At 27.6% G+C, this 57,671-nt stretch carries 64 protein-coding genes, 2 tRNA genes and 1 rRNA gene (2 of these 67 running past the window's edge); 43 read left to right on the plus strand and 24 right to left on the minus strand.

The features are described 5' to 3' along the window. On the minus strand, positions 1-378 hold the beginning of the coding sequence (locus AMN81_RS04485; protein ID WP_072090892.1) for a formyltransferase family protein. 480 nt of this gene lie to the left of the window's left edge; 378 of the gene's 858 nt are visible here — the first part of the coding sequence; its start codon is at positions 376-378; its stop codon lies off the left edge, out of view. A 74-nt stretch (positions 379-452) separates the two neighbouring features. Between AMN81_RS04485 and AMN81_RS04490 the strand changes: the two genes are divergently transcribed. From AMN81_RS04490 to AMN81_RS04530, 9 genes are all read left to right on the plus strand, one after another. Further along, on the plus strand, positions 453-1,115 hold the full coding sequence (locus AMN81_RS04490) for a cytidylyltransferase domain-containing protein (RefSeq protein ID WP_179850567.1): 663 nt from the start codon (positions 453-455) through the stop codon (positions 1,113-1,115). Continuing rightward, positions 1,096-2,091: a Gfo/Idh/MocA family protein gene (locus tag AMN81_RS04495; RefSeq protein WP_072090894.1), complete on the plus strand. Its 996-nt coding sequence runs from the start codon at positions 1,096-1,098 to the stop codon at positions 2,089-2,091. Before AMN81_RS04490 ends, AMN81_RS04495 begins: the two co-directional genes overlap by 20 nt. After that, the gene (locus tag AMN81_RS04500) at positions 2,081-3,172 is read left to right on the plus strand and encodes a DegT/DnrJ/EryC1/StrS family aminotransferase (RefSeq protein ID WP_072090895.1); all 1,092 of its coding nucleotides are present in this window, start codon (positions 2,081-2,083) and stop codon (positions 3,170-3,172) included. Before AMN81_RS04495 ends, AMN81_RS04500 begins: the two co-directional genes overlap by 11 nt. A gap of 126 nt (positions 3,173-3,298) precedes the next feature. After that, the gene (locus tag AMN81_RS04505) at positions 3,299-4,303 is read left to right on the plus strand and encodes an N-acetylneuraminate synthase family protein (protein WP_072090896.1); all 1,005 of its coding nucleotides are present in this window, start codon (positions 3,299-3,301) and stop codon (positions 4,301-4,303) included. Positions 4,304-4,309: 6 nt separating this feature from the next. Then, the gene (gene asnB / locus AMN81_RS04510) at positions 4,310-6,124 is read left to right on the plus strand and encodes an asparagine synthase (glutamine-hydrolyzing) (protein ID WP_072090897.1); all 1,815 of its coding nucleotides are present in this window, start codon (positions 4,310-4,312) and stop codon (positions 6,122-6,124) included. A gap of 109 nt (positions 6,125-6,233) precedes the next feature. Continuing rightward, positions 6,234-7,274 (plus strand): NAD-dependent epimerase/dehydratase family protein, encoded by a 1,041-nt coding sequence (locus AMN81_RS04515; protein WP_072090898.1) that lies wholly within the window; start codon positions 6,234-6,236, stop codon positions 7,272-7,274. After that, positions 7,271-8,659 carry a surface carbohydrate biosynthesis protein gene (locus AMN81_RS04520; protein WP_072090899.1) on the plus strand — a complete coding sequence of 463 codons (1,389 nt, stop codon included), beginning with the start codon at positions 7,271-7,273 and terminating at the stop codon, positions 8,657-8,659. The genes AMN81_RS04515 and AMN81_RS04520 overlap by 4 nt, the downstream gene beginning before the upstream one ends. Then, entirely contained in the window at positions 8,643-10,433 is a 1,791-nt protein-coding gene (locus tag AMN81_RS04525) for an ABC transporter ATP-binding protein (RefSeq protein WP_256998229.1), read from the plus strand. The genes AMN81_RS04520 and AMN81_RS04525 overlap by 17 nt, the downstream gene beginning before the upstream one ends. Before the next feature lie 159 nt (positions 10,434-10,592). Then, on the plus strand, positions 10,593-11,372 hold the full coding sequence (locus tag AMN81_RS04530; RefSeq protein ID WP_072090900.1) for a glycosyltransferase family A protein: 780 nt from the start codon (positions 10,593-10,595) through the stop codon (positions 11,370-11,372). Positions 11,373-11,380: 8 nt separating this feature from the next. Here AMN81_RS04530 and AMN81_RS04535 read toward each other — a convergent pair whose 3' ends face one another. Then, on the minus strand, positions 11,381-12,376 hold the full coding sequence (locus AMN81_RS04535; protein WP_072090901.1) for a glycosyltransferase family 4 protein: 996 nt from the start codon (positions 12,374-12,376) through the stop codon (positions 11,381-11,383). A gap of 103 nt (positions 12,377-12,479) precedes the next feature. Between AMN81_RS04535 and gmd the strand changes: the two genes are divergently transcribed. After that, positions 12,480-13,523 carry a GDP-mannose 4,6-dehydratase gene (gene gmd / locus AMN81_RS04540; RefSeq protein WP_072090902.1) on the plus strand — a complete coding sequence of 348 codons (1,044 nt, stop codon included), beginning with the start codon at positions 12,480-12,482 and terminating at the stop codon, positions 13,521-13,523. 2 nt (positions 13,524-13,525) lie between these two features. Then, positions 13,526-14,470 carry an NAD-dependent epimerase/dehydratase family protein gene (locus tag AMN81_RS04545; protein ID WP_072090903.1) on the plus strand — a complete coding sequence of 315 codons (945 nt, stop codon included), beginning with the start codon at positions 13,526-13,528 and terminating at the stop codon, positions 14,468-14,470. Between the two features lie 8 nt (positions 14,471-14,478). Here the strand turns inward: AMN81_RS04545 and AMN81_RS04550 are convergent, their stop codons facing one another. After that, positions 14,479-15,159, minus strand: a complete 681-nt coding sequence (locus tag AMN81_RS04550; protein WP_072090904.1) for a glycosyltransferase — start codon at positions 15,157-15,159, stop codon at positions 14,479-14,481. A gap of 8 nt (positions 15,160-15,167) precedes the next feature. Continuing rightward, complete coding sequence (locus AMN81_RS04555; protein WP_072090905.1) at positions 15,168-16,421, minus strand: hypothetical protein; 1,254 nt, start codon at positions 16,419-16,421, stop codon at positions 15,168-15,170. 182 nt (positions 16,422-16,603) lie between these two features. Here AMN81_RS04555 and AMN81_RS04560 point away from each other — a divergent pair, with 182 nt between their 5' ends. The 9 genes from AMN81_RS04560 (at position 16,604) to AMN81_RS04600 (ending at position 22,253) form a co-directional block, all read left to right on the plus strand. Next, the gene (locus AMN81_RS04560) at positions 16,604-17,380 is read left to right on the plus strand and encodes a glycosyltransferase family 2 protein (protein ID WP_023854335.1); all 777 of its coding nucleotides are present in this window, start codon (positions 16,604-16,606) and stop codon (positions 17,378-17,380) included. Between the two features lie 35 nt (positions 17,381-17,415). Further along, positions 17,416-18,300, plus strand: a complete 885-nt coding sequence (locus tag AMN81_RS04565) for an NAD-dependent epimerase/dehydratase family protein (protein WP_072090906.1) — start codon at positions 17,416-17,418, stop codon at positions 18,298-18,300. A gap of 63 nt (positions 18,301-18,363) precedes the next feature. Beyond that, positions 18,364-18,478: ribosomal RNA gene (rrf, locus tag AMN81_RS04570) — 5S ribosomal RNA — on the plus strand. Between the two features lie 13 nt (positions 18,479-18,491). Then, entirely contained in the window at positions 18,492-18,617 is a 126-nt protein-coding gene (gene ykgO / locus AMN81_RS04575; RefSeq protein ID WP_008545413.1) for a type B 50S ribosomal protein L36, read from the plus strand. A gap of 5 nt (positions 18,618-18,622) precedes the next feature. Continuing rightward, entirely contained in the window at positions 18,623-18,733 is a 111-nt protein-coding gene (locus AMN81_RS04580) for an aa3-type cytochrome c oxidase subunit IV (protein WP_072090907.1), read from the plus strand. Positions 18,734-18,742: 9 nt separating this feature from the next. Next, a complete protein-coding gene (locus AMN81_RS04585; RefSeq protein WP_072090908.1) occupies positions 18,743-19,831 on the plus strand; it encodes a Re/Si-specific NAD(P)(+) transhydrogenase subunit alpha in 1,089 nt (362 codons plus the stop codon). 3 nt (positions 19,832-19,834) lie between these two features. Then, on the plus strand, positions 19,835-20,143 hold the full coding sequence (locus tag AMN81_RS04590; RefSeq protein WP_023854332.1) for a proton-translocating transhydrogenase family protein: 309 nt from the start codon (positions 19,835-19,837) through the stop codon (positions 20,141-20,143). Between the two features lie 2 nt (positions 20,144-20,145). Further along, positions 20,146-21,543, plus strand: a complete 1,398-nt coding sequence (locus AMN81_RS04595; protein WP_179850568.1) for an NAD(P)(+) transhydrogenase (Re/Si-specific) subunit beta — start codon at positions 20,146-20,148, stop codon at positions 21,541-21,543. Positions 21,544-21,551: 8 nt separating this feature from the next. Next, positions 21,552-22,253 (plus strand): transaldolase family protein, encoded by a 702-nt coding sequence (locus AMN81_RS04600; RefSeq protein ID WP_023854330.1) that lies wholly within the window; start codon positions 21,552-21,554, stop codon positions 22,251-22,253. Here AMN81_RS04600 and AMN81_RS04605 read toward each other — a convergent pair. From AMN81_RS04605 to tkt, 13 genes are all read right to left on the minus strand, one after another. After that, a complete protein-coding gene (locus tag AMN81_RS04605) occupies positions 22,240-23,364 on the minus strand; it encodes a glycosyltransferase (protein ID WP_023854329.1) in 1,125 nt (374 codons plus the stop codon). The genes AMN81_RS04600 and AMN81_RS04605 overlap by 14 nt on opposite strands. Further along, positions 23,361-24,164 (minus strand): FkbM family methyltransferase, encoded by an 804-nt coding sequence (locus AMN81_RS04610; RefSeq protein WP_072090909.1) that lies wholly within the window; start codon positions 24,162-24,164, stop codon positions 23,361-23,363. The genes AMN81_RS04605 and AMN81_RS04610 overlap by 4 nt, the downstream gene beginning before the upstream one ends. Before the next feature lie 5 nt (positions 24,165-24,169). After that, positions 24,170-24,246, minus strand: a tRNA-Met gene (locus tag AMN81_RS04615). A gap of 6 nt (positions 24,247-24,252) precedes the next feature. Next, positions 24,253-24,447, minus strand: a complete 195-nt coding sequence (rpsU, locus tag AMN81_RS04620; protein WP_008544401.1) for a 30S ribosomal protein S21 — start codon at positions 24,445-24,447, stop codon at positions 24,253-24,255. 68 nt (positions 24,448-24,515) lie between these two features. After that, a complete protein-coding gene (locus AMN81_RS04625; RefSeq protein ID WP_023854326.1) occupies positions 24,516-25,091 on the minus strand; it encodes a cell cycle transcriptional regulator TrcR in 576 nt (191 codons plus the stop codon). Continuing rightward, positions 25,092-25,322, minus strand: a complete 231-nt coding sequence (gene rpmE, locus AMN81_RS04630; protein WP_023854325.1) for a 50S ribosomal protein L31 — start codon at positions 25,320-25,322, stop codon at positions 25,092-25,094. Between the two features lie 35 nt (positions 25,323-25,357). Further along, entirely contained in the window at positions 25,358-26,098 is a 741-nt protein-coding gene (locus AMN81_RS04635; RefSeq protein WP_072090910.1) for an inositol monophosphatase family protein, read from the minus strand. Position 26,099: 1 nt separating this feature from the next. Further along, positions 26,100-26,660 (minus strand): elongation factor P, encoded by a 561-nt coding sequence (gene efp / locus AMN81_RS04640; protein ID WP_023854323.1) that lies wholly within the window; start codon positions 26,658-26,660, stop codon positions 26,100-26,102. Then, positions 26,657-27,271, minus strand: a complete 615-nt coding sequence (gene thiE / locus AMN81_RS04645; RefSeq protein WP_072090911.1) for a thiamine phosphate synthase — start codon at positions 27,269-27,271, stop codon at positions 26,657-26,659. The genes efp and thiE overlap by 4 nt, the downstream gene beginning before the upstream one ends. Then, a complete protein-coding gene (locus tag AMN81_RS04650) occupies positions 27,258-28,268 on the minus strand; it encodes a class I fructose-bisphosphate aldolase (protein WP_072090912.1) in 1,011 nt (336 codons plus the stop codon). Before AMN81_RS04650 ends, thiE begins: the two co-directional genes overlap by 14 nt. 1 nt (position 28,269) lies before the next feature. Beyond that, entirely contained in the window at positions 28,270-29,448 is a 1,179-nt protein-coding gene (locus AMN81_RS04655; RefSeq protein ID WP_072090913.1) for a phosphoglycerate kinase, read from the minus strand. Next, entirely contained in the window at positions 29,448-30,455 is a 1,008-nt protein-coding gene (gene gap / locus AMN81_RS04660; RefSeq protein WP_072090914.1) for a type I glyceraldehyde-3-phosphate dehydrogenase, read from the minus strand. Before gap ends, AMN81_RS04655 begins: the two co-directional genes overlap by 1 nt. 1 nt (position 30,456) lies before the next feature. Then, on the minus strand, positions 30,457-32,415 hold the full coding sequence (gene tkt / locus AMN81_RS04665; RefSeq protein ID WP_072090915.1) for a transketolase: 1,959 nt from the start codon (positions 32,413-32,415) through the stop codon (positions 30,457-30,459). Between the two features lie 53 nt (positions 32,416-32,468). Between tkt and AMN81_RS04670 the strand changes: the two genes are divergently transcribed. From AMN81_RS04670 to AMN81_RS04755, 18 genes are all read left to right on the plus strand, one after another. After that, positions 32,469-32,792 carry a 5-formyltetrahydrofolate cyclo-ligase gene (locus AMN81_RS04670; protein ID WP_072090916.1) on the plus strand — a complete coding sequence of 108 codons (324 nt, stop codon included), beginning with the start codon at positions 32,469-32,471 and terminating at the stop codon, positions 32,790-32,792. After that, positions 32,780-33,226 (plus strand): cell division protein ZapA, encoded by a 447-nt coding sequence (gene zapA, locus AMN81_RS04675; RefSeq protein WP_023854316.1) that lies wholly within the window; start codon positions 32,780-32,782, stop codon positions 33,224-33,226. The genes AMN81_RS04670 and zapA overlap by 13 nt, the downstream gene beginning before the upstream one ends. A gap of 4 nt (positions 33,227-33,230) precedes the next feature. Beyond that, the gene (locus AMN81_RS04680) at positions 33,231-33,776 is read left to right on the plus strand and encodes a 5-formyltetrahydrofolate cyclo-ligase (RefSeq protein WP_072090917.1); all 546 of its coding nucleotides are present in this window, start codon (positions 33,231-33,233) and stop codon (positions 33,774-33,776) included. Continuing rightward, the gene (locus tag AMN81_RS04685) at positions 33,773-34,576 is read left to right on the plus strand and encodes a TIGR00282 family metallophosphoesterase (protein WP_072090918.1); all 804 of its coding nucleotides are present in this window, start codon (positions 33,773-33,775) and stop codon (positions 34,574-34,576) included. Before AMN81_RS04680 ends, AMN81_RS04685 begins: the two co-directional genes overlap by 4 nt. A 5-nt stretch (positions 34,577-34,581) precedes the next feature. After that, positions 34,582-35,307 (plus strand): YebC/PmpR family DNA-binding transcriptional regulator, encoded by a 726-nt coding sequence (locus AMN81_RS04690; RefSeq protein ID WP_072090919.1) that lies wholly within the window; start codon positions 34,582-34,584, stop codon positions 35,305-35,307. Then, the gene (locus AMN81_RS04695; protein WP_072090920.1) at positions 35,307-35,801 is read left to right on the plus strand and encodes a RuvC family protein; all 495 of its coding nucleotides are present in this window, start codon (positions 35,307-35,309) and stop codon (positions 35,799-35,801) included. Before AMN81_RS04690 ends, AMN81_RS04695 begins: the two co-directional genes overlap by 1 nt. A 53-nt stretch (positions 35,802-35,854) precedes the next feature. After that, positions 35,855-36,529, plus strand: coding sequence for a protein TolQ (gene tolQ, locus AMN81_RS04700; RefSeq protein ID WP_072090921.1), 675 nt, complete (start codon positions 35,855-35,857; stop codon positions 36,527-36,529). Between the two features lie 3 nt (positions 36,530-36,532). Beyond that, positions 36,533-36,949, plus strand: coding sequence for a protein TolR (gene tolR, locus AMN81_RS04705; RefSeq protein WP_023854310.1), 417 nt, complete (start codon positions 36,533-36,535; stop codon positions 36,947-36,949). 5 nt (positions 36,950-36,954) lie between these two features. Continuing rightward, the gene (locus tag AMN81_RS04710; RefSeq protein ID WP_072090922.1) at positions 36,955-37,818 is read left to right on the plus strand and encodes a cell envelope biogenesis protein TolA; all 864 of its coding nucleotides are present in this window, start codon (positions 36,955-36,957) and stop codon (positions 37,816-37,818) included. A gap of 9 nt (positions 37,819-37,827) precedes the next feature. After that, a complete protein-coding gene (tolB, locus tag AMN81_RS04715) occupies positions 37,828-39,168 on the plus strand; it encodes a Tol-Pal system beta propeller repeat protein TolB (RefSeq protein ID WP_072090923.1) in 1,341 nt (446 codons plus the stop codon). Positions 39,169-39,266: 98 nt separating this feature from the next. Continuing rightward, positions 39,267-39,755 (plus strand): peptidoglycan-associated lipoprotein Pal, encoded by a 489-nt coding sequence (gene pal / locus AMN81_RS04720; RefSeq protein ID WP_102133214.1) that lies wholly within the window; start codon positions 39,267-39,269, stop codon positions 39,753-39,755. Between the two features lie 83 nt (positions 39,756-39,838). Further along, a complete protein-coding gene (gene ybgF / locus AMN81_RS04725; RefSeq protein ID WP_072090925.1) occupies positions 39,839-40,846 on the plus strand; it encodes a tol-pal system protein YbgF in 1,008 nt (335 codons plus the stop codon). Further along, positions 40,806-41,834: a tRNA lysidine(34) synthetase TilS gene (tilS, locus tag AMN81_RS04730; RefSeq protein WP_072090926.1), complete on the plus strand. Its 1,029-nt coding sequence runs from the start codon at positions 40,806-40,808 to the stop codon at positions 41,832-41,834. The genes ybgF and tilS overlap by 41 nt, the downstream gene beginning before the upstream one ends. 63 nt (positions 41,835-41,897) lie before the next feature. Further along, entirely contained in the window at positions 41,898-43,808 is a 1,911-nt protein-coding gene (ftsH, locus tag AMN81_RS04735; protein ID WP_072090927.1) for an ATP-dependent zinc metalloprotease FtsH, read from the plus strand. A gap of 6 nt (positions 43,809-43,814) precedes the next feature. Beyond that, on the plus strand, positions 43,815-44,867 hold the full coding sequence (gene folP, locus AMN81_RS04740; protein WP_072090928.1) for a dihydropteroate synthase: 1,053 nt from the start codon (positions 43,815-43,817) through the stop codon (positions 44,865-44,867). Further along, a complete protein-coding gene (glmM, locus tag AMN81_RS04745; protein WP_072090929.1) occupies positions 44,867-46,198 on the plus strand; it encodes a phosphoglucosamine mutase in 1,332 nt (443 codons plus the stop codon). The genes folP and glmM overlap by 1 nt, the downstream gene beginning before the upstream one ends. 1 nt (position 46,199) lies before the next feature. Beyond that, the gene (thiD, locus tag AMN81_RS04750; RefSeq protein ID WP_072090930.1) at positions 46,200-47,012 is read left to right on the plus strand and encodes a bifunctional hydroxymethylpyrimidine kinase/phosphomethylpyrimidine kinase; all 813 of its coding nucleotides are present in this window, start codon (positions 46,200-46,202) and stop codon (positions 47,010-47,012) included. Further along, positions 47,012-48,304, plus strand: coding sequence for an adenylosuccinate synthase (locus AMN81_RS04755; RefSeq protein ID WP_072090931.1), 1,293 nt, complete (start codon positions 47,012-47,014; stop codon positions 48,302-48,304). The genes thiD and AMN81_RS04755 overlap by 1 nt, the downstream gene beginning before the upstream one ends. Here AMN81_RS04755 and rpoH read toward each other — a convergent pair. Both rpoH and AMN81_RS04765 read right to left on the minus strand, forming a co-directional pair. Continuing rightward, the gene (gene rpoH / locus AMN81_RS04760; protein ID WP_080675012.1) at positions 48,301-49,182 is read right to left on the minus strand and encodes an RNA polymerase sigma factor RpoH; all 882 of its coding nucleotides are present in this window, start codon (positions 49,180-49,182) and stop codon (positions 48,301-48,303) included. The genes AMN81_RS04755 and rpoH overlap by 4 nt on opposite strands. A gap of 53 nt (positions 49,183-49,235) precedes the next feature. Next, positions 49,236-50,216, minus strand: a complete 981-nt coding sequence (locus tag AMN81_RS04765; protein WP_072090932.1) for an RluA family pseudouridine synthase — start codon at positions 50,214-50,216, stop codon at positions 49,236-49,238. 23 nt (positions 50,217-50,239) lie between these two features. On the opposite strand from AMN81_RS04765, the gene AMN81_RS04770 reads away from it, so the two are divergent. Beyond that, positions 50,240-50,316: transfer RNA gene (locus AMN81_RS04770), tRNA-Arg, on the plus strand. A 2-nt stretch (positions 50,317-50,318) separates the two neighbouring features. On the opposite strand, the gene AMN81_RS04775 is transcribed toward AMN81_RS04770, so the two are convergent. Genes AMN81_RS04775 through AMN81_RS04785 form a run of 3 tightly spaced genes read right to left on the minus strand, consistent with a single transcriptional unit; the run spans position 50,319 to position 52,766 of the window. Beyond that, a complete protein-coding gene (locus tag AMN81_RS04775) occupies positions 50,319-51,110 on the minus strand; it encodes an ABC transporter permease (RefSeq protein WP_072090933.1) in 792 nt (263 codons plus the stop codon). A 1-nt stretch (position 51,111) separates the two neighbouring features. Next, positions 51,112-51,834 carry an ABC transporter ATP-binding protein gene (locus AMN81_RS04780; RefSeq protein WP_072090934.1) on the minus strand — a complete coding sequence of 241 codons (723 nt, stop codon included), beginning with the start codon at positions 51,832-51,834 and terminating at the stop codon, positions 51,112-51,114. Continuing rightward, positions 51,834-52,766: an L-threonylcarbamoyladenylate synthase gene (locus AMN81_RS04785; protein ID WP_072090935.1), complete on the minus strand. Its 933-nt coding sequence runs from the start codon at positions 52,764-52,766 to the stop codon at positions 51,834-51,836. The genes AMN81_RS04780 and AMN81_RS04785 overlap by 1 nt, the downstream gene beginning before the upstream one ends. A gap of 20 nt (positions 52,767-52,786) precedes the next feature. Between AMN81_RS04785 and AMN81_RS04790 the strand changes: the two genes are divergently transcribed. Genes AMN81_RS04790 through dxs form a run of 3 tightly spaced genes read left to right on the plus strand, consistent with a single transcriptional unit; the run spans position 52,787 to position 55,804 of the window. Then, positions 52,787-53,035, plus strand: a complete 249-nt coding sequence (locus tag AMN81_RS04790; protein ID WP_072090936.1) for an exonuclease VII small subunit — start codon at positions 52,787-52,789, stop codon at positions 53,033-53,035. After that, entirely contained in the window at positions 53,019-53,891 is an 873-nt protein-coding gene (locus tag AMN81_RS04795) for a polyprenyl synthetase family protein (protein WP_072090937.1), read from the plus strand. Before AMN81_RS04790 ends, AMN81_RS04795 begins: the two co-directional genes overlap by 17 nt. Then, complete coding sequence (gene dxs / locus AMN81_RS04800) at positions 53,888-55,804, plus strand: 1-deoxy-D-xylulose-5-phosphate synthase (protein ID WP_072090938.1); 1,917 nt, start codon at positions 53,888-53,890, stop codon at positions 55,802-55,804. Before AMN81_RS04795 ends, dxs begins: the two co-directional genes overlap by 4 nt. A 6-nt stretch (positions 55,805-55,810) precedes the next feature. Here the strand turns inward: dxs and aroC are convergent, their stop codons facing one another. After that, on the minus strand, positions 55,811-56,893 hold the full coding sequence (aroC, locus tag AMN81_RS04805) for a chorismate synthase (protein ID WP_072090939.1): 1,083 nt from the start codon (positions 56,891-56,893) through the stop codon (positions 55,811-55,813). A 33-nt stretch (positions 56,894-56,926) separates the two neighbouring features. On the opposite strand from aroC, the gene pdxH reads away from it, so the two are divergent. Next, on the plus strand, positions 56,927-57,553 hold the full coding sequence (pdxH, locus tag AMN81_RS04810; RefSeq protein WP_072090940.1) for a pyridoxamine 5'-phosphate oxidase: 627 nt from the start codon (positions 56,927-56,929) through the stop codon (positions 57,551-57,553). Here pdxH and AMN81_RS04815 read toward each other — a convergent pair. Continuing rightward, positions 57,550-57,671, minus strand: the end of a protein-coding gene (locus AMN81_RS04815) for a polyprenyl synthetase family protein (protein ID WP_072090941.1). Its footprint extends 892 nt past the window's final position; 122 of the gene's 1,014 nt are visible here — the last part of the coding sequence; its start codon lies beyond the right edge, outside the window — the gene reads right to left on this strand; its stop codon occupies positions 57,550-57,552. The two genes, pdxH and AMN81_RS04815, sit on opposite strands and share 4 nt — an antisense overlap.

Raw genomic sequence — 57,671 nt, forward strand, 5'->3', positions numbered from 1 at the left:
TTCTCTATTAATTAATTGCCAATTCAAAGGAGATCCACCTCTATATTTTGGTAATTTGCCAGCATGGCAATTAATTATTCCATATCTTGGTAAGTTTAAAAAATCTTTTGGAAATATATAAGGAAAGCCACATATTATTCCTAGATCTATTTTTTTTAGATTATTTTTGATATTTGTTTTTCTTAAATTTGCAATTATTTGACTTGGTATATTAAATTTTTTGATTTTTTTTATAATTGATTTATTTAAAAACTTTTTTGAGAGAAAAATTTTATCGATTTTAATTTTTTTATTTAAAAACTTGGTTAATTCATATCCTCTATTACCATTAATAAATAGCGATATTTTAAATTGTATTTCTTTATTGAAATTATTCATGTTGTGTCTTAATCATTAATACTATTTTAAAATAAATAAATTTAAAACCATTTTTGACTACAGCAATTATACAAGTGAGGCTAAATTCCAAAAGATTGCCAGGTAAGGCATTGCTAAAAATTAATGATAAACCAGTTTTACAGAATATTATAGAGAGATTGAAAAAATCAAAATCTGTAAAAAAGATAATTGTATCAACCTCTAACAAAAAAAGTGATGATCCAATAGTTAGTTTTTGCAAAAAGAATAAGATATCAGTTTTTAAAGGCTCATTAAATAATGTTTTTAATAGAATAAAAATGACGTCAAAAAAGTTTAAATTAGATTATTTTTTAAGAGTTTGCGCTGATAGTCCATTAATTGATCCTGTTATAATTGATAGATGTATGAAAAAATTTCTCAAAGGAAATTATGATATTGTAACAAACAAATTTCCAAGATCTTATCCAAAAGGACAAACTGTTGAAATTATTAGGGTTCGTGCTTTAAATAAGATTAATGAAAAAATTTTAACTTCTGATCAAATAGAACATTTTACTAAATATTTTTATGATAATCCAAAAAAATTTAGAATCTACAATTTAAAGTTATCAAATCAAAAAAGATTCATCTCGATGGCATTAGATAGTAAAAATAACTTTGACTTTTTGAAAAAACTTACAAAAAAATATAAAGAAAAGATCAATGATTTATCTTTAAATCAATTAATTCAAATTTATGAAAAAAAAAATATTTAAAGCTGGAGTAATAGGCTTGGGTGTAGGCATGCATCATGTTAAAGCTTTAAAAAATCATCCAAATTGTATTGTAAAAAAAGTATATGATTTTAATAAATCAAAAAAATTAAACTTTAAAAAAAATTTTCCAAATATTGAATTTGTTAAAAATGAAAATGAAATATTCCAAGATAAAGAAATTAATATTATTTCTTTAGCTAGCTATGATAATTTTCACTACGATCAAATACTCAAGTGTATTAAAAATAAAAAAAATATTATTGTAGAAAAACCAATTTGTCTAAATCAAAAACAGCTTAGTTCAATAAATAATTTATTAAAAAAAACAAATTTAAAAATTACATCAAATATGGTTTTAAGAACTACAGGTTTATTTAGAGAAATAAAAAAAAAAATATCAAATAAAAAAATTATTTCTATAGAGGCTGATTATTTATGGGGAAGATCATTTAAATTATATCAGTGGAGATCAAAATTAAAAGAGTATTCAATAATTCATGGATGCGCTATTCATGTTATTGATTTAATTTTATGGTTATTAAATAAAAAACCAATCTCAGTTTATGCAAAAGGAAATAATATTGGAATTAATACGAAAAAATTTAAAAAACATTCTTATGTAATAATTTTATTAAAATACAATAATAACTTAATTGTAAAGATCACAGCTAACGCAAGCTCAATGTATCCTCATTTTCATGAATTAAAAATTTTTTCAAAGAATTCAACAATTACCCATAATTTACAAGGATCTTATGAAATTAAAGGAAACAAAAAAATAAAAAAACTTTCATCAAAATATCCAGATAAAAAAAACAGATTAAATTTAATTCATAGTTTTGTAGACAATTTAAAAAATAGATATACTAAATCTATTGTTGATAAAAAAGACATAATGAATTCTATGAGCATATCTTTAGCAGCTGAAAAATCTTTGAAAATGGGAAAAGAGATAAAAATAAAATATGAAAATTAATTTTTCTAGTAATAAAATAAAAAAACAGGATATCAAACAAGTTGAAAAAATCCTTAAAAGTGGATGGTTAACTCATGGTAAAAATACAATCAATTTTGAAAATGAATTTAAGAAATTTACAGGAGCAAAGTTTGCAATCACTGTCTCAAGTTGTACTGCTGGATTACATTTATCTTGCATGGCCCTACAATTAAAAAAAGGTGATGAGGTAATTGTTCCATCTCAAACTCATGTAGCAACTGCTCATGCAGTTAAATTGACTGGGGCAACTCCAATATTTTGTGATATTAATTACCTCACAGGCTTAATAAATCCAGAAAAGATTAAAAAAATTATTACCAAAAAAACTAAAGCTATTATTTTAGTACATATGAATGGTTTTTCTTGTGAAATTAATGAAATAAAAAAAATTTGTAAAAGAAAAAAAATTAAGATTATTGAAGATTGCGCACATGGTTTAGGCTCTATGTATAATAAAAAGCATGTTGGAAATTTTGGTATCGCAGGAGTTTTCTCTTTTTATCCAACAAAGCAAATTACCACTGGAGAAGGTGGAATGCTAATAACAAATAATAAACAATTTGCAAAAAAAATAAGGTCTATCAAAGCTTTCGGAATTGATAAGGATATTACCCAAAGAAAAATTCCTGGATACTATGATGTTAAGGACTTAGGGATAAACTATCGTATGACCGACTTTCAGGCTGCAATTGGTTATAAACAATTAAAAAGGTATCCTAAGGAACTTAAATTAAGAAAACAAAATGCAAAATATTTGTACTCACTTTTACAAAATTTAAAACATATAAAAATACCTAAATTTAATGAAGACTATTCTTATTTTATTTTTCCTATACATTCGACAAAAAGAAATAATTTAATGAAAAAATTAAAAGATAAAAAAATTGGCTTTAGTATACATTATGCTAAAGCGCTTCATCAAATGTCATATTATAAAAAAAAATCTTTTAAAATGATCAATGCAGAAAGATATGCTAAGACCAATATTTCCCTACCTATTTATGGAGCACTATCTAAAAATAAATTAAATTATATCTATAAGGCTTTAAATGAAATTTAAAAAAAAATTGTTTCTAATTGAAAGCTTAGATTTTTTAGTTAATAATTTATTAATTAAGTTTAGGCAAAATCATGAACTTCTTAAGCTATAAAAAAAAATTTAAAATGATGCTAAACTTTTAGGAAAATGAATTTTCTAAATAAATTTAAAAGAATTAAAAAACCTTTAATAATCGCTGAGATTGGGAATAATCATGAAGGAAATTTTAATAATGCTTTGAAACTAATAGATGCAGCTAAAAAATCAGGAGTGGATGCTGTTAAATTTCAGACTTTTAAAACTGATCTTTATTATTCTAAACATGACAAAGAAAGAGTTAAAAGGCTAAAAAAATTTGAATTATCATTTGAACAATTCTCAAAATTAGCCAAATTTGCAAAAAAAAAAAATTTGTTATTTATTTCAACTCCATTAGATTTAAAGAGCCTAGATCATTTAAAAAAAATTGTTGATATCATTAAAATATCTTCAGGAGACAACAATTTTCATGATTTAATTAAAAATTCTGTTAAGTCAAATAAAGAGCTAATAATATCAACTGGACTTACCTCGTTAAGAGAAATAGAAGGTTTAAAAAAATTTATTCAAGATTTGAATTTTATTAAAAAAACTTATTTTCTTCATTGTGTTGCCAATTATCCCGTAGATCCTAAAAATGCAAATTTAAATTTTATATTAAAATTAAAAAAAATTTTTAAAGATAATATTGGTTACTCAGATCATACAATTGGTATTGATGCATGTTTAATCTCATTTTCATTAGGATCTTTAATTATTGAGAAACATTTTACATTAGATAAATCATTCTCAAATTTCAGAGATCATGCAATTTCTGCCGATCCAAAGGACATGAGTGAATTAGTAAAAAAAATTGAGATTTATAGAAAGTTGATGAATAACAAAAAAGAAAAATATTTAAGTTGTGAAAATAAAGAACGAACTTTGTTTAGAAGATCTTATTATTTTAACAAAAACTTGTTGAAAAATACAATTATTAGATCAAATGATATAATTCCATTAAGGCCTGGTAATGGAATTAAATTAAATAAAAAACATCTTATAATAAATAAAAAAACAGTAAAAAATGTTAAAAAAGGATCAATAATAAAACTTTCAGATTTAAAAAATTAATTTTATATGTGTGGAATAGCAGGTTTCTATGGATCAAAATTACCAACTCGAAATAATATAAATATATCTAGCAAGTTAATAAGACATAGAGGTCCAGATGCCAAAGGTGTCAAAATTATAAAAAATGATAAATTAGTTTTAATTCATAGAAGATTATCAATTATTGATATTGATCAAAGATCAAATCAACCAATGGAATATGAAAATACTATCTTAATATTTAACGGAGAAATTTATAATTACATTGAAATTAAAAAACAATTAATTTCAATGGGACACACATTTAAAACAAATTCTGACACAGAAGTATTAATTCATGCTCTTAAACAATGGAAAGAAAAGGCAGTAGACTTTTTGGAAGGAATGTGGGCATTTGCTTGGTACGATAACAATACAAAAAAATTAATTTTATCAAGAGATAGATTTGGGGAAAAACCCTTATATTATTTTTTAAAAGATAAAAATTTTTTTTTTAGTTCTGAAATAAAATCTTTATCAGCGCTTTCATCTAAAAAATTTAAAATTAACTTTGAAAAAGTAGAGGAATTTTTAAAAAATGGTTATAAGTCTTCATTTAAGGACAAAAATTTATTTTTTAAAGATGTATTTCAAATTAAACCAGGATCACTTTTTATTGTCTATAAAAATAAAAAAACAAAAAGTATTGATTATTGGAAAAAAAAAAGAAAAATTTCGAATAAAAAAATAACATATAGAAAAATAGTAGAAAAGAATAAAACTAATCTAATTAGATCTGTTAAATTAAGAACACGATCAGATGTCCCAATTGGTTTTTGTATGAGTAGTGGAGTTGATTCTAATGGATTAATTTCAATAGCAAAGAAAAAATTAAAACAAAATATAATTGGTTATAATATATATAGTAAAAATAAAAATTATGATGAATACGGACTTACTAATAAATCTGCAAAAAAACTAAATATTAAATTAAAGTTAGTAAAAGTCCCAAGAACAAACTTTCTCAGAAATTTAAAAAAAATTATACAAAACAGAGGATATCCATTATTTACAATCTCCTATTTTTTACATTGGTTTATGATGAAACAAATGAAAAAAGATAGAATCAAAGTATCAATAAGTGGTTCAGCTGCGGATGAAATTTATTCTGGTTATATTGATCATTTTAATCAATATTTTTATCAAATTAAAAGTGACAAAGCTCTTCTTAATAAAACTAAATCTGATTGGCAAAGATATTTTCTAAAATTTATACAAAATAAAAATTTAAGAAAATATGATTTATATTTTAAAAATAAAAATTTTAGAGACCACATTTATGATAAATATCCAAATGAAATTTTTGTTAATCAAAAGAAATCAAGATTTAATGAAAAAAAATTTTCAAATGATTTATTGAGAAATAGAATGATGAATGAATTATATCATGAAATTGTTCCAGTTATACTTCATGAAGATGATTTAAATTCTATGAATTTTTCAATTGAAAATAGAACTCCTTATCTTGATAGCAAGATATATGATTTTATTCAATCTATACCAACTAAACATTTAGTAAAAAATGGATTTTTAAAATCAATATTAAGAGAATCTCTTAATAAAATAGCTCCTAATTTTATAATTAAAAATCGAAAAAAGATTGGATTTAATGCATCAATTTATGATTATATCAATATTAGATCAAAAAGTTTTAAATCAATTATTGAAAGCAAATCAAAAATATTTAACATAATTAATCGTAAAAAATTTTATGAATTTATTTTAAAAAATAAATCACCTGAAAATAGCAAACTTATATTTCGTTTTCTTTCAGCAAAATTTTTTTTAGACCAAAATACCTAATTATAATTAGGGAACTAAATGTAATTAATATACTTTATAAAGTGTTTGATGATAAATATGAAATTGTATTTTATAATAAAATCAATAAAAGAGTTGTGGAGTAAAATAAATGTTTGATCTTAAAAAACTTAAGGGCAAGAGTGTTGCTCTAGTTGGTGGAGCGGGCTTTATTGGACATAATTTAGCACTGAAACTGAAAGAATTGGGAGCAGAACCATATGTAATAGATGGATTGCAAGTAAATAACATTGGCTATTATACTAGTGATTATGAAAAAAATATAAATGCAGAACGATATATTGCTTTTATTAATGAGAGACTTTCATTGCTCCGTAAAGCAAAGATAGGTCTAAAAATAATTGATGTTCGTGATTATCATGCCATTAGTCATGCTATCAATGAAATAAAACCAGAAACTGTAGTTCATTTAGCTGCGATAGCACATGCCAACAGGTCTAATAAAGATCCATTTTCAACTTTTGATCATAGTTTGAGAACATTAGAAAATGTTCTAGATGTAACCCGTTCTAAAGGCATTCATGTAATCTACTTTTCTTCCTCAATGGTCTATGGAAATTTTGATGGTGAAACTGTCACAGAAGACAGGGAGTGTAATCCAATGGGAATTTATGGAGCTTTAAAGTATGGTGCTGAAAAACTTGTTATTGGATATAACCAGGTTTTTAATCTTCCTTATACTATTATTCGTCCCTCAGCTCTTTATGGTGAGCGTTGTGTAAGTAGAAGAGTAGGTCAGGCTTTTATTGAAAATGCTCTTGTTGGAGAAGATTTGACAGTAAATGGAGATGGTAAAGAAGGTCTAGACTTTACTTACATCAATGATCTTGTACAAGGTATTATTTTATCAATAATCAAATCAGATAGTATAAATCAAATTTTTAATATTACTTTCGGCGCAGCTCGTTCCATTAATCAATTAGCTGAGATTGTTATGGAAAAATTTCCAGGAATTAAGCTGCATCACAAAAAACGAGATGGTCTGATGCCAGAAAGAGGAACTTTAAGTATTGCAAAAGCGCAAAAGTTGCTTGGATATACCCCTCAACATCCTGTTGAGAAAGGATTTGTTCAATATATTGATTGGTATAAGAATTTCGCTGAGAGCAACCCACAGTTTTTCAAAAAGTGAATATTTACATAAAAATAGAGGTAAAACGTAGAGAACTTGAATCAAGGTTATTACTAGCGATGGCCGCAGCTGAAAGAGGTCATCAAGTTTTACTTGGAGCAAGTAACTTAACATTAGATTTAGTCAAACAAAAAAAATTAAAACCAGGGATAATATTTGAAAAAAGTATTGTGCCATCAAAAAAAAGAATTAATCAACTGAGGGCTTATAAAAAAAATAATTGTAAAATTACTGTTATTGATGAAGAAGGTGGATTTATTAATAATAACTTTACTACTGAATTTTTAAAAGAAAGATTCTCTGCACAATCAGTAGCACTTACGGATAAGGTTTTTACATGGGGAACTAGAGACTATAAAAAGTTTATTAATTACTTTAAGAAATTTAAAAATAAGTTTTCTCGAACTGGGAATCCGAGAATAGATTTTTGGAGAAAAGAGTTTAATTGTTACTATAAAAATCAAAAATTAAATCAGATTAAACCAAAGGATAATTTTATATTACTTGCATCAAATTTTGGAGCAATGGTTCATGAGCATAGGATTTGGCAAGAAATAAGTTTGCTTAGAGAACTTAATAATTTTAAAAGAGGACGTGATGAATTTTTATTTTATGAGTATAAGTCTTATAAAATAAGATTAGCTGCAAAATTTGTAAAAGCATTTAGAAAAATATCAAAAAAATTTAAAAATTTAAAAATAGTAATCCGACCTCATCCTACAGAAAGTGTAAAAGCCTGGAAATCAATAATAGGTGATCATAAAAATATCTATGTTATAAATGATGGATCAATAGGCAAATGGATAAGAAAAGCAAAATTAGTGGTGCATAATAGCTGCACTAGTGGAATCGAGTCGTATATTGCAAATGTACCAACTATTGCTTACAGACCTTTAAAGTCAAATTTTGATTTAAAATTCCCAAATGCTTTATCAATTAACATTTATGATGAAGAAAATTTGATTAAAAAAATTGAACAAATTATCAAAAAGAATAAAAATTTTTATAATAAAGATAAAAAACTAAATAATTATTTTTATAACTTAGAAAATAATTTTGCATTTGAAAATATAGTAAATGAATGGGAAAAAATTGATGATGGTAGATTATCTGAAAAAAATAATTTTTTAAAATTGAAAGTTATTGCGAACAGTAAAGAACTAAAAGGAAAAATAATTAATAGAGTTTTCTCTAAAACTGCAAACAAATCATCTTCTAACAGCGCAACATATAAATTTCCAAAAATAACAAATAATGAATTAATGACATTAACTAATGGAATAAAAAATACCTTAAAAAGATTTAAAAAAGTAAATGTAGAGCTATTTTCGGATAGATTAATTTTAGTAAATAAAAAAAATAATAACAATGACAATTCTTGGTAAACTCATATTTATTTTAACACCAAAGGAACGGAAAAGTGCATCATTTTTATTATTGATGATTTTATTGATGGCATTGATTGATGTGATTGGTGTGGCTTCTATTTTGCCATTTATGTCAGTTCTTGTTAATCCAAGTCTTATTGAAACAAATTTTATTTTAATTAAAATGTTTGAATTTTTTAAGAGTTTTGGAATAGAAAATAAGGAACAATTTCTATTTCTTCTTGGTACCATAGTATTTGTTATACTAATAACTTCACTTATTTTTAAAGCCATCACAACCTACTTCCAGATAAGATTTAAAGAAATGGTACAATATAGTCTTAGCAAACGTTTGGTGGAAAAATATTTACATCAACCTTACGAATGGTTTTTGAGCAATCATACTGCTGAAGCAGGAAAGACAATTTTATCAGAAGTATCCAATGTATGTTCATCAGGTATTAGACCATTATTTGAACTTATTTCTAGAGCTATAGTTTCAATTTTAATTATCATTTTATTATTTTTAACTGATCCAAAACTAACCCTTGGGGTTGGTTTTCTAATTGGAGGAATTTATTATCTTATTTTCTTTTTCTCAAAAAAATATCTTAATTTAATTGGAGAGGAAAACTTGCAACAAAATCATCTACGTTATAAATCAATAATAGATGCGTTTGGTGCTTCTAAAGAAGTTAAAGTTAGAGGATTAGAGAAAAATTTTATCAAAAATTTCTCTGTACCATCAAAAATCTTTGCAGTAAATAAGGCTTTTGTTGGACTTGTTAGTTTATTGCCACGATATATTCTTGAAGCAACAGCTTTTGGAGGAATTATATTAATAATTCTTTATAAAATGTCTCAGTCAGGAACTTTTAGTACAGCTTTACCAATAATAAGTTTGTATGTATTCGCTGGTTATCGATTAATGCCAGCAGCTCAAAATATTTATGCATCCTTTTCTCAAATTACCTTTACTGGTCCTTCGATTGAAAAGTTATATACTGACATTAACAATCTAAATCCAATAGATTTAGATCAAGATGAAAGTGTCTTACCTTTGAATAAAAAAATTTCTCTAAAAAATATTTGCTACAGCTATCCCAATGCATCTAGAACGGCATTAAAAAATATTAGCTTAAATATATCTGTAAAAAATACTATAGGTCTTGTAGGCGCTACTGGAAGTGGCAAAACAACAATTGTTGATATAATTTTAGGATTATTAGAAGCTCAAAAAGGAAATTTAGAAATAGATGGAAAAATTATAAATAAACAAAACACTAAATCTTGGCAACGTTCTATTGGTTATGTCCCTCAACAAATTTATCTTTCAGATGATACTATTGCAGCAAATATTGCTTTTGGACAAGAGCCAAAAGATATTAACGATGAAGAAATTCAAAAAGTTTCTAAAATTGCAAATTTACATGAGTTCATAATGAATGAATTACCAAATCAATACCAAACTATTATTGGGGAGAGAGGTGTTAGATTGTCAGGCGGTCAACGTCAAAGAATTGGAATTGCAAGAGCACTATATTTTAATCCTCAAGTATTAATTTTAGATGAAGCAACTAGTGCATTAGACAATCTTACTGAAAAACATGTTATGGATGCAGTAAATAATCTTAGTAAACATAAAACAATCATAATGATTGCACATCGTTTAAGTACAGTCAAAAATTGTGATAAAATTTTTTTATTTGAAAAAGGAGAATTAAAAAATGAAGGCACATTCGACGAGTTAATCAATAAGAATGAAAATTTTAAGAAATCTGTTATCAATTGATTAAAAAATTTCAAAAGCTTATGATTAAGTTATAATTGTAAGAAACTTTGATAAGTATGATTGCAATTTTCTTAAAAAAATTTTAGATATGTTTTTGATATCAAAGGAGTTTTTTTAAGAAATAATAGTTTCAAAAAATATAATACAAGTTTAATTTTTATGAAAAAATTACCTTATGTCACAATTATCATTCCATACAAAAATAATCTAGAATATTTGTTTATTGCACTGAAATCTATCTTCAAACAATCTTATAAAAACTTTAAGATTTTAATCGTATATGATGATGAAGATAAATCTGATTTATTTAAAATTAAAAAATTTTTTAAGAACACTTTGTTTAAAAGAAAGATATCTTATAAAATAATAGTCAATAAGCATAGTTTAGGTGCTGGATATGCAAGAAATGTTGGCATAAAAAAAAGTAATACCAAATATTTGGCCTTTTTAGACTCCGATGATATTTGGGATAAAAATAAACTAAATATTCAAATTAATTTTATGGAAAAAAATAATATTTTATTTTCTCACACTTCTTACCACGTAATTAATTCAAATAATAAAATTATTTCATCTAGATCTGCAAGGAATGAAATTATATTTAAGGATCTAATTAAATCATGTGATATAGGTTTATCGACAGTAATTGTGAGTTCAAGTTTACTTGGCAAAGATAAACTTATTTTTCCACGAATAAAAACTAAAGAGGATTATGTTTTATGGTTACAAATAGTAAAAAAAATTAAAACTATAAGAGGACTTAATATTAAACTTACTTACTATCGTAAAACAAAAAACTCACTTTCATCAGATAAATTGCTTAGCTTAATTAATGGATACAAAGTTTATAGAAATTATATGAATTATGGATTGATTAAATCATTATTTTATTTATTTATCTTATCTATAAATTCTCTAAAAAAGACGATTATAAATTAAAATTAAACTCAATTATTATATTTTTTAATTGTAAGCAATCTTAATACAAAGAATATAGCAAAGCCTATTATAAAAATACTTAACGATAACAATTTAGAAATTTCACTTATTTTATAACCAAGAAAAATAATTAAAGAATTAACTAATAAAAATAAAATTATAGATAACAATCTATTTCCATGTAATATTTTATACATTATATGATGCAAGTGAGTATTGTCTGGTTCAAAGATAGATTTTTTGTTTATTAATCTATTAATACTTACAAAAAGAAAATCATAAACTGGGTACCACAATGGCCAAATTAAAATTGCTGGGTGAATATTGAAGCTGTTGTAAAGCTCAATAGTCGTAAAACTTATAAAAAAACCAATAAATAAACTACCAGAGTCTCCACTAAAAACTTTAAATTTATTTTTTGAGGGGAGTAAATTTAAAATTAGATTTAAAAAACCTGCTATTGCAAAAAATTTTAACAAGTTTTTTGTTTCTATGTCATCAATTAAAAAAATATAATATAGAAGACAACTTAAAAAAAAGGTCAAAAGTAAACCATCTATTCCATCAATATAATTTGTAGCATTAATTAGTAATCCAATTGCTAGTAACAAAAATGGAATTTTAAATTTTCCTAATTCTATATTTCCTAAGTATTCATATTGACCTAAGTCACTAATAGATATTCCATTAAAAATTAAATAAATAGATGGAATTATTATCAATACAATTTTGGATGAAGGGCTTAAATTTATCCTATCATCTACAAAACCTGTTAAACAAACAAAAAAACCTATTGATACGATGAATTCTATATTATAGTTCAGCTCACTTAAAGATATTATGCTTAAAAAAAATAAATAAATAATTAATCCACCAGTATTTATGGTTGGTGTTCTATGAATTCCTCTTTTGTTGGGTTTATCAAAATAGCCTAAATATATTGATAGAAATATAGTACTCGAACAAATTAAAATATATATTGTGAGAAATTTTAGAATTAACATTTTTTATTTAATAATCGACTAATCTTAAAAATAAAAATTTTATAACATCTGTTTATAGTGTATTAGTTTTATCTATTAATAATTAAATAAAATATATTATAAAATGAATAAAAAAGCTCTTATAACAGGAATAACTGGCCAAGATGGTTCATATTTAGCTGAATATTTGTTAGATAAAGGTTATATAGTTCACGGAATTAAGAGAAAGTCTTCATCGTTCAATACAAGCAGGATAGATCACATATATAAAGATTCACATTTATCTTCTAATTTATTTCTACATTATGGAGATTTGACCGATGCAAGTAGCTTAGTAAATGTATTAAATAAAATTAAACCTAATGAGATATATAATTTAGCTGCTCAAAGTCACGTTGGACATTCATTTGAAATACCAGAGTATACTTCTGAGGTAACAGGCCTAGGCACTTTAAGAGTTTTAGAGGCAATGAGATTTTTAAATTTAAAAAAAACTAAATTTTATCAAGCTAGTACCTCAGAACTATTTGGACAAAAACCTAATAGATCAAACTCATTTAATGAAAATTCAATTATGATTCCTAAATCGCCTTATGGTGTTTCAAAACTTTATTCATATTGGATAACGAAAGTTTATAGAGAAGCATATAATTTTTATGCCTGTAATGGAATTTTATTCAATCATGAAAGTCCTAGGAGAGGCGAAACTTTTGTTACGAGAAAAATTACAATGTTTTTTGCTAAAAAAATATTAGGATCTAAAGAAATTTTATATTTAGGAAATTTAAATGCAAAGAGAGACTGGGGTCACGCAAAAGATTATACAGAGATGCAATGGAAAATTTTACAACAATCAAAACCTGATGATTATGTAATTGCTACTGGCAAAACAACAAGCATAAGAGAATTTGTTAATTTATGCTGTAAGTATCTGAAATTAAAGATTTTATGGAGTGGAAAAGGAATTAAAGAAAAAGCATACTTAATTAAAAATGGTAAAAAGGAACTGATTATTAAAATTGATAAAAAGTATTATAGACCTTTAGAAATAGATTATTTAAAAGGTAATCCAAAAAAGGCTTTAAAAAAATTAAATTATAAATTGAAACATAGTTTAAAAGATTTAGTGAAAGAGATGATTGACTCTGATATTAAACTGCTGAAATAAAAGTGAAGAAATCTGATAATATTTTTATTGCTGGTCACAAGGGCCTTGTGGGAAATGCGGTTTATAAATTACTGCAAAGAAAAGGTTTTAAAAATTTAATTACTATCGATAAAAAAAAAATTGACTTGAGAAACTCAACTTTAGTAGACAATTTTTTCAAAAACAAGAATATTGATTATATGGTAATGGCTGCTGCAAAAGCAGGAGGTATAATTGCTAATAGTTCAAATCAAAAAGATTTTTTTTTAGACAATATAGAAATCCAAAATTCATTACTTAAACTTGCATTAAAAAAAAAAATAAAAAGAACAATATATTTAGGTACCTCTTGTATTTATCCAAAATTTTCTAAAGTACCTATAAAAGAAGAAAGCTTATTAGCTGGTAATTTAGAAAAAACTAATCAGTGTTATGCTATTGCAAAAATAGCTGGTATTAAGTTATGTGAAGCTTTGTTTGAAGATTATAATTTAGATATAGTATGCTTAATGCCAACCAATGTTTATGGAGACAATGATAATTTTAACAAAGTTACTGGCCATGTAATTCCAGCTATAATATCTAAAATCGAGGAAGCAAAAAAATCTAACAAAAAAAGCGTTAAACTACTTGGCACAGGCAAACCATTAAGAGAATTTATACACACCGAGGATTTGGCTGAATCAATTGTAAAATGTTTATTTATAAGTAAAAAAGTTTTAAAAAAAAAATATAAATTTAAGCTTCCAGTGATAAATGTTGGCACAAATGACGAAATATCAATTAAAAATTTATCAAAATTAATTGCAAAGTTTGCAAGATATAAAGGTAAGATAGAATTTGACCATAAATCTCCAGATGGAACTTATAGAAAAGGACTTAATTCAAGTAAAATGAGAGATCTTGGTTGGTATCCACGAATTAAACTAAAGGATGGTTTAAAAAAAGTTATTGAAAAAAGGTTATAAGTTATCGTCTACTTTTTTTGAAAAACCTTAAAATAAAAAAATAATTTTAGCATTTCAATTAAAATCAGAAAGCCATCTCTAAAAGCATTTACCTTTTTTTTTCCAGCTATTCTTTTTTTTTCATATGAAGGTAAGCACTTATATTTCATCAAGGATATTTGCATTTTAATTGGTAATTCAACACAAAATCTAAAATCATTAGATTTAATTTGTAAAGATTTAAAAGAAGATGTTCTTCCCATAAGATATGTATATAAAATATCACTTATTTTTAGGGAAAATAATATATTGCCAAGTTTAGAAAAAAACTTATTTCCAATATAAGTTATTATTGTATCGTCTTCACTACCTGCTCCAGTTTCGTATCTTGTAGTATAAACAAAGTCATTTTCCTTAAGTAGCTCATACATTTTAAACAGATCCATATGTTCAAATGATCCATCAGCATTAAAAATACAAAAATACTTTGTTTTGCAGTCATTAATAGCTTCCTTTAGTGAGTTACCATACCCCTTTCCTGATTGATAGAATATTTCAATATTTTTATCATTAATAGAATCTATTGTTGCTTGATCATCAGTTTGAAGAGAAACTTTGATCTTACAAGTTAAATTTTTTAAACTATCAAGTACTTGAGGCAAAGAATCACTTTCATCTTTAGCTGGAATAATTAAAGTAAGATCATTCATTATTGTTATTAAACTAATATATTTCTTATCATAATATTTGATATTAGATAAATAGAAAAATACAAATAGCTTATATTTAAAGTTTTTAAATTTAAATTATTTTGATTAATAGCACCTTTAAACAATAATACTAATAAAAATAGAATTGTAGGACTGAAATTTGCTTGCCATAAAGTTAATTGTGGATGAGAAAAAATTAAACATAAAAAAAGTATAAAATTTGAGGAGTTTAATTTAAAAATTTCTAATAGGTAAAGATATGTAAAATAACTTAGAATAAATAGAAGAATATTATTCTTAAATAGTAAATTTGAAAGGTTATAAAAAAAGCCACCACCAGAGTTTGTATATTCATATGATAATGAAAAATCAAAAAAGTAAATTATTATCAAAAAAATTAAGCTGGTAAAAATAAATTTAAAAGTTAATTTTGAAAAATCAAATTTAACTTTATTTAAATTTATCAATATAAAAGGAAATAAATAAAATAAGAATATTGAAATAATCAGTATTATTTTATTTGACAAATTTTCTAAAGAAAAAGAATTATAACTCAAATCATGAATATTATTATTAAAAATAAAGTTTACATCTAGATAAAACAAATAAAGAAAAAAAGGTAAGGATAAAATTGTATTAAGTAAGGAAATTATTAATATTTTTTTACTAAATGGAAATTTTTTTGAAAATTGCATATAAAAATAAATTACAAAAACCCCAAAATTGGGGCTACTGTAAGCCGCAAGAGCTAAAAAAAAAGTATTTAAAAGAGCATTTTTAAAAGGTCTTACATTTGTTGTAAATTTTAAGTAATAAAATATTGCAATAATAAAAAACAGAATGCCTAGAAGATGGGGATCAGTCCAAATAGAATATGATCTAAATGTTGGAAATAGTAATATGATTGACGCTAATAATTTTAGATTATCTTTTGAAACGTCTCTAAATTTTATTTTAAGACATTTATAAAAATAGATGGGAATTAATAAGTAGACGTGTAAGAAAAATATTCTTCTCCCTAGTTCTCCAAAGTCAAATACAATTGAACCTAATATATATAAAAATGGTGATTGTCTATGACCCAAATCATTATAATTTAATAAATTGAATAAAAAGTCATTATGAAATTTTTCATTAAGATACTTAAGAGCCTGATAATCAGTAAATGCAGCACCTAAAGAGTCTTCTCCATAATAGAATCCAGCTATTAACGAAAAATATAATAATAATATAAAAATAAATATTTTTTTTTTTAGTATCATTTATAAAATTTATAAATCAAAAAAAAAATATTAATAGAATATTTATCGATGGTAATTGATTAATGTTGTTTTTAAAAATATATAGTTGTTTAGTTAATTTTATTTATTTTGATGAAAGAACAAATAGATATTTAAAAGCAAAAGATAATAACAATTAATAATGATTTGAAAAACTTTGTCTGATGAAAAAAAATTTTGTTTCAATTTTAATTACAAATTTTAATAAAGGTAAATATTTAGAAAAAACGATTAATTCTTGCTTAATTCAAGAGTATAAAAATAAAGAAATATTAGTTTTTGATGATTGTTCTACAGATAATTCGTTGAAAATTTTGAAAAAATTTAAAAACATTACAGTAGTAAAAAATAAAATTAAAAAATTTAAAAGCTCTCCTCTCAATCAAATTCATGGTGTATGTCAACTTTTCAAAATATCAAAAGGAAATCTTATTTTTTTACTAGATAGCGATGATCAATTTAAAAAAAATAAGATAATTGAGATTAACAAAATTTTTCAACGAAATGAAAAAATAAATTTCATTCAAGATACTCCATTTGAATCTTTTAAAAAAAAAAAAAAATTATTAAAAAAAAAACAACATTTTTTTTCAATTTGGCCAAGTTTTTATCCTACTAGCTGTATTGTATTTAGAAGAAATCTTTTTGTTAATTTTTTAAAAGTTATAGAAAAAAATAAATTTTCTAATCTTGAAATTGACGCAAGATTATCAATTTATGCTCATATAAAAAAACAATTTTTTATTACAAAAAAATGTTTAACCATTTATAATTTTGATGAAACTGGAATTTCATCAAAATACAAAAAGTTTAGTAAATATTGGTGGAAAAAAAGAAACGAAGCCTTTACTTACATGATATTTTTGATGAAAAAATTTAATATTAAATTATATCTTGGTCCAGATTATTATTTAACAAAAATAATTAATTTATTCATATAAATATATGTTACAAAACTAAAAACTAAAAAAATAATTTGAAAAATATAATTGTAATTACCGGTGGTGCAGGGTTTGTTGGATCAAATTTAATTGAATATTTCGTAAATAAAACAAATTATAAAATAATAAGTATAGATAATTATTCTTCTGGTAGTAAAAAAAATCACATCCTAAATAAAAGAATAAAATATATTAATGGTCACACTAAAGAAATTAATAAAATTTTAAATCTTTATAAAAAAAATATTAAAACCATCTTCCATTTTGGTGAATTTTCAAGAATTTATCAAAGCTTTTTGCATATGAATAAATGTATACAGTCTAATACAATAGGTTCTGTTGCAGTATTCAATTTTTGTTTAGAAAATAAAATTAAATTAATATATTCAGCTACTTCTGCTTCTCTAGGTAATTCTGGGAGAGATAAAAACTTATCTCCATATGCATTTACTAAGTCTAAAAATATAGAATTTCTAGAGAATTTAAAAAAATGGTTTAAATTCAAATATGAAGTAATTTTTTTTTACAATGTTTATGGCCCTAGACAAATTACCACCGGAAACATGGCAACCGTAATTGGCATATTTGAAGATTGCTTCATTAAAGGTAAAGCACTACCTGTTGTCAAGCCTGGTACTCAGTCTAGAAGATTTACTCATATAAAAGATACAGTTGAAGTATGCTTTAAAGCCTGGAAAGCTAATAAGTGTAGATATTATAGCATTTCTAATAATACTAGTTTGACAATAATAGAAGTGGCAAAGTTGTTTAACTCTAAAATAAAATACTTGTCTCCAAGAAAAGGTGAAAGATATGCGTCTGCCTTATCAGGAATGAGCTTGAACAACAAAGTTTATAAAAACTTAGGAAAGATCCAATTGAAGGATTACATTTTTGAATTCCTTAAAAAACACACTTAATTTCTAACTAAATTTACTATAAATCCTTATTTACAAGTAAATTTAATAATGTATAAAACTATCGCCGGTGATTATTGCGTAGGTGTTATACCCGATCCCATATCGAACTCGGTAGTCAAGCCCTACAGCGCCAATGGTACTTTGTCTTAAGGCATGGAAGAGTAGGACGTTGCCGGCATTAAAACATAATTATGAAAATTAAAAGCTCATTAAAATCAATAAAAAAAAGAGATCTCAATTCTAAACTTGTTAGAAGAAGAGGCAGAGTTTACGTAATAAATAAAACTAATCCAAAATTTAAAGCAAGACAAAAGTAATTTTTATGGATAACAAAAACCATAAAGATACCTGGAACAATTTTACAAAATTTGTGTTGTGGGGAACTGTCGCTGTTATATGTGTTTTGGTATTAATGGCAATATTTCTTTTGTAAGGTTTCCGAATGAGAATTGGATCTATATTAGAAAATCAAAATCTTGAAAAGAGAATTGCCATAACACCTGAGTTAGTAAAAAAATATACTTCTCTTGGTTTTGAAGTAAATTTAATTGAAAATTATGGTTCTCATCTTGGTATAAAAGATGAGCAATTCAAAGATATGGGTGTTAAAATTTCAAAAGATGAATCAGAAGTTTTAAATGTTTCTGACATAATTGTTCAGCTTGGAATGTTGTCTGATGATAAAATTTCTAAAATTAAAGAAGATCAAACATTAATTGGAGTTTTAAACCCTTACAAAAATAAAGAGCAATTAGAAAACTTAGCCAAAAAAAAAATCAATCTTTTTTCTCTTGAATTACTTCCAAGAATTACTAGGGCTCAATCAATGGATATATTGTCTTCACAAGCGAACCTTGCTGGTTATAAAGCAGTTATAGAGTCTTTTGCCAATTTTGAAAAAGCTATACCAATGATGATGACGGCAGCAGGCACTGTCCCCGCCGCAAAGGTTTTAGTGGTTGGCGCAGGTGTTGCAGGGTTACAAGCAATTGCTACGGCGAAAAGAATGGGTGCGATAGTTTTTGCTACGGATGTAAGAATGGCATCAAAAGAACAAGTTGAAAGTTTAGGTGGTAAATTTTTAACTGTAGAAGGTTCAGAGAATTTAGAAACTGAGGGAGGTTATGCAAAGGAAGCATCTGAAGATTTTAGACAAAAACAAGAAGAACTTTTATCTGAAACTTTAAAAAAAATTGATATAGTAATTTGTACAGCCCTAATACCAGGTAAAAAAGCTCCATTGATAATTAAAGATAAAATGATTGAGAATATGCAATCAGGATCAGTAATTTATGATCTCGCAGCAATTCAAGGGGGGAATACTGCATTTACAGAAGTGGATAAAATTATAGAAAAAAACGGAATAAAAATAATGGGTGAGAGTAATATTTTAAATAAGCTACCTGTTTCTGCTTCAAACTTATATGCCAAAAATGTCTTTAATTTTGTTGATAATTTAATCGACAAAGAGACTAAAAAAATAAATATTAATTTAGAAGATGAAATTATAGAAAAAACATTAATAAAGTAATTTATGGAAATAGATCCTTTAATATTTAGATTAAGTATATTTATCCTCTCAATATTTGTGGGATATTATGTTGTATGGAGTGTTACACCATCTTTACACACACCATTAATGTCAGTCACTAATGCAATTTCCTCTGTAATTATTGTTGGAGCTATCATTGCAGGTTTATCAGGAAATTCTGATAATGTATTCAATACTTCAAGTATATTTGGTTTTTTAGCTATAGCTTTAGCTGCAATTAACATTTTTGGTGGATTTCTTGTAACTCAAAGAATGTTGGCAATGTACAAGAAAAAGAAAAAAGGCAAATAATAATGATATCTGCAAACTTATCAGCAATTTTTTATTTAGCATCAGGTGTTTTGTTTATTCTTGCTCTCAGAGGCCTGTCTTCACCTGAAACATCTAGACAAGGTAATTTGTTTGGTATTTTAGGAATGATCATTGCTATAACAGTAACATTTTTATCAACAGGTAATTTTTCTACTGGATTTATATTTGTACTAATATTTATTTTAGCAGGTGGATCAATTGGTGCTTTTATTGCTTACAGAATACCAATGACAGCTATGCCAGAATTAGTAGCTGGTTTTCATAGTCTTGTTGGACTTGCTGCTGTATTTGTCGCAATTTCTGCTTTTTTAAATCCTGAAGCGTTTAATCTAGGTACTCCGGGAAATATAAAACTTGGTAGTTTAATCGAAATGTCAATTGGTGCTGCGGTTGGAGCTATAACTTTCTCTGGATCAGTAATTGCATTTTTAAAATTACAGGGAATAATGTCTGGATCTCCAATTACATTTAAAGGCCAACATCCATTAAATGCAATTATATTGATGTCAATAGTTGTTTTAATTTACTTATTATGTTCAACTCAATCGTCTAATTTATTTTGGATACTATTAGCTGTTTCATTTTTAATAGGTTTTCTTTTAATTATACCAATTGGTGGAGCAGATATGCCCGTTGTAATTTCTATGCTTAACTCGTATTCAGGTTGGGCTGCAGCAGGTATTGGGTTTACTTTAGAAAATACAGCATTAATTATTACAGGTGCACTTGTTGGATCATCAGGTGCAATTTTATCTTATATCATGTGTAAAGGAATGAATCGTTCTTTCTTTAATGTTATCTTGGGAGGATTTGGTGCAACAGAAGATGCCACAAGCAATTCTACCAAAGAACAAAGACCAGTTAAAAGTGGTAATGCAGATGACGCTGCTTTTTTAATGAAAAATGCTTCATCAGTCATAATTGTTCCTGGTTATGGAATGGCAGTTGCACAAGCTCAACATGCTTTAAGGGAAATGGTAGATACATTAAAGAAAAATGACATTAAAGTCTCTTATGCCATTCACCCTGTTGCTGGTAGAATGCCAGGGCACATGAATGTGTTATTAGCAGAAGCAAACGTGCCTTATGATGAGGTATTTGAATTAGAGGAAATAAATAACGATTTTGCAAATGCAGATGTTGCTTTTGTAATTGGAGCCAATGATGTGACTAACCCAGTTGCAAAAACCGATCCTCAAAGCCCAATTTATGGTATGCCTGTTCTTGATGTTGAAAAATGTAAATCTGTTTTATTTGTAAAAAGAAGTTTATCACCAGGCTATGCCGGTATTGATAATGATCTTTTTTATAAAGAAAATACCCTAATGTTGTTTGCTGATGCTAAAAAGATGACAGAGGATATTACAAAAAATCTATAGGTAATAATTTGAATACTAAAATATTTTGTGACATTGCAGAACTAGACAAAATTAAAAAATTTAATAAAAAAAAAATTGTTAAAGGTTTTACAACCAACCCAAGCCTAATGAGAAAAGCTGGAGCAAAAGATTACAAATTGTATTCAAAAAAAATTCTTGAAATTTGCAAGAATAAACCTGTATCATTTGAAGTATTTGCTGACGAATACAAAGAAATGAAAATTCAAGCAATGAAGATAAATACTTGGGGAAAAAATGTTTATGTAAAAGTCCCAGTTACAAATTCTAAAGGTAAATTTATGGGAAGAATTATCAAAGAATTGAATAATCAAAATATAAAAATTAATATTACAGCTGTTTATAATGCCAAACAAACAGAAAAAATTTTAAAGCTCATTAATAAAAAAACAAAAGTGATCATTTCTATTTTTGCCGGAAGAGCAGGTGACACTGGAAAAGATCCAGTTCCAGAATTTATAAAAAGTATTAAATTATCAAAAAAGTTTAAGAATGTTGAAATATTATGGGCAAGTGTTAGAGAGCCCTATAATTATTTACAAGCAAAACAACTAGGTTGTCATATAATTACAGTACCCCCAGTAATTATTGAAAAGATAGAAAATTTTGGAAAATCATTTGATCAATTGACAAGAGAAACAGTTAAAGCTTTCTTAGTCGATAGTAAAAAATCTAATTTTAATATTTACTAATTTTATTCAGATAAGCTAGATACTTAGGACATACGTCTTTATATAAAAAGCGGCTAATTTTTCTTTTCGAATATCTTACCATTGCCACACTATTTTTATAGTCAACTACAGCCTTTTTAATTTTTTTAGCTAATTCTTTATGATCTTTTACTTTGATTTGGTAGCCACCTTTTTTGCCAAGAAGAATTTCATTTGGCCCACTTTTACAATTAGTGTATATACATGGAACCTCATTATTTACTGCATCTATAAACACATTTCCAAGACCTTCGTATAGAGAGGTTAAAATAAATAATTTTGAAGTAAAAAAATATTTGTTAGTATTTTTTATCCAGCCTTTGAGTATAATTTTTTTATCACAATCTAACTTTTTAATTAACTGCTTAAGTTCCTCTTTTTCAGGACCGTCTCCAAGAATAATTAGTTTATAGCCAGGATTATCTTTTGAAAATATAGAGAAACCTCTTATTAGCGTCTCAAAATTTTTTTGTTTAACAAGTCTTCCAATTGATAGAATTAAATTTTTTTTTTTATAATTAGGCTTTTTTTTTATTTTAAGTAAATAAGGATTATAAATTGTTTTTATTTTATTTTTATTAATTAAAAATAATTTTAAAGATTTTCTTGATCCATGTGAGTTAGTTAATATCCCATCTGCAAAATTATAAATTATAAATCTTAAAAAAAAAACTATAATAGAAGAAATATAATTGTCGGCATATACTGTTGATGAAATAGGATCTTCTGAATTCCTAGCAACAATTTTAGTTTTATAAAATTTTGAAACCAATATAGAAACCATGCTACTTTGCATAGAAAAAACTACAGTATTTTCTCTTTTATTATTCTTTATAGTTTTAATTAATTTTTTTATTGAAAACAAAGAAGTAAGTAATCTATAGGGTAAGAAAGAGTTAGTAAATTTCGTATCTGTCTTTATTAATTTAAATTTTTTTTTATTAAGTCCAAGTCCTGTTGTATTTATTTTGTTTGAAATTAAACTAATTTTTATTCCTTTATTTGTAAAATATTTTACTAAATGTCTTAAATTTACTTCAATTCCACCTTTTTCCATTGAAGGGTAATATAAAATGACGTGAGTTAATTTCATTTCTTTTTAAAAACCATATTTATATTTGAATCTTTTAAATTTATTACTTTATCAAGTTTTATTAGTTTAAAATTAGGCAAAATTGTTTGTAATTTTTTTTTAGCATTATAATTATTTTCTGTTTCAATATACATTATTGAAATCTCATTATAAATTTGTGATTTCTTTATCTCTTTGATAACCTTAAGCTGATGACCCTCAACGTCAATTTTTACTATTAAATTATAAGGTTTAAATTTTTTATATATCATATTAAAAAATTTGTAATTTTTTGTGATTACTTTTTGACTTTTGTAATTTTTTTTATCTTTTTTATCTATCAGCCTTGAAACACCGCTATGATTTGTTTTAATACTTAAATCTGCAATTCCGTTAAAATTACTAATAGCTAAATTATAAAGAACGCAATTTTTTGAAGATAAATTTTTTTTCAATTTTTTAAAAATTAATTTAGAGGGTTCAACAGAAATAATTTTTTTACAATTTTTATTATTTTTAGCTATTAAAGAGAATATTCCAATATTTGCACCTATATCTAAAAAAAAAAAATCTTTTCTATATTCTTTAATTAATGAGTCGAAATAGTTTCCATATGCTCCACCACATGCAAACCTAAATGTTGCGTCTTTAAAATCAATATTATTTAATTTAACTGAATAGTAAGAATAACAGAAATCTCCTAAACTAAGATTTTTTATAAAAAAATTATAAAGAAATGTTTTTTTATAAAATATGATATCTACAATGTATTTTATAATTTTATGTAATAAAAAATTGAAGAAAATTTTAAATTTTTTCATTAATTTGGTTGCGGGGGACGGATTTGAACCGCCGACCTTCAGGTTATGAGCCTGACGAGCTACCAGACTGCTCCACCCCGCGTTATTTTTAAATTCTATTTTTAAGTTTGTTTAACTTTTTAACTCTTTTAATATTTTCTTGCAGAATTCTTTTTTTCTTCTCAGAAGGTTTTTCATAAGTATTTTTTAGTTTAATAACTTTAAAAAAACCATCTCTCTGGAGTTTTCTTTTTAAAACTCTTAAAGCTTGTTCAATATTATTATCTTTTACTTCTATTTTAATAACTACCTCCAAAAAAGTGGTTAATTAGCACTTTTATAAATTTATGTCTATTTATTTTATTCATTGTACTAGTTGGATATTAGTTTTTTTTGTTTTTCTTTTTCTTTTTTTTCTCTTTTAATTCTTCTTTCTGCCTTCTCTAATGCTTCAAGCAAATCTTTTTGACTAAATAAGTTTAGAGCAACAGGGTCTTTTGGATTTAAATTATTATAATTCCAATAACTTTTGTTTCTAATTGAGGTAACAGAATTTTTTGTTACACCAACTAATTTTGCAATTTGAGAGTCTTTAAGCATACTATGTTGTCTAATTAGCCATAAAGCTGAGTCAGGTTTATCTTGCCTTTTAGAGAGAGGAATATATTTTTTAATTTTTTTTTCTGTATTAGAGATTTCTATATCTGAACTTTTAATTTGAAGAGCTCTATTTTCATCTTTGGAAGATAACTCAATTTCTTCTCTAGATAATTGTCCTGAGATAATTGGATTATAGGCTTTAATTCCTTTTGCAACTTCTCCATCAGCAATCCCCTGAATTTCTACTTCATGAAGATTACAGAAATCTGCAATTTGTTTAAAAGTCAAAGTAGTATTTTCTACAAGCCAAACAGCAGTAGCCATTGGCATTAAAGGAGTATTTGACATCTAATTTTTCTTATCTGATTTGAAGTTTTGAAATTTTTTATTAAATTTACTTATTCTACCTTTATCCATTAACTTTTGCTTTCCACCAGTCCAGGCCGCATGTGATTTAGGGTCTATCTCTAATTTTAATATATCTCCTTCAGCACCCCAAGTTGATTTAGTTTCAAACTGAGTACCATCAGTCATTTCAACTTTAATAGTGTGGTAGTTTGGATGTATGTCTTTTTTCATATCGAGACTTATAGCAAAAGAAACCTAGAACACAATTAAAAGTTCTTTAATTTTTCAAGCATTTTATCATTAATTGCACTACTTGATGCTCGAATATCTATATTGTTCTGATCGAATTTATCTAAATCATTAACTATTCCACCTGCCTCCTCTACACACAAGGCTCCTGCTGCCACGTCCCAAATATTAATTTTATTATGAAAAAAACCATCTAATCTTCCTGAAGCTACATAAGCCAAGTCTAAAGCCGCACATCCGCTGTATCTCATATTTAAATTGCTGAATTTGACTCCTTCATGGTTACTTGAAAACAAACATTCATCAATTAAATTTTTGTTTGATACTCGTAATCTTTGATTGTTTAGATATGCTCCTTTGTTTTTTTCTGCATAAAACATTTCATCTTTAATAGGATCATAAATCAAACCACTAATTATTTCTTTTTTAGATTCAAGAGCTAAACAAATTGCAAAATGAGGAATACCATGTAGAAAATTTGTTGTACCATCTATTGGATCAATAATCCAAATATTATCTTTATCTTTGTTTTCAATTGAACCAATTTCTTCTGATAAAAAAGAATAATTTTTTTTTGTTTTAGAAAGTTCTTCAATTAGAATTTTTTCTACATGTTTATCAGTTTTTGTAACAAAATCTCGGGGTCCTTTTTTAGATACCTGTAGTTTCTCAACTTCTCCAAAATCTCTTATTACAGACTTTGAGGCTTTTTCAGCTGCTTTGATCATAATATTTAAATTTGAAGATATAGAGATCATTTTAGATTTTTTTAATGTATTCTAAATTTCTAGTATCAACTATGATTTCATCGCCTGCTTCAATAAAAGGAGGAACTTGAATATTTAAACCATTATCAAGAGTTGCTGGTTTGTAAGATGATGACACAGTTTGTCCTTTAAGAGCTGCATCAGTAGTTTCAATTTTACACTGTACTTGGTTAGGTAATTCAATAGATAGTGGGTTTTCGTTATAAAAACTTACAGAAACTTCTAAGTTTTCAGTTAAAAGTTTACCTTTCTCACCTACAGTTTCTTTTTTTATTTCTATTTGTTCAAATGTTTTTGGATCCATAAAAAAATAATTTGTTTCATCACTATATAGATAATTGTAAGTCTTTTCCTCCAGTGACGCTTTTTCTACCGTTTCACTTGATCTAAATCTTTCATTTAATTTTGTATTTTTATTTAAGCTTTTCATTTCAACTTGAGCAAAAGCGCCACCTTTTCCTGGTTTTACATGTTGAGTTTTCAAAACTTGCCATAAATCATTTTTATATTCTAAGAGCATTCCAACTCTTATTTCTCCAGCATTAATTTTCATTTTAATCTTTCTATAGCTTGTAACGGTTTATATATTTTATTTTTCCAAATGTAGCCTGAAATAGCTAAAAAATTTGCATTATTCAATAATAGATTTTTATAATTAACAGCATTAATTCCACCAATAGCTACAGTTGGTATTTTTGTAAATTTTTTAACTTGATTTAAAATTTTTATAGAGGCTACATGCTTAGTTTTTTTAGTTTTAGATTCATTAAAAGCGCCAAAAGCAATGTAATCAGCTTTAGCTTTAATTGCTTTTTTTGCTAAATTCATAGAATTATTACAAGTAATTCCTATAATTTTTTTACCAAGTATTTTTTTTGCAATTTTAATATTCATATCTTTTTGACCCAGATGGCAACCATCTGCGTTTAATTTTAAAGCAAGTAAAGGATCATCGTTAATTATAAATTTTACTTTATTTTTTTTACAAATATTCTTAATTTTTTTTCCAATTATAATTTTCTTTTTAAGAGAATGATTTTTAAGTCTAAGTTGAAAAAAACTTACTTTTCCAGTTTTTAAAACTAATTTTAAATTTTTATAGAAAGAATTAGGAATTTTGTTAGGAGAAATAAGATAAATAAATTTTTTTTTAATTATTTTCAAGCTCACTAGACCATTTTCCTTGAGCAGCTAAAGTACACATTTTAGCCCTATGATTAAAAGTAGTTTGAGCTGCCTCTACATTTTTAATATCATTAGACCAAACTTTTAAAGCACTTTGTTGAAGAGCTCTTCCATATGAATAGGTCATTATAAAATTGGTATTGTTGTTTTTATTTATTAAATTTAAATTTTCTGTAGCTTCAATTTCAGATTGCCCTCCAGATAAAAAAGCTATTCCAGGAACTTCATTAGGTACACAATTTTTAAGGCATTCCAATGTTTTGATAGAAACTTCTTCACTAGTAATTTTATTTTCTAATAGGTTGCCAGACAAAATCATATTTGGTTTTAAAATAATTCCCGATAAATCAACTTTGTGTAAAATTAGTTCCTCAAAACATTTTTTGATTACTTCTGATGTTTTATTAAAACAAACTTCTGCAGAATGGTTTCCATCCATTAATACCTCGGGTTCTACTATCGGAACCATTCCATTTTCCTGAACTAGTGCAGAGTATCTAGCAAGTGCATGAGCATTACTACTTATTGCCAGTTTGCTTGGATAATTTTCACCAATAGAATAGACACCTCTCCATTTTGTAAATCTTGCTCCAAGATCATAATATATTTTTAATCTATCTCTAAGGCCATCTAATCCTTCTGTGACTTTTTCTTTAGGAGAATTTGCTAAATCTTTTGCGCCAGTATCAACTTTAATTCCAGGAACTGCACCTGAACTAGATATTAAATTTGGTATTGATTTTCCTGTACTTGAAATTTGATTGATGGTTTCATCGTAAAGAATAACACCACCTATATAATCCTTCATTCCATCTGATGAAAAAAGAATTTCTCTGAAGGAAAGTCTGTTTTCTGGAGTTGATTTGACATTTACTGCTTCAAGTCTTTTAGTCATAGTTCCATTGCTCTCATCAGCCGCTAGTATACCTTTGCCGTTGGAAATTATTTTAAGTGCAATATTATTTAATTCAGACATTTTAATTTAATGCGGTTATACCAGGAAGGTTTTTACCTTCAAGATATTCTAAAAATGCTCCACCTGCAGTTGAAACAAAATTAAACTCATTAACAGCTTTTAAATTATTTAATAAAGAAACTGTGTCTCCACCACCAGCAACTGAAAAAATTTTGTTTGCTTTATTGTTTTCAACTATTTTTTTTGCTATTTGAATACTTCCATAAGCAAAATTTGGATTTTCAAAATATCCTGCGGGTCCATTCCAAAGTATAGTTTTACTATCATCAATAATATTTGTTATTTTTTCTATAGTTTTTGGACCTATATCTAATATCATTTCATCAGATAATATTTTACTCAATTCTTGCTTTTGAGGAGACCCATTTAAATCTTTAGATACAATTACATCTTCTGGATAGATTATTTTACATTTTTCTTTTTTTGATAGAGAGATGATTTCTTCTACTATTTTATCGCAATTTTTTTCTTTAATAGATTTGCCAACACTATTTCCAAAATATTCTATAAAATTATTAGCCATACCCCCAACAATTATAATATTATCAAATTTAGGAATTAAATTTTTAATAACATTAATCTTAGTTGAAATTTTAGACCCACCAATAATACAAGTAATCGGTCTGGTAATTTCAGAAGTTATCTTATTAAGTGCATTCACTTCTAAGTCTAGCTGCAACCCAGAAAATGAGGGTAAGAATTTTGGAATTTCACAAATTGAGGCATGAGCTCTATGCGAACAAGAAAAAGCATCATTTACATATATATCTCCAAGACTCGATAGATGTTCTGCAAACTTATTATCATTTTGCTCTTCTTCAGAATAAAATCTAATATTTTCTAAAATAAAAATATCCTCATTATACTCATTTAAGAAATCTTTACTTTTTAATTCTTTAATATTTTCAGTAATAAGTTTTACTTTTTTTTTTAATTTATTTTGTAATTCTGTACGAATTGGTTCCAGAGAAAGCTCTATATCTGTTTTACCTTTTGGTCTTCCAACATGAGATAAAATTATAATTTTAGCTTTTTCTTTAATCAAAAAATTTAATGTAGGAAGAATTTTATCAATTCTTGTTGTGTCTGTTATTTTTCCTCTATTTATAGGAACATTTAAATCTAGTCTTAATAATATTTTTTTATTGATAAGATTTTTTTCATTTATAATACTTCTCATTAAGAGATTTTATGCAAAGTTTCAGCGATATCACACATTCGATTAGAAAAGCCCCATTCATTATCATACCATGCTGATATTTTACCCATATTACCTCCAACCACATTTGTTAAAGAAGCATCTACTATTGCAGAAGCAGGATGATGATTAAAATCTATAGATACTAATTTTTCATGAGTAACTTCTAAGATATTTTTTAATTTATTTTTTGATGCTTCTTCAAAGGCATCATTAATTTTTTTTATACTAATATCTTTTTTTGTACAAAAAACTAATTCAACCAGAGAAACATTAGGAGTAGGCACTCTCATCGCAACACCTTCCAGTTTCCCTTTGAGGTTTGGTATTATTTCTCCTATTGCTTTCGAAGCTCCTGTTGAGGTAGGAACTATCGATTGACTGGCAGATCTTGCTCTTCTTGGATCCTTGTGAGAATTATCTAAAATTCTTTGATCACTAGTAAATGCATGAATAGTAGTCATAAAACCTTTTTCGATTTCAAAACTTTCATCAAGAACGCTGGTTACTGGTGCTAGACAATTTGTAGTGCATGATGCAGCAGATATTATTTTATCTTCTTTAGTAATTATATTTTCATTAACACCAAATACTATTGTTTTATCAGCATTTTTACATGGAGCAGAAACGATCACTTTTTTTGCACCATTTTCTATATGAGGAAAGAGTTTTTCTTTCGAATTAAATTTTCCAGTACATTCGAAAACATAATCAACATCATGTTTTTTCCAATTTATGTCTTCAATTTTTGTTTCTTGAGAAAATGTAATTTTATTTTTATTAATTATTAAATGATTTAGATCAAAATCTAAATCAGCATTTAATTTTCCATGTACAGAATCATATTTGATTAATTTAGATGTAGTTTCCGAATTTGACCTGTTGTTTATATGATTAATTTTTAATTTTTTATTTTTACTTTCGACAATTGATCTAACAACCATACGACCAATCCGTCCCATTCCATTAATTCCAATTTTAATTGTCATTTTATTTATTTAATAATTTTTTAGTGATTTTTTTAATGTTTGTACTTTCTAGTCCAAAATATTTATAAATATCTTTATAGGGTGCACTTTTTCCGAATTCATCAATTCCAAAAGCAATACCGTTATCACCTACATATTTTTTCCAACAATCGCTTGATCCAGCTTCAATGGATATTTTAAATTTTGTTTCTTCTAAAACTTTATTTTTATAAGATTTTGATTGTAATTCAAAAAGTTCCATACAAGGCATTGATATCACCTTGGAATATATTTTATCTTTGGCTAATTTATGGCTAACCTCTAATGCTAGATTAACTTCAGATCCACTCGCTAATATTGTTAGATTAATTTTTTTATTTGTTCTTAAAACCTCATAAGCACCTAATGAGCATAAGTTTTTATTTGGGTATGTTTTTCTCACTGGATTTAAATTTTGTCTTGTTAAAGATAGTACGCTAGGTGTTTTTGAGCTTTTTAATGCATGTTCCCAACACTCGATAGTTTCAATTCTATCAGCAGGTCTGAATACATTTAGGTTAGGTATAGCCCGTAAGCCCGAAAGCTGTTCTATAGGTTGATGGGTAGGACCATCTTCTCCAAGCCCAATAGAGTCATGAGTCATTACATAAATGACTCTTTTTTTCATCAAGGCAGACAATCTGATCGAAGGTTTGCAATAATCAGAAAATATTAAAAAAGTACCTCCATAAGGAATTAGATTACTGTGAAGTGCGATACCATTCATAACTCCACTCATTGCGTGTTCTCTCACTCCATAGTGAATGTAGTCACCAGTAAAATCTCCTGGTTTAATTATTTTATGGTTTTTAGTTTTTGTATTATTTGATCCCGCTAAATCAGCAGAGCCACCAATTAAATTATTTTTTTGTTTTGTTAATGCATTCAATGTCATTTCTGAACATTTTCTAGTAGCTAAATTTTTTGGCTCCTTTATTGCATTCTCTTTTTCTTTCTTAAGCACCGTAGTAAAGTTATTTTTTAAAGTTTGATTAAATTTTATTTTTTTTCTTTTTAATGCTTTGTTCCATTTTTTTTCTAAAATTTCACCTCTTTCGCCAATTTTTCTCCATTTGTTTAAAATGTGATTTGGGATATCAAAAGGTTTGGTTTTCCAATTTAAGGCTTTTCTTACAAGCTTGATTTCATTTACTCCCAATGGACTTCCATGGGACGATGCTTTTCCTGATTTATTCGGTGAACCATATCCAATCTTTGTTTTACAAGAAATCACAGTAGGTTTTTTAGCTTTTTGAACTTTTTTTAGTGCTTTAAAAATTTCTTTTTCATTATGACCGTTGATAGAAATATAATCCCAACCATATCCTTCAAATCTTTTTTTAAAATTATCTGAAACTGCGAGATTTGTTGGACCATCAATGGAAATTGAATTGTTATCAAATAGCATAACTAAATTTTTAAGTTTTAAATGTCCTGCTAAACTCATCGCTTCATGACTTATTCCTTCCATTAAGCATCCATCTCCAGCTAAAACATAAGTTTTGTGATTAATTAAATCTTTACCTATTTTATTTTTTAAAATTTCTTCAGCTATTGCAAAACCAACTGCATTAGATATACCTTGTCCAAGAGGACCTGTTGTAGTTTCAATACCTGTTTTCGGATGATATTCAGGATGTCCAGCACAAATAGAATTAAGCTGCCTGAATTTTTTAATATTATTAATTGATATGCTTTTATATCCAGTTAGGTAAAGCAAAGAATATAAAAGCATAGAACCATGACCAGCAGACAAAACAAATCTATCTCTATTTAACCAATCTGGATTCTTTGGATTAAATCTTAAAAAATTTTTGAATAACACTGTTGCAACATCTGCCATACCCATTGGCATTCCTGGGTGACCTGAATTTGCTTTTTGAACAGCATCAATTGATAAAAATCTGATGCAATTAGCTAAATCATTGTGTAGTTTGCTCAAAATTATCCTGACTAGACTAAGAAGAATCTATTTAATAATATAAATATATATATATGAATTCTATAAACGAAAAAGAAAAAAAATTAAATATTGCATTAGAGGAATTAAAAAATTTAGATCTAACAAATCCTGAATTACAAAAAAATATCGAAAATTTAAGCACAAAACAAAATCAATTAGAAATTGAAAAAACAAAGATTGAAGAAAAATATAAAACGTTGCTTGAGGAACATGAAAATTTATCAAAAAAACTTGAGGATTTAATAAATAAAGAAAAGCTGGAAGAAAGAAAACAAATCGAATTTTCTGAAAAAATTGACGAACTTAATCAAGAAACTGACACACTATTGGATGAAATAGATAAATGGCAAATGTAAGTATAAAATTTAACAATAAAGAGTTTTTGCTCGCTTGTGAAGATGGACAAGAGGAGCACTTAGAAGAATTGTTAATTCAGATTAACAAAAAGTTTAATAATTTAAAAAATGATTTGGGAAATCTAGGCGAAAATAAATTATTATTAATTACAGCTGTAAAAATAATGGATGAATATTACGAAACTAAGAAAAAAGTAGATCAAAAAAAAGAAGAATTAAATGATCTATCAAAAAAATTTAAAGAACTAAAATCTTTAATTTACGATTATAGGGATACAAAAGAATCTGAAATTGAAAAACTAAATCTTGATCACGAAAATTTAAAACAAGAAATTGACGATAATCAAAAAAAATACGAAAATTTAATTGATGAAGCTGCGGATCAAATATCAAATTTTGTAAAAAAAGCAAAATTAGAAAACATTTCAAAGTAGGTCTGTGAGCAAATCTAAGCTAAGAAGTAAAATTTTAAATCTTAGAAAAAAAAATTCGAATAAAAAACTTAGTCTCAATCCTGACAGAATTTATCGATTTTTAAATAAAAATAAAATTAATTTCAAAAATGTAGGAGGGTATTACCCTTGTAATTATGAAATTGATGACTTGGATACGCTTTATTTTTTAAGAAACAAAAAGGCAAATATTTCCTTACCAATAATTAGAGAAAATAACCAAATGGATTTTTTTGAATGGACAAATAAAGATCCTTTAAAAATTAATAAGTATGGAATTGCTGAGCCAACTTTAGGAAAGAAAATTTACCCAGATATAATATTTGTTCCTTTAGTAGCTTATGATGATGATTTGAATAGACTGGGCTATGGTGGAGGATTTTATGATCGTTATTTAGAAAAAGTATCTAAAATTAAAAAAATATTTAAAATTGGATTAGGATTTTCATACCAGGAGATAAAAAAAATACCTATCAATAAGTATGATAAAAAACTTGATTTAATAATAACCGAGAAAAAAATTATACAATGAGAATTTTATTTTTAGGAGATGTTGTTGGAATTTCAGGATGTTCAAAATTAACAAGTAATTTATTAAATGAAATTGACAAAAATAAAATCGATTTTGTAATAGTAAACGGTGAAAATGCAGCAGTTCAAGGTGTAGGGCTAACTAAAGAAATATGTAAGGATTTTTTTAATTGTGGAGTTGATGTTATTACAACCGGCAATCATGTTTGGGATCAAAAAGAAATTATGGAATTTATTGATAAAGAAGAAAGATTATTAAGACCTAAGAATTTATTTGAACCTGCACCAGGAAAAGGTTTTCAGATTTATAAAATAAAGAATGATATAAAAATTGGAGTTCTTAATCTGATGGGCAACGTTTTTATGAAAAAGTGTGAAGATGTTTTTGAAGCTTCTCAAAAATTTTTAAAAGAAAATGAAATGAAAAAGGATTTTGATTTACTTGTAGTTGATTTCCATGGTGAAATTACTAGCGAAAAAAATGCTATAGGACATCTATTTGATGGAAAGGCAACTCTAGTGGTTGGAACCCATACTCATATCCCAACAAATGATGCCAGAATACTTAATAATGGCACTGGATATCAAACCGATGCAGGTATGTGTGGGGATTATGACTCAGTGATTGGAATGAATAAAGAAAATTCCTTGAATAGATTTTTAAAAAAGAATTCAGTGAAACACTTTCCTGCTACTGGAGATGCTACTTTGTGTGGTGTTATAGTAGATTGTGATATAAAAACAGGTTTAGCAATAGACATCAAAAGCTATGTATACGGAGATCAACTAAAAAATATTTAAAGATCATGGCAGGACATTCACATTGGGCAGGAATAAAACATAAAAAAGGTAAGGCTGATAAGCAAAGATCAAAGATATTTTCAAAATTATCTAAAGAGATTACTGTTGCAGCAAAACTTGGTGACAAAGATCCAGCAATGAACCCTAGACTAAGATCTGCAGTACAGGCTGCTAGATCTGCAAATATGCCTAAAGATAATATTGAAAGAGCAATAGATAAATCTTCTGCAGCTACAGGAGCAAATTTTGAAAATTTAAGATACGAGGGGTTTGGACCAGAAAAGATTGCTGTTATAATTGAAACTTTAACAGACAACAAAAATAGGACCGCATCAAATATTAGAACTATTTTTCAAAAAAGTGGTGGGAGTTTAGGAACTCAAGGTTCAGCATCTCACAATTTTCAACAATTGGGTATAATCAAAATTGATAAAAAAGAGATATCTGATGAAAAAATTTTAGATTTAGCGATTGAGTCAGGAGCTGATGAATGTTTTTCTTATGAGGATTATCATGAGGTTCAGTGTCAAATGAGCGAAATATATAATGTAAAAAAAAATCTTGAGAAAATTATTGTGAATTTTATTTCTACAGAAATTGAATGGGTCCCATTAAATAGTGTTGAGGTAAATAAAGAAAATAAAGATAATGTTGTAGATTTTTTAGAAACTCTTGAGGAAGATGACGATGTTCAGAACGTTTATTCAAACGTTAATTTAGGAGGTATTTAATGATGATTATTGGAATTGATCCAGGCATATCAGGTTCAATCTGTTTTTTTCAAGATGGTATAATAAAAGACGTAATTGAAATGCCAACCATGACAGATGGTAAGAAGAATAAAAGACAAGTAAATAGTGCTCAAATATTTAATGAAATTAGTGAAAGGATAAACAAATTTGATAAAAAAAACATAAAAGTTGTAATTGAACAAGTTTCTGCAATGCCTGGACAAGGCGTTACTAGCATGTTTAATTTTGGTCAATCTTTTGGTATTTTAAAAGGAATATGCAGCGCAATGCATTTACCTGTTTATTATGTTAGGCCTGCTAAGTGGAAAAAATATTTTAACCTTATTAATTCAGAAAAAGATGCGAGCAGAACAAGAGCTATTGAAATTTTTCCATATTTTTCATCACAATTGTCAAAAAAAAAAGATAACAACAAGGCAGATGCTATTCTAATAGCTAGTTTTTTCTACGAAACTTATCAAAAAGAGGAATAATCAATTTAAATTAAAAGACAAAATCATGACACATTTACGTGTGATGAGTAAGTATGGAAGCAGATATAGCAGCAAAAGCAGTTGAATTAGGAACAAATACTGATTTTTCATTATTCAGTTTATTTTTTAGAGCAGACATAATTGTTAAGTCTGTAATGATTATATTAATATTGTGCTCAATATATTCTTGGGCTGTAATTATTGAAAAGTTTCGTTTATTTAAAAAAATAACTAAATCTTCAGAAGAATTTGAAGAAAAATTTTGGAATTCTAAATCTGCCGAAACTTTTTACAATAGTTTACCTAGTAAACTTGAGGATCCAATGTCACTTGTGTTTCAAGATGCAATGGAAGGTTTACTTAAAAAAAAAACAAGAACTAACATTAGTGAAAGAATGAGCGCTTCTCTAGAAGCTGGAATTGAAAAACAAATGACAAAAATTGAAAAAGGTTTTACTTTTTTGGCAACAGTAGGTTCAACAGCACCATTTATTGGTTTGTTTGGAACTGTTTGGGGAATTATGAATTCTTTTCAATCTATAGCTATTTCAAGAAACACAAGTCTTGCGATAGTTGCGCCGGGGATAGCCGAAGCTTTATTTGCAACTGCTCTTGGTTTGTTGGCTGCAATACCAGCAGTAGTTGCTTACAACAAATTTAATAATGACTCTAAAAAATATTCTGAAAAATTAGAAAACTTCTCTAAAAGATTTTTAACTATAATCTAAAAAATGGCTTTTAAATTTAATCGCTCATCAAAAGAACCTATGAGTGAAATAAATGTTACTCCATTCGTTGATGTTATGTTGGTATTATTAATTATATTTATGGTAACAGCACCATTATTAACGGTAGGTGTTCAAGTTGATTTACCAGAAAGTTCGGCAGACTCTTTACCTGAAGAAACAGAACCTTTAACGTTGTCAATTAACGCAAAAGGTGAAATTTTTATTCAAGAAGCAAAAGTTGAATACGATAATATTATTGCAAAAGTTTTAGCCGTTTCAAAAAATAGAACTGATACCAGAATTTATGTTAGAGGTGATAAAACTATAAATTATGGGAGAGTTTTAGAAATAATGGGATTACTATCAGGATCTGGTTTTACTAAAGTAGCATTGATTTCAGAACCGTATAAACAAAGGTAATTAAAGTGAATAGAAGTTTAATTATTTCTTCTGTTTTGCATGCTTTGTTAATTTTTATTACAGCTATGAGTTTACCTTTTTTGGCAAAGAAACCACTTGATATTCCACCAATCGTATCGGTTGAGTTAATTCAAATAGCAGAAAAAACCAATATTCCATTTGCACCTAAGGCTAAAAAAATAATTGAGAAAGTAAAAGAGAAAGAAAAAAAACTTGTTTCAGAGCAAGCTCCACCAAAAAAAATAGAAAAAACGAAAACAAAAACTGTTCTGGCTCCTGATCAAAATAATAAAAAAATAGAGAATGAAACACCAGAGGCAATTCCACTTCCAGATAAAACTTTAAAAAAGGTTGAAACAAAAGAGGAAAAAAAACAAAATCCTGAAAAAGTAGATGATGAAGTTAAACAAGTATCAGAATTTGAAAAAAAAGATTTGTTTGATCCAAATAATATTGCTGCTTTAATTGATAAATCAAAAGAAGAGAGTGCAGAAGTTTTAAAAACAAATGATGACATTACTCAAGATCAAGAAAGAAATGTAGAAAACACAGGTCTTACACTAAGCGAAGAGGATGCTCTTAAGGCTCAAATATTTGGGTGCTGGAGTATTCCATTAGGATTACCATACAATGAAAATTTATTGGTAAGAATAAAGTTAAAATTAAAACCTGATGGAACAGTATCAAAAACAGAAATTTTGGACCATGCAAGAATGAATAAACCAGGCCAAGGATTTTACAAGGTTTTAGCAGAAAGTGCTTTGAGAGCTGTCAAGTTATGCCAACCATTAAGAGTTCCAACAACTGGATATGAAAGATGGAAAGAATTACAATTAAATTTTGATGCAAGAGAGATGTTAGAAGGGTAGTATATTTAAATGACAAAAAAAATTTTAATATTATTATTTATATTAATACCTATCAAAGCAAATGCTTTAATTGAAGTTGATATAACTAGGGGAAATTTAAATCCACTTCCATTAGCAGTTTCTCCCCTATCAATTGATGAAGAATCTAGAAAAGGTTTTGAAAAAATACTTAAAAAAGAAAATATTGGCTCCGAGATATCAAATATCGTTGAGAATAATTTGAGAACATCAGGATTATTTAATCCTCTAGACAAAAAGGCTTTTTTACAAGCTCCTGATATTGCAAATTTAAAACCCAGATTTGAAGATTGGAATTTAATTAAAGCTCAAGCACTTATTACTGGTAAAGTAAATTATGTTGACGATAAATTAAGAGTTGAGTTTCGATTATGGGACGTTTTAGCTGCTAAAGAAATGATGGCTTTAGCTTTTACCACAGTTCCTAATAATTGGAGAAGAGTAGGGCATATTATTTCTGATAAGGTTTACGAAAGGCTGACTGGAGAAAAAGGTTATTTTGATACAAGAATAATTTATGTCTCAGAAGAAGGACCAAAAACACAAAGAATAAAAAAATTAGCAATCATGGATCAAGACGGAGCTAATAATAAATTTTTGACATTAGGGAATGAGTTAGTTTTAACACCACGATTTAACCCAGCAAGTCAAATGGTAACATATTTGTCTTACTTTAAAAATATGCCAAGGGTTTATTTATTAGATATAGAAACTGGTACACAAGAGGTAGTTGGAGATTTTCCTGGAATGACATTTGCACCACGTTTTTCACCTGACGGGAAAAAAATAATTATGAGTTTTGCTAAAGACGGAAAGTCAGATATTTACACTATGGATTTAGAAAATAGAATTGTTGAAAAAATTACCAATCATCCATCAATTGACACCTCCCCATCTTATTCTCCTGATGGAAAATATATTACATTTAATTCTGACAGAAGTGGTTATCAGCAAATTTATGTAATGAAGAATGATGGAAGTGATGTAAAAAGAATTTCTTTTGGTAACGGTTTATATGGAACACCTGTATGGTCTCCGAGAGGAGATTTAATTGCATTTACAAAATTACATAAAGGAAAATTTTATATAGGCGTAATGAGAACCGATGGTAGTGGTGAAAGACTGTTAACTGAAAATTATTATCAGGAAGCACCATCTTGGTCTCCAAATGGAAGGGTATTAATATTTTATAGAGAGACAAAAACTAACTCCAAAGGAGAAGGCTTTTCAGCAAAATTGTGGTCTATAGATTTAACGGGTTATAATGAGAGGGAAATAAAGACACCAACAGATGCTTCAGACCCATCATGGTCATCTTTATTAAGCAATTAAGAGATTAATTTCTGTAAATTTCTTGATTTTTACACTTGAAACCTCTATTTAGTTGTGAAAAAGTCAAGAAATTGAAATTAGCAGCAAGGAGCAATTTAATGAGATTAAACAAAATTTTAAAAAACACACTTTTAGTGTTAATGGCTTGTTTAGCACTTACAGCCTGTGCAACAAAAAAAGAAGTTTCAAATGTTCAAGGTCAAATGCAAGGTGATGTTTACACTGGAACAGATACGGTTGAGTATCTTGCAGACGGTGTTCCAGACAGAGTATTCTTTGCAACAAACGAGTCTATATTAACAACAGCTTCAAGAGAAACTTTAAGAGCACAAGCTGGTTGGTTAAGAAAAAATCCAAGCATCAATGTAGTGCTTGAAGGACACGCTGATGAAAGAGGAACTAGGGAATATAACTTAGCGCTTGGTGAAAGAAGAGCTAACGCAGCTAAAGATTATTTAATGACTTATGGTATTTCATCTGACAGAATAACTGTTTTAAGTTATGGTAAAGAGAGACCAGTTGATTCTGGTTCAAACCCATTAGCTTGGTCAAAAAACAGAAGATCAGTAACTGTTAAAGCAAATTAATAATTTAAAATTTAAGACCCTAAAACCTTTATTGGATTTAGGGTCTTTTTTTTGCCATTTTTATAATCATAAATCTAATTTAAATGATGCTCATATTTAAATTAGTAATTTTAAAATTATTTTTAATCTTAAATTTCGTTTTTATTAATATTTCTTTTGCAGATAACCATAATATTTATGAAACATTAGAAATAATAAAAAATGATCTTAAAACTCTTGAAAGAGCGGTTTATTCTGGATCTATAGAAGTGAAAGCAAGTACTAATGATAGTTCAGTTTCAAACTTGGACCAAAACTCAGAAGATGTTTTAACTAGACATCTATTAAAATTGTCAGAAGTTGAGGATCAGTTTAGAGAACTTACTAATAAATTTGAAGAAATAAATTTTAAGTTAGACAAATTATCTACCCGTGTTTCAAAAATTCAAGCAGATAACCAAATAAGATTTCAAGATATAGAGACAAACATTAGCTCTGGAAATATAAGTAGCGTAGAAAATCAATTAAGCTCAAAACCTAAGACTGATGAACAAAAAGTTTTACCTGGTAGTTCACAGCCCCAAGATTTAGGAACAATTTCATATAAAGATACAGAGACAAACGAAACTTCACAACAAATTCAATCTGTAGATACTACAGCTTCAATTGTAACAGAAACTTTTCAGTCTGAAGAAAAAATACTTCCTCAAGATTTAAATCCAGTGGAGCAATATGAATTTGCAACAAGTTTTTTAAAAGTTGGAGATTACAGTACAGCAGAAAGAGCTTTTAGAGAATTTGTTTTATCTAACCATGATCATGAGTTAGCGGGTAGTGCACAATACTGGTATGCAGAAACATTCAGAATTAGACAATTATATACAGATGCAGCTTCTGCTTATTTAGAGGGTTACCAAAAATATCCTAAAGGAAAAAAAGCTCCAATTAATCTTTTAAAACTTGGAGTATCAATGGTTCAAATTGGTGAAAAAGACCAAGGATGTAAAATGATAAATGGTGTAGAATTACAATATCCTAATGCAAATCAGTCCGTAATACAAAAAGCAAAATATGAGTCCAAAAAATTTGAATGCATCAAACAAGACTCATAAGTTTTTATTAAATCAATTAAAAGATAAACAAACTTCTAAAATTTATAAAAAATTTGAAGAAAATCTTAAATTAAATGAGGATTTTATAGTTGCGGTTTCTGGTGGACCAGACAGTCTAGCTTTATGTTTTTTATCAAAAATTTATTCGATTAAAAAACATCTAAAAGTAAAATATTTACACGTTGATCATAAACTTAGAAATAATTCAACAAAAGAGGCAAAATTTGTAAAATTACTTCTAAAAAAATTATCTACTAATCTTGAGATTTTAAACTGGGTTGGAAAAAAACCAAAAAGCAACATCCAATCTATTGCAAGAGATAAAAGATATGCACTGATGATAAACAAGGCAAAAATATTAAAAATAAATAATATTTTATTAGCTCATCATAAAGATGACTTAATGGAGAATTTTTTTATTAGAATTTTAAGAGGCAGCGGTTTAAATGGCATGGTGTCATTTGATCAAAGAACCAACCTACAAAATATTAATTTGATAAGACCTTTGCTAAAATTTTCTAAAAAAAATTTAGAACATATTACCAAAAAAGTTTTTAAAAATTATGTTGAAGATCCCTCCAATAAAAATGATGAATTTAAAAGAGTAAAAATTAGAAATTTTATAAAAAACTTGGAATCAGAGGGATTGGATAATGATAAATTTAGTCTAACGATTAAAAATTTAAAATTTGCTAACGAGTCAATTAAATACTTTGTAGAAAAAAATTTAAAAGACAATTCTACAATTTCAAATATGAATAAGTCTGTTATTTTGAATAAAAGTTTTTTTCTTCAACCAGAAGAAGTAGTTTTTAGGTCTCTAACAGAAGTGTTACAATCTGTTGGTAAAAAATACTACCCAGTAAGAGGAAAAAAAATTGATAACTTAATTTATCGAATTAAAAATGATAACTCATTCATGACCACTTTAGGAAACTGTGTAATAAAGAAGGTAAATAATTCAGTTTTAGTATCAAAAGAGCGTTAAAGTTGATGAAATAACTGATATTTTGTCACTTGTTAATTTAATAATAATTCTTATTTTAAACTTATGAATTTAAAAAATCTAGCAATGTGGGGAATTATAGTTTTTTTAACTATAGGTCTTTATAACATGTTTAAAAATCCTCAGTCTAATATCAGAGGTGGAAATCAAATAATATTTTCAGATTTTTTAAATTCAGTTGAAAACGGTGAGGTTCTAAAAGTTGAGATCCAAGGAAATAACATTAAAGGTGTTTATTCAAATGGAAATTCCTTTTCAACCTATGCTCCTAATGATCCAAATCTAATAGAAAAATTATCTGAGAAAGGTGTAAGTATTTCAGCAGCACCTCTAGAGGAAAAAATGCCTTCATTGTTTGGTGTGCTCTTATCATGGTTTCCTATGTTACTGCTTATTGCAGTATGGATTTTCTTTATGAGACAAATGCAAGGTGGAAAAGGTGGAGCGATGGGTTTTGGGAAATCAAAAGCAAAAATGATGAACGAACTTAAAGGTAAAGTTACGTTCAACGATGTTGCTGGTGTAGAAGAGGCTAAAGAGGAAGTAGAAGAAATAGTAGAATTTTTAAAAGATCCAAAAAAATTTAGTAGGTTAGGTGGAAAAATTCCAAGAGGTGCTTTGCTTGTTGGTCCTCCAGGAACTGGTAAGACTTTATTGGCTAGAGCAATTGCAGGTGAAGCGGGCGTTCCGTTCTTCACAATTTCAGGTTCTGATTTCGTAGAGATGTTCGTTGGAGTAGGGGCATCTAGAGTTAGAGATATGTTTGAACAGGGTAAAAAAAATTCACCATGTATAATTTTTATTGATGAAATTGATGCTGTTGGAAGAAGTAGAGGAGCTGGTTTAGGTGGTGGAAATGATGAAAGAGAACAAACATTAAATCAGTTATTAGTTGAAATGGATGGTTTTGACACTAACGAAGGTGTTATTATTATTGCTGCAACAAACAGACCAGATGTGCTTGATCCAGCCCTATTAAGACCAGGCAGATTTGACAGACAAGTAATTGTTCCTAGGCCCGATATTATAGGTAGAGAAAAAATACTTAAGGTTCATGCAAAAAAAATTAAAATTGCACCTGATGTTAATCTTAGAAATATAGCTAGAGGTACACCTGGTTTTTCAGGAGCAGATTTAGCAAATATAATTAATGAATCAGCTTTATTAGCTTCAAGAAAAAATAAAAGAATTGTTACGATGATTGATATTGAAGAAGCTAGAGATAAAGTAATGATGGGGGCCGAAAGAAGATCAAAAGTAATTAGTGAAGATGATAAGCGTTTAACAGCTTATCATGAAGCTGGACATGCAATTGTAGGAATGAATGTTAAAATAAAGAATATTAAAATGCATAAAGCTACAATTATTCCAAGAGGTATGGCAGGCGGTATGGTAATGTGGTTACCTGAAGTTGATGAAGATTATCAAACAAAAGATCAGTTTAAAGGTATGATTGCTATGGCTTTAGGAGGAAGAATAGCAGAGGAAAAAATTTTTGGAAAAGATTTTATTACAACAGGCGCTGGTGGTGGTGGTAGCTCAGATATTGGTAAAGTAACACAAATTGCTAAAGATATGGTAACAAAATATGGGATGTCAGATGAATTAGGACCAATTTCATTTGGAGATAATGAGGATGAGGTATTTTTAGGAAGATCAATAACAAAGACACAAAATATGTCAGAAGAAACTATTCAGAAAATCGATAATGAAATTAATAAAATTGTGAGAGAAGGATACGATAGAGCAGAAAAAATAATAGATGATAAGATAGATGACTTACATAAACTTGCAAAAGCTCTTATTACTTATGAAACTTTAACTTTTGAAGAAATAACAAATATTTTGGATAAAAATATTTATCCAACTGAAAAGTTTGATGTAAAAGATAATGCTAAAGATGACCAAGGCTCTTCTCTTGATGCAATGGGTTTAAAACCAAAATTAGTTCATTAGTAAATAATGCAAAGATATTACACAAGAGCGTGTAATTTCTATTTTGGCAATCAATCAAAATATTTAGTAAATAAAAAAAAATCAATTCCATTACATGAAATTAAAGAAATATCTTTTTCTCATATTGAGATAATCACAAGAAAATCAAAAAAAACAATTTCTATAAATCAAATCAAGCACTTACCAAAAAACTTAAAAAAAAAAATAAATGCAGATATCAATAAAATTAAATCAAAAAAAATAAATTTTTCTAATTTTAATTTTAAAAAAATTCCAAATATTTTAGGAGTATTAAATCTTACACCCGACAGTTTTTCGGATGGAGGTAAATTTAATAAAAAAAATAAGGGTATCACTCATGCTATTAGTTTATACAAAAGTGGTGCATCTATAGTAGATGTTGGTGGAGAATCTACAAGACCAGGATCGAAGCCTGTAAATGAAAAGGAAGAATGGAATAGAATTAATAACATATTAAAATTAATTGTTAAAAAAATACCAATATCTTTAGACACAAGAAAGTCTAGGATTATGGAAAAAGGTATCAGGATGGGAGTTAAACTGATTAATGATATTTCAGGGTTAAGTTATGATCCCAAAACGATAAATATTTTAAAAAAGTATAAAATTCCATTTGTAATACAGCATTCAGTTGGGACACCAGAAAATATGCAAAAGAAGGCGAAATATAAAAATGAATTATTAGATATATATGATTATTTTGAAGATAAGATTAAGTTAATAAGGTCCAAGGGTATTAAACACAATAATATAATTTTAGATCCTGGAATTGGATTTGGAAAAAATTTGAAACATAATATGAATCTTATAAGAGGTGTTTCTATTTTTCATTCATTAGGTTTTCCTATACTAGTGGGTAATTCAAGAAAAAGATTTATTAAAGATATATCAAAAAAAAATGATAGCAAAACAAGGATCGGTGGAACTATGGCCTCTTCAATATATCTTTTAATGCAAGGAATTCAGATTTTAAGAATTCATGATGTCAATGAAGTTAAGCAAGGAATCAAAGTTTTTAATGAAATAGTCAAAAATTAATGACAAAAAAATATTTTGGAACCGATGGAATAAGAGGAGCAGTCAATAGTAAATATATTAATGGAGATATGTTCTTTAAATTTGGACTTGCTAGTGGAACATACTTTAAATCTCAAAAAAAAAGAAAACAAACGGCAATAATTGCAAAAGATACTAGATTGTCAGGATATACACTTGAGCCAGCTCTTGTCTCAGGTTTGGCTTCAGCTGGTATGCATGTTTATACTCTAGGACCCTTACCAACTAATGGGTTGGCTATGCTAACAAAAGAAATGAAGGCTAATATGGGTATAATGATTACTGCCTCTCACAATCCACATTTTGACAATGGTTTAAAATTGTTTGGTCCTGATGGAATGAAATTATCAGATAAAATAGAAAAAAAAATTGAGGGACTTATAGATAAGAAAATCTCAAAAAACCTTTCGCATTCTGAAAAATTAGGGAGAGTTAAAAGATTAGAAACAGGTACTAAAAAATATATTAAAATATTAAAAAAAAATTTCACTAAAGAGTTCAACTTAAGAGGACTAAGAATAGTAATTGATTGTGCAAATGGCGCTGGTTATAAGGCAGGTCCTGAATTATTAAAATCATTAGGAGCTAAAGTCATAGCAATAGGAATTAAACCAAATGGTTTAAACATTAATAAAAAATGTGGATCAACTTTTCCAAGAAAAATTAGATCTGCTGTAAAAAAATATAAAGCACATATAGGAATATCTTTAGATGGGGATGCTGATAGAATTATAATGTGTGATGAAAAAAGCAATATAATAGATGGAGATCAAATTATAGCTGCTTTAGCAACAAGATGGAAAAACAAAAAAATGTTAAAAGGGGGAGTTGTTGGAACATTAATGTCAAATTATGGGTTAGAAAAATATTTTAAATCAAAAAGAATAAAATTTTTAAGGGCAAATGTTGGAGATAGATATGTTAAAGAAAAAATGCAGAAATATAATTTTAATTTAGGTGGTGAACAATCAGGACATATTATTTTAGGTAAATTTGCAACCACAGGAGATGGTTTGCTAGTAGCTTTAGAAGCTCTTTTTGCTTTAAGAAAAGGAAAAAAGGCAAGTGAATTTTTTGATCAATTTAAGAAAACACCTCAGCTTTTAGAAAATATCGAGGTTAAAGATAAAAATATAATTAATAAACCAGAGATAAAAAAAATCATAAAAAATGCAGATAAATTAATCAAAGGTAATGGAAGAATTTTAGTAAGAAAATCAGGAACAGAATCTAAAATAAGAGTAATGGGAGAAAGTGAAAATAAAGCTCTTTTATATAAATGCGTGAACATGATTACGAAAAAAATTAAATAAATTGAAACCTAATTCTAAAATTTTAATTATTGCAGGATCTGATTCATCTGGTGGAGCAGGTATTCAAGCTGATATAAAAACTATTACTGCTCTAGGTTCTTATGCAATGACAGCAATAACAGCAGTTACTTCTCAAAATACCACTGGTGTAAAATCAATTGTTGGAATTAATCCAAAAGAAATTTTTAATCAAATTATTTATAGTTGCAAAGATATAAGACCTGATGCAGTAAAAATTGGTATGCTACATTCTTCAGAGGTTATTAGAATGGTACTGAAAGCTCTGGATGTAATTAAAGTTAAAAAAATCGTATTAGATCCAGTTATGGTTGCTAAAGGAGGGGCCAAACTTATAGATACTAAAGCTATTCAATTATTAAAATTAAAATTAATTAAAAAAGTATCACTTATTACCCCCAATATCCCAGAGGCAGAAATTTTGACTAAAACAACAATTATAACAAAAGAGGATATGATTTTTGCTGCTAATAAACTTATGGGATTAGGAGCCAAAAATGTACTTATAAAAGGTGGTCATTTAAAACATAAAAATGTAATAGATATTTTAATTAACAAAAAAGACATAAAGATCTTCAAAAGCGAGCGTTACAAATCAAAGAATACCCATGGTACAGGTTGTACATTATCTAGCTCAGTTACAACTTTTTTATCATGTGGAAAAACAGTAAAGAAATCTTGTGAGCTAGGAATTAAGTATGTAAATTCTGCAATTAAATCAAACCCGAAATATGGAAAAGGTCATGGCCCAATTAACCATCTCACTTCCTTAAAAGTAAACAGAAAATTTAAATAATGAAAAATATAGTCGTTGTTGGATCTCAATGGGGTGACGAAGGTAAAGGAAAAATTGTTGATTGGTTATCTGAACAGGCTGATGTGGTAATAAGGTTTCAAGGAGGTCATAATGCTGGCCATACTTTAGTGATTGATGGTGTTACATACAAATTGAGATTACTGCCATCTGGAATAGTTAGAAAAGGTAAAATATCAATTATTGGCAACGGAGTTGTTGTAGATCCTTGGGCTCTATTAGAGGAAATAGAAGAAATAAAATCTAAAGGCGTAGATGTAAATGTACATAATTTTATTATCTCAGAGTCTGCAAATTTAATTTTGCCTTTTCATAGAGAAATGGATGAGATTAGAGAGGATGCGGCAGGAAAAAGCAAAATAGGAACCACAAGACGTGGAATTGGACCAGCATATGAAGATAAAGTTGGAAGAAGATCTATAAGAGTTATGGATCTAAGATCTGAAAAAAATTTAGATCAAAGACTCGACTCTGTACTAGTTCATCATAATGCAATTAGAAAAGGCCTAGGAAAAAAAATTTTTGAAAAAGATCAGCTTAAATCTGATTTGCTTAAAATAGCACCCAAAATATTAGAATTTTCTCAGCCAGTTTGGCTAAAGATTGATCAATTTAAAAAACAAAAAAAGAGAATTTTATTCGAAGGAGCCCAAGGTATTTTACTTGATGTAGATCATGGAACTTATCCTTTTGTAACTTCATCTAATACTGTTGCCTCAAGCGCAGCGACAGGAACTGGTTGTGGCCCTAATTCTATAAATTATGTTCTTGGAATTACAAAAGCTTATACAACAAGAGTTGGGGAAGGTCCTTTTCCTACAGAGTTAACAGATGATGTTGGTGAACTTTTAGGAACACGTGGAAAAGAATTTGGAACTGTTACAAGTAGAAAAAGAAGATGCGGATGGTTTGATGGTGTTTTGGTAAGGCAAACTATTAAAGTTTCAGGGATTGATGGTATTGCTTTAACGAAATTAGATGTACTCGATGAGTTAGATGAAATTAAAATGTGTGTTGCTTATGAGCTTGATGGTAAAAGATTAGATTATTTACCTGCTGCTGTAGAAGATCAAATAAAAATAAAACCAATTTATGAAACTTTTCCAGGTTGGAAAGCTTCTACAAGTGGAGTTAAAAATCTAGACTCATTACCCGAAAATGCAAAAAAATATATTTTTGCAGTAGAGGATTTTATTGGTGCAAAAGTATCAAGTATCTCAACTAGTCCAGAAAGAGATGATACTATTTTAATTGAAAACCCTTTTGAAGTTTAGTTTGCAGGTAAAAGATTTTTTGATTTAGCTAATAGAAGCATGTGCTTTTGAAGTTTTTCAAATGCTTTATTTTCTATTTGTCTAACTCTTTCTCTGCTAATTTTATATTTTTTACTTAAATCTTCTAGTGTAGTTGGGTCATCATTTAGTCTTCTAGAGTATAAAATTTCTCTTTCTCTATCGTTAAGAACTTTAATAGAGTCTTTTAATAAATCTTTTCTTTGTTCCATTTCCTCGTGGTGAGCAAATTTTAAGTCATGATCAAGTTCTTTATCAACCAACCAGTCTTGCCATTCATCGCCATCTTCTCCAACTTGAGCATTTAGTGAGAACTCCTTTCCAGAAAGTCTTCTATTCATTGAAACAACTTCTTCTTTACTTACATCGAGCTTATTAGCTATATGATCAACGTGTTCATCTCTTAAGTCACCTTCAGTTTCTGGAGAAATTTGATTTTTAATTTTCTTTAGATTAAAAAATAATTTTTTTTGAGCAGTAGTAGTTCCAATTTTGACAAGACTCCAAGATCTTAAAATATATTCTTGAATAGAAGCCTTTATCCACCACATTGCATAAGTTGCCAATCTAAAACCTTTTTCTGGTTCAAATTTCTTAACAGCTTGCATAAGACCTACATTTCCCTCTGAAATCATTTCATTAATAGGCAAACCATATCCTTTGTAGCCCATAGCAATCTTTGCAACTAATCTTAAATGACTAGTAACTAGTTTTTCTGCAGCTTTAATATTACCAGTCGTTTTCCAATTTTTTGCTAGCATATATTCCTCTTCTGCAGCTAACATCGGAAATTTTTTAATTTGTTCTAAATATGCAGAAAGCCCACCTTCATTAGAAAGGGTTGGCAGATTATTGCTCATTGTTGTGCTCATAGCAGTGTTTATTTAATTAATTATACCTAATTTTCAATAATTTATTCTTTAGTGTTTCTAAGCATTTTTAGAATATTATTTAGATCTTGTGGCAAAAGTGAGGAAAAAATCATCTCTTTCTTAGTGCGCGGATGAATAAATCCTAAAGTTTTTGCATGCAGGAATTGTCTATTTAATTTAGTAATTGAATTTTGGATATCAAAATCAATATTTTTTAATTTTTTATATTTTTTTTTATATTTGTCATCTCCAACTAGACTATTACCTTTAAAGTTCATATGAACTCTTATCTGATGTGTTCTCCCTGTTTCTAATCTACATTCAACTAAACTTAATGTTGGTGTTTTTTGATTTTCAAAAATTTCAAGTGTTTTATAATTTGTTATAGCTTTCTTACCTTTAGAACTACTAACTTCCATTAGTTGTCTATTTTTTGAACTACGAGTTATAAATGTTTCAATCCTTCCTGAGGAGGGTCTTAATTTTCCCCATATTAAAAGTTGGTACTCTCTTATAATTGTATGATCACTAAATTGTTTTGATAAATTTTCATGAGTTTCATTGTTTTTTGCAATTACAACTAAACCAGATGTGTTTTTATCAATTCTATGAACAATACCAGGTCTTAACTCGTCACCTATATTGGATAAAGAGTCCTTATCATAATGCATCAGTGCATTAACAATTGTTTTATCATAATTTCCAGCTCCTGGATGCATGATTATTCCGGCAGGTTTATTAATTACTAATAGATCATCATCTTCGTATATTATTTCTAATTTAAATTCGTAAGGTTTAAGGGATGCTATTTCAGGCTCTGGAATCTTAAGATTTATAGTATCACCAATTGAAACTTTTTTTGACGGACTTTTAATTATTTCATTATTTAGTGTTAACTTTTCTTTTAAAATTAAATTTTTAATTCTAGTTCTACTAATTAATTCCTCTCTTTTGTTAATTAAAATATCAACCCTTAAATTCTTCTCATCTTCTTTGACTATAAAATTAATGTTTTTTTCCATAAAATATAATATTAATACTATATGCGCTTGTAGCTCAACTGGATAGAGCGCCTGACTTCGGATCAGGAGGTTCTGGGTTCGACTCCTAGCAGGCGCACCAGTTTATTCACCTATATTTATTAAAGTTCCTTTATCTCTTGCTTTGTCAAAGGAGTAATAAAATACTAATATTGACAAAATTAAATAAAACCCATTCAGATAGATTGCATTAATAATATTTTCATAATTTACCATTCCATTGACCAAGATATTTCTGGTCTCCTCAAAAATATAAACCAAAGGAAGTGCGAAAGCGATTGATTGGAAGATTCCGGGTAGTGTTTCAACTGGATAGTAAATACAGCCAAAAGGTGCTAATAAAAACATAGTAGACCACGCAATATTCTCAAAAGATGGTCCAAATCTTAACAATCCTGCTGAAACAAACAGACCAAGTGTTATTCCGAATAAGTACAGACTTAAGAAAAGAAATGCCAAAGGAAGACCAAGTTTTAGCAAAGATATACCAAACAATGGAGAAGTTAATAGTATAGCTGGGATTAAACCAATTAATGCTCTTATTAAAGCAGTAAAAACTAGAGAGACAATTATTTCACTAATTTTCATCGGTGCAATAAATAAGTTTGTAAAATTTCTGCTCCAAATTTCCTCCAAAAATAACATATTAAAGCCAATACTGGTTCTAAATAAAAAATCATAAAGAATCGCACATGAAAGAATAACTCCTACTGCACCACTGTAATAAGAGCTATGAGCTGCAAAAAAATTAGAAATAAATCCCCAAAGAGTAATTTGGATTGAAGGCCAATAAATTAAATCTAATATTCTTGGAAATGATCTAGTTATTAAATAAAAGTGTCTTAAAAAAAGACCATATATTCTAATTAAATTCATTTTATTTTCTCGCAATTTCTAAAAATACTTCCTCTAAGTTTCTTCTTCCATATTTTGTTATTAACTCTTCAGGAGTTCCTCTATCCACTATTAAACCATCTTTCATCATCAAAACAGAACTACATAATCTTTTTACTTCTTCCATATTGTGGGAGGCAAGCAAAACTGATATTTTTTTCTTCTTTTTGTAATCTTCTAAAAACGATCTTACAAAATCACCAGTTTCAGGGTCTAGTGAAGCAGTGGGTTCATCCAACAAAAGTACTGTTGGATCATTTATTAAAGCTTTAGCAAGACTTACCCTGTTTTTTTGTCCAGAAGAAAGCTCTCCAGTAATTTTGTTTAAAAGGTCTTTTAATCTAAGTTTATTTGCAAGGTGATCTATTCGGTCATTTAAATTTTGAATGTTATATAATTTTCCATAAACAATTAAATTTTGTTTAACTTTAAGTTTTTTAGGTAATTCAATATATGGTGAAATAAAATTCATTTTATGAAGAAGAGAGATTTTATTTTTTTCAATATTCTCTCCGTTGATTAAAACCTCACCACTACTTGGTTTTAATAACCCTAAAATCATTCCAATAGTTGTAGTTTTTCCACATCCATTAGGTCCTAATAAACCAACCATTTCATTTTCATTAATTTTAAAATTTATATTAGCCACCGCTTCTTTATCTTTATATTTTTTTGATAGATTGATTACTTCAATAGAATTTGTCATTAATATTTGGAGGCTCTCTTTAATCTATCATTAATTGTTTTGCCAAGACCTTTGTTTGGAATCGTCTCAACTGCAATCTTTTTAAAACCATCGTTTTTAATTTTTCTTAAAGTTGAATATAAATTCTTTGCAGCTTCATCTATATTTTTCACTTTGGATAAATAATAATAGTTTTTTAATTTTGATTTTCTTTTTTTTAATAATAAATAAGCCTCATCTTTTTTTGGTTTTTTAACATTGACTCTTAAAGGTATCCCAGGTGAGTAATGTAACGGAAATAAACCAGGTGATAATTTTTTTTTTGAATTTGTATTAATTAATAATTTTTTTTTTAAAACATTTTCTATTTTTTTAGTATCTAGGCCTCCATATCTTAAAAGTGAGGGCTTTTCTAAAAGATTTAGTATTGTGGACTCAACCCCAATTTTACTTTTTCCTCCATTTAAAATATATTTTATTTTTGAACCAAATTCTTCTTTTACATCAGATGGTTTAACTGAACTTAATCTTGAGGATATATTTGCACTAGGTGCCGCTACTGGATAATCTAAATTTTTTAATAAACTTCTTAATAATTTATGTTTAGGGAATCGTACGGCAATACTTTTTTTATTATTAGTGACAAATTTTGATATTTTTGATTTATTTTTTAATTTCAGAACATAAGTTATCGGACCTGGAGAAAATTTTTTGTAAAGTTTTACTAAATTATCATTTATATCACAGTCTTCTTTAAGTCTTTGAATATCGTAATAATGGACAATTAGAGGATTGTTTAATGGTCTTTTTTTAAGACTAAATATTTTCTTAACTGCATTATTCGAGTAAGCGTTTGCAGCCAATCCATAAACAGTTTCTGTTGGTACCGCAACACAATGATTATTATCTAAATATTTTTTTGCTTTTTTGATATTTGATTGAATAAATTTCATGTATTAATAATTATTATTATATGAAAGATAAAATATTACCACTTGATTATGATCAGTACTCAGTTGAAGAACTTACAGAAAAAGCAAATAAGATTATAGAGTCTCTAGAGAAGGAAAATGATTTAAACAATTCAGTTGACAGCTATCAAGAACTTCTAAAATTAAATAACATTATTGAAAAGAAATTTCATAAAAATTTTAAATCTATTGGGGAAGAGACAAATAAAAAGATAAAAGAGATAACTAAAAAAAATGAAAAAACAGCTTAATAAAATAGCTAAGGATACAAATATATTCCTTAAAAAATATATTAATTCACAGAAATATTCTCAGCTAATGCCACCCATGAAGTATGGTTTGTTTCCAGGTGGAAAAAAAATAAGATCTAAAATCTTAATCGACTTAGGGTCATTATTTTCAATAGATTATAAAACATTGATAATAGTTGGGTCGGCCGTTGAATGTATTCATGCTTATTCTCTTATTCATGATGATCTACCCTGCATGGATGATGATGATATAAGAAGAGGAAAACCTTCGGCTCACATTAAATTTGGTGAGTCTACCGCAGTTCTAGCAGGAAATTCGTTACTGACTTTAGCTTTTGAAATTTTATCAAGTCCTAAATTGAAATTAAATGAAAAGATAAAGATCAACCTAATCAAAAAATTATCAGAATGTTCAGGACATTTAGGAATAGCTGGTGGGCAATATTTAGATTTAAGTTATGAGAGAAAGAAAATATCAAGGAACAAAATATTAGAAATGGAAATAAAAAAAACTGGAATGTTATTTAGTTTTTGTTGTGCAGCTCCAGCAATAATTAAGAAAAAAACAATCCAAGAAATTAAATTTTTTGAAAATATTGGATCGAAAATTGGTCTTTTATTCCAAATAGCTGATGATTTAATTGATCTGAAAAGTAATTCTAAGGAAGCCGGGAAAAAAACAGGAAAAGATCAAAAAAAAGGCAAGGCAACACTTATAAATTTAATAGGCTATGATGACTCACTTAAGTATTGTGATAAGATAATAAAAGATATTATTAAGGATTTAAGAAAATATGGTTCAAGATCTGAAAAAATAAATGAAACATTAGGCTATATATTGAATAGAAAAAAATGAAAAAAAATTATCAATTTTTAAATAATATCAACTTTCCATCTGATTTAAGAAAAGTTTCTGAAAATAATTTACAAAAAGTAGCAGATGAGGTTAGGGAGGAAATGATAAGTGCTGTTTCAGAAACAGGAGGTCACCTTGGTGCTGGTTTGGGAGTGGTTGAATTGACAGTTGCACTTCATTATGTTTTTGATACCCCAAATGATAAATTAATATGGGATGTTGGCCATCAATCTTACCCACATAAAATTTTAACTGGAAGAAAAGATAAAATTAGAACTTTACGACAGGGCGATGGTTTATCAGGCTTTACAAAAAGATCTGAAAGTGAGTATGACCCATTTGGAGCAGCACATAGTTCAACATCTATTTCATCTGCATTAGGAATTGCAGAGGCAAATAAATTAGAAAATAAGTCTTCCAATGTAATAGCTGTAATAGGTGATGGAGCAATTAGCGCAGGTATGGCTTATGAAGCCATGAATAATGCTGGGGCATCTAAAACAAAAATAATTGTTATTTTAAATGATAACGACATGTCAATTGCAAAACCAGTTGGAGCAATGAGAACTTACTTGGCAAAATTATTTACGGGTAAAATATATTTTAGTCTTAGAGAAACCTTAAAATTAATTACATCTGCATTTTCAAAAAGATTTAGTGCTAAAGCAGGAAAGGCAGAGGATTTTTTCCGTTCAGCAGTTACTGGAGGTACATTGTTTAGTTCACTTGGTTTTTATTATGCAGGTCCTATAGATGGTCATGATTTATCAAGCCTAGTTCCAATTTTAAAAAATGCAAAAGAATCAAAACATGAGGGCCCTATAATGATTCATATCAAAACTCAAAAAGGAAAAGGTTATTCTTATGCAGAAAAAGCAAATGATCATTATCATGGAGTATCAAAATTTAATGTTGAGACTGGCGAACAAGTAAAGAGCAAATCAAACCTTCCAGCTTATACAAAAGTATTTGCAAACACGTTAGTTAAACATGCTAAAAAAGATAGCAAAATAGTAGGAATAACAGCAGCGATGCCTGGAGGGACTGGCATGGATATTTTTGGCAAAGAGTTTCCAAATAGAATGTTTGATGTTGGAATAGCGGAACAACATGCTGTAACTTTTGCGGCTGGTCTCGCAACCGAGGGATACAAACCATATGCTGCAATTTATTCTACATTTTTACAGAGAGCATATGATCAAGTTGTCCACGATGTTGCCATCCAAAGTTTACCAGTTAGATTTGCGATAGATAGAGCAGGATTAGTTGGTGCTGATGGGTCAACACATGCTGGTTCATTTGATATAACTTACTTATCAACTTTACCAAACTTTGTAGTAATGGCAGCAAGTGATGAAGCTGAACTAGTTAAAATGATTAATACTTCAGTTGATATAAATGACAGACCTTCTGCAATTAGATATCCAAGAGGAACTGGAGTGGGTGCTGATCTCCCATCAATAGACGAAAAAATTGAAATTGGTAAAGGAAGAGTCGTTCAACAAGGGACACAAGTTTGTATTTTAAACCTCGGTACTCGACTTGAGGAGTGCAAGTTAGCTGTAGAGGAATTAAAAGCAAAAGGGGTTTCAACAACTTTGATAGATGCCAGATTTGTAAAGCCTTTAGACGAAGAACTTATACTAAAATCTGCTAAGGAACATGAGCTTATGATAACTATTGAAGAGGGATCAATAGGTGGTTTCGGCTCTCATGTTAAAAATTTATTAGCTGAAAGAGGAGTATTTGATAAAGGATTAAAATTTAGATCACTGACTTTACCAGATGAATTCATTGAACAAGATGATCCAAAAAAAATGTACGATAAAGCTGGATTAAACAGTTCTCAAATTTTTAAGAAAATTGCTGATATTTTGTTTCAAAAGGGAACAATAAGAGTTGTGAAAAATTAATTTAAACTAACTACATTGGGCTTTATTCATTAAGTAGTGGTCAAGTAAAACACAGTTCATCATAGCTTCACCAATTGGTACAGCTCTAATTCCTACACAAGGATCATGTCTACCTTTAACAGATATTGAAGTATTTTTCCCAAATTTATTTATAGTTTTTCTACTAGTTAAAATTGACGATGTTGGTTTGACAGCGAAAGATGCAATAATTTCTTGGCCCGTAGAAATTCCACCAAGAATTCCACCCGCTTTATTTGAATTGAATTTTAATTTATTTCCTTTTGAAGAAATTTCATCTGAATTTTGCTCTCCACTTAATTGTGCTGAGTTCATTCCTGCTCCAATATTTACACCTTTAACTGCATTAATACTCATTAGACCTGAAGCTATGTCAGTATCCAATTTTGAATAAATTGGAGCACCTAAACCAACTGGGATACCTCTCGCTCTTATTTCAATCACTGCTCCACATGAGGATCCTGATTTTCTTACACCAAGCAAATATTTTTCCCATAATTTAATCATTGATTTATCTGGACAAAAAAATGGATTTTTTGAAATTACTTTATCGTTCCATTGATTTGTATCACATCCAAGAATTCCTAGCTGAGTTACCGCACCAATTACTTTAAATTTTTTACCTAATTTTTTTTGAAGTACAACTTTTGCTATTGCACCGGCCGCAACTCTTGCTGCAGTTTCTCTAGCAGATGATCTGCCACCACCTCTATAGTCTCTAATTCCATATTTTTTAAAATAAGTAAAATCTGCATGACCTGGTCTGAACTTATCTTTAATATTACTATAATCTTTGGATCTCATATCTTTGTTGTAGATTATGAGAGAAATAGGTGTTCCTGTAGTTTTACCCTCAAATACTCCTGACAATATTTGAACTTTGTCATCCTCTTTTCTCTGAGTTGTAAATTTAGATTGTCCTGGTTTTCTTTTGTTTAATTCTGTTTGAATATCTTGCTCTTTAAGATTTATGTTTGGAGGACAACCATCAACAATACAACCAATTGCAGGTCCATGAGATTCTCCCCAAGTTGTGAAACGAAATAGCTTTCCAAAAGTATTAAATGACATTATTTATATTATATAGATTATTTTGTTTAAATTATGAATCAAAAAAATTCTTTAGGTCTTAATAGTTGCTTTCTTGATATAGATGATCCAATTCATTTATTTCATGAATGGATGGAGGAAGCAAAGAAAACTGAGCCAAATGATCCAAACGCTGTTGCTTTGGCCACATCAGATAAAAACAACATTCCTTCAGTTAGAATGGTTTTACTTAAAAATTTCAACAAAGACGGATTTGTATTTTATACAAATTTAAATAGTCAAAAGGGAAATGAATTAAAAGAAAATTCGTATGCTGCAATGTGTTTCCATTGGAAAAGTCTCCTAAGACAAATAAGAATTAATGGAAAGGTTTCATTAGTTTCTGATCACGTTGCAGATGAATATTATTCATCTAGAGCGTATGAAAGTCGGATAGGAGCATGGGCTTCTAAGCAAAGTGAAGAATTAAATTCGCGAGAACAATTGTTAAAATCTATACAAGATTACAAAAAAAAATATAGCAACAAATCAGATGTACCAAGACCAAGTCACTGGTCTGGATGGATTTTATCTCCAGATAGTATTGAATTTTGGCTAGATGGTGAGAACAGAATTCACGAGAGATTAAAATATAATAAAGATAACTCTGGGAAGTGGATAAAGTCTTTATTAAGTCCTTAAAAATTTCTTGATAAACTAAATGATGTTAATCTTTTAAGAATATTTTTTTCTTCAGAGTCTTTAAATACGCTTAGAGAATTTGAAGCTAAATTTATATAGTGTTGTGCTTTTTGATAGC

The sequence above is a fragment of the Candidatus Pelagibacter communis genome, assembly GCF_001179845.1.
GTDB classification, from domain to species: Bacteria; Pseudomonadota; Alphaproteobacteria; order Pelagibacterales; family Pelagibacteraceae; genus Pelagibacter; species Pelagibacter ubique_Q.

Coding starts and splice junctions, on each gene's coding strand:
- AMN81_RS04495 (WP_072090894.1), top strand. CDS start 1,096: ATGAAAAAAAAAATATTTAAAGCTGGAGTAATAGGCTTGGGTGTAGGC.
- AMN81_RS04500 (WP_072090895.1), top strand. CDS start 2,081: ATGAAAATTAATTTTTCTAGTAATAAAATAAAAAAACAGGATATCAAA.
- AMN81_RS04505 (WP_072090896.1), top strand. CDS start 3,299: ATGAATTTTCTAAATAAATTTAAAAGAATTAAAAAACCTTTAATAATC.
- asnB (WP_072090897.1), top strand. CDS start 4,310: ATGTGTGGAATAGCAGGTTTCTATGGATCAAAATTACCAACTCGAAAT.
- AMN81_RS04515 (WP_072090898.1), top strand. CDS start 6,234: ATGTTTGATCTTAAAAAACTTAAGGGCAAGAGTGTTGCTCTAGTTGGT.
- AMN81_RS04525 (WP_256998229.1), top strand. CDS start 8,643: ATGACAATTCTTGGTAAACTCATATTTATTTTAACACCAAAGGAACGG.
- AMN81_RS04530 (WP_072090900.1), top strand. CDS start 10,593: ATGAAAAAATTACCTTATGTCACAATTATCATTCCATACAAAAATAAT.
- AMN81_RS04535 (WP_072090901.1), bottom strand. CDS start 12,376: ATGTTAATTCTAAAATTTCTCACAATATATATTTTAATTTGTTCGAGT.
- gmd (WP_072090902.1), top strand. CDS start 12,480: ATGAATAAAAAAGCTCTTATAACAGGAATAACTGGCCAAGATGGTTCA.
- AMN81_RS04550 (WP_072090904.1), bottom strand. CDS start 15,159: ATGAATGATCTTACTTTAATTATTCCAGCTAAAGATGAAAGTGATTCT.
- AMN81_RS04555 (WP_072090905.1), bottom strand. CDS start 16,421: ATGATACTAAAAAAAAAAATATTTATTTTTATATTATTATTATATTTT.
- AMN81_RS04560 (WP_023854335.1), top strand. CDS start 16,604: ATGAAAAAAAATTTTGTTTCAATTTTAATTACAAATTTTAATAAAGGT.
- ykgO (WP_008545413.1), top strand. CDS start 18,492: ATGAAAATTAAAAGCTCATTAAAATCAATAAAAAAAAGAGATCTCAAT.
- AMN81_RS04580 (WP_072090907.1), top strand. CDS start 18,623: ATGGATAACAAAAACCATAAAGATACCTGGAACAATTTTACAAAATTT.
- AMN81_RS04585 (WP_072090908.1), top strand. CDS start 18,743: ATGAGAATTGGATCTATATTAGAAAATCAAAATCTTGAAAAGAGAATT.
- AMN81_RS04590 (WP_023854332.1), top strand. CDS start 19,835: ATGGAAATAGATCCTTTAATATTTAGATTAAGTATATTTATCCTCTCA.
- AMN81_RS04595 (WP_179850568.1), top strand. CDS start 20,146: ATGATATCTGCAAACTTATCAGCAATTTTTTATTTAGCATCAGGTGTT.
- AMN81_RS04605 (WP_023854329.1), bottom strand. CDS start 23,364: ATGAAATTAACTCACGTCATTTTATATTACCCTTCAATGGAAAAAGGT.
- AMN81_RS04610 (WP_072090909.1), bottom strand. CDS start 24,164: ATGAAAAAATTTAAAATTTTCTTCAATTTTTTATTACATAAAATTATA.
- AMN81_RS04625 (WP_023854326.1), bottom strand. CDS start 25,091: ATGTCAAATACTCCTTTAATGCCAATGGCTACTGCTGTTTGGCTTGTA.
- rpmE (WP_023854325.1), bottom strand. CDS start 25,322: ATGAAAAAAGACATACATCCAAACTACCACACTATTAAAGTTGAAATG.
- AMN81_RS04635 (WP_072090910.1), bottom strand. CDS start 26,098: ATGATCTCTATATCTTCAAATTTAAATATTATGATCAAAGCAGCTGAA.
- efp (WP_023854323.1), bottom strand. CDS start 26,660: ATGAAAATTAATGCTGGAGAAATAAGAGTTGGAATGCTCTTAGAATAT.
- AMN81_RS04650 (WP_072090912.1), bottom strand. CDS start 28,268: ATGTCTGAATTAAATAATATTGCACTTAAAATAATTTCCAACGGCAAA.
- AMN81_RS04655 (WP_072090913.1), bottom strand. CDS start 29,448: ATGAGAAGTATTATAAATGAAAAAAATCTTATCAATAAAAAAATATTA.
- gap (WP_072090914.1), bottom strand. CDS start 30,455: ATGACAATTAAAATTGGAATTAATGGAATGGGACGGATTGGTCGTATG.
- AMN81_RS04670 (WP_072090916.1), top strand. CDS start 32,469: ATGAATTCTATAAACGAAAAAGAAAAAAAATTAAATATTGCATTAGAG.
- zapA (WP_023854316.1), top strand. CDS start 32,780: ATGGCAAATGTAAGTATAAAATTTAACAATAAAGAGTTTTTGCTCGCT.
- AMN81_RS04685 (WP_072090918.1), top strand. CDS start 33,773: ATGAGAATTTTATTTTTAGGAGATGTTGTTGGAATTTCAGGATGTTCA.
- AMN81_RS04690 (WP_072090919.1), top strand. CDS start 34,582: ATGGCAGGACATTCACATTGGGCAGGAATAAAACATAAAAAAGGTAAG.
- AMN81_RS04695 (WP_072090920.1), top strand. CDS start 35,307: ATGATGATTATTGGAATTGATCCAGGCATATCAGGTTCAATCTGTTTT.
- tolQ (WP_072090921.1), top strand. CDS start 35,855: ATGGAAGCAGATATAGCAGCAAAAGCAGTTGAATTAGGAACAAATACT.
- tolR (WP_023854310.1), top strand. CDS start 36,533: ATGGCTTTTAAATTTAATCGCTCATCAAAAGAACCTATGAGTGAAATA.
- tolB (WP_072090923.1), top strand. CDS start 37,828: ATGACAAAAAAAATTTTAATATTATTATTTATATTAATACCTATCAAA.
- pal (WP_102133214.1), top strand. CDS start 39,267: ATGAGATTAAACAAAATTTTAAAAAACACACTTTTAGTGTTAATGGCT.
- ybgF (WP_072090925.1), top strand. CDS start 39,839: ATGATGCTCATATTTAAATTAGTAATTTTAAAATTATTTTTAATCTTA.
- tilS (WP_072090926.1), top strand. CDS start 40,806: ATGAGTCCAAAAAATTTGAATGCATCAAACAAGACTCATAAGTTTTTA.
- ftsH (WP_072090927.1), top strand. CDS start 41,898: ATGAATTTAAAAAATCTAGCAATGTGGGGAATTATAGTTTTTTTAACT.
- folP (WP_072090928.1), top strand. CDS start 43,815: ATGCAAAGATATTACACAAGAGCGTGTAATTTCTATTTTGGCAATCAA.
- glmM (WP_072090929.1), top strand. CDS start 44,867: ATGACAAAAAAATATTTTGGAACCGATGGAATAAGAGGAGCAGTCAAT.
- AMN81_RS04755 (WP_072090931.1), top strand. CDS start 47,012: ATGAAAAATATAGTCGTTGTTGGATCTCAATGGGGTGACGAAGGTAAA.
- rpoH (WP_080675012.1), bottom strand. CDS start 49,182: ATGAGCAATAATCTGCCAACCCTTTCTAATGAAGGTGGGCTTTCTGCA.
- AMN81_RS04765 (WP_072090932.1), bottom strand. CDS start 50,216: ATGGAAAAAAACATTAATTTTATAGTCAAAGAAGATGAGAAGAATTTA.
- AMN81_RS04775 (WP_072090933.1), bottom strand. CDS start 51,110: ATGAATTTAATTAGAATATATGGTCTTTTTTTAAGACACTTTTATTTA.
- AMN81_RS04780 (WP_072090934.1), bottom strand. CDS start 51,834: ATGACAAATTCTATTGAAGTAATCAATCTATCAAAAAAATATAAAGAT.
- AMN81_RS04785 (WP_072090935.1), bottom strand. CDS start 52,766: ATGAAATTTATTCAATCAAATATCAAAAAAGCAAAAAAATATTTAGAT.
- AMN81_RS04790 (WP_072090936.1), top strand. CDS start 52,787: ATGAAAGATAAAATATTACCACTTGATTATGATCAGTACTCAGTTGAA.
- AMN81_RS04795 (WP_072090937.1), top strand. CDS start 53,019: ATGAAAAAACAGCTTAATAAAATAGCTAAGGATACAAATATATTCCTT.
- dxs (WP_072090938.1), top strand. CDS start 53,888: ATGAAAAAAAATTATCAATTTTTAAATAATATCAACTTTCCATCTGAT.
- aroC (WP_072090939.1), bottom strand. CDS start 56,893: ATGTCATTTAATACTTTTGGAAAGCTATTTCGTTTCACAACTTGGGGA.
- pdxH (WP_072090940.1), top strand. CDS start 56,927: ATGAATCAAAAAAATTCTTTAGGTCTTAATAGTTGCTTTCTTGATATA.